A 57,671-nucleotide genomic window follows, 5' to 3' on the forward strand; every position below is an offset into this window, starting at 1 on the left:
AGGAATATTATGATGCAAAACATCTGTTTCATAATTTAAAATCTATTCGGAGTCATGATGTTTACGAAATAAAAAAACCGGTGACTAGGAAAAAGCTTTCATTTAAAAGAAATTTCGTCTTGCGACTTCTGTTTGCTTCGGCTCATTCTCCGATGTTCTCTTTTGCCAGTAATCTTACTGAATACAATAAAATAGATGTAAATATTAGATCACAACTCAACTCTGACCCATTTTTTTCCGGTGCGGATACCGCATTGGTTTACCATGACGCCTATGCCGCCACTTTGGCCGCCGCAACGAGTAAAGTTTCTACGCCCGATGGTAGTTCAGCAGAAAAAATTCATCGCCGACGCGTAGCCAGAAGCGCTGAAGTAAAGGAATCAATTTATCTACCACCTGCAACTTCAGCTTTTGATGAACTCATTTCTTTGCTTATTCATGAATCTTTGATCCAAGAAGAGGAACTTGAATGCCAATTTTCAGTGATTAGAGCTTTAGAAAATTTATTAAAACACAATGATGGCCTGAAGACTGTCGCTAGAAATCTATTGAAATCTTCCGGTTTCTTCGGTGCTAAAGAGAATGAAGAGCTATCGGAAGGCCACCAAAAGAAGATCCTGATAGCGTGGATAAAATCGTACATTTTTAAAGACAAGGTGGAAATTTTTTTAGTTAATGAATTTATTAAAATGTATAAAAACAGACCCGATGGCAAATTTTTAACGTCAAAAAGCTTTGCTGATCATATTTTTAAAAGTGTGATGCAATTATTAAAAAATCCTTCAAATAATCATGGAGAAGACCATCAAGCGCATCCTGCAAAATTTATTACAGATAATCTTTTATTTCCGATCATGCCTACCTTTTACCACTCCAGCACCAGCGAGATAGCAATATCATACCCAGTGGGTTCAATTGAATGGGGGTTTATGCACGTTGGGTTGGGCCTTGCCATGAGTGCCGAACTCGACCTGAAGCCAGTGCCAGAAAATGAAATTTTATCTTTAGGTATAATTTTGGAAACCATGTTAAAAGAGGGATTAATTGATCTTTCACTTATTAAGCTATTTATAATTCCTGCAATGTTTCATCACGTTAAAGATAGTCTTGAAAATAACATTATTATTCAAGCAGAAGATATTTTCGGCCCGAATGGTATAAAGCAGAGTATCCTTGAAGATTTTTTTTCTGACTGCAATAAATACCATTCTATGAATGACCCGATAATGTGTTTATCACAGGGATTGGCCGACTTGCATTCCTGGACTAGCATAGAAGAAGCGTTAAGTCTCATAAGCCAAGATATAAAATTTGAGCTGGAATTGCCTCATTTACATTATCAGTCTATTTACTACAAATATTGTTTTTATAGTTCAACGTTTCCTTATGTCATGAATTATAAAAAAAATAGAGACTGGCAAATGCCCGACCCAAACTCGGTATTTTTAAAGCAAAATGCCGACATCTCTAACGCTTTTGCAAACATAGATAAAAAAGTCATTTACGATGTTTTTTTTGGTATCAGTAAGGAAGAGGCTGATTTTCTCAAAGCATCTAAAGTCACACTAAGCAGGGTGAGCTTAGAGAACCTTCCCCCCCCAAAAAACACTGTGCTTGATGCAACGTTGTATCAAATTAATGATTTAGCTATCAGAGAAAATGTCGATGTATTCTCTGCGGAAAAAAATAACGACGTAAGGATTTATGCGTTAATCAAAGAAAGAGGCGAATATCGTATTAAACGAGTTAATGAACATATCACCACATATTTTGAATATTTGAAATATTTTAGGCCGGAATTTGACACGGATAGTATTAAACTGAAATTTTGCAGTGATGATAATAAAATTTTGAAGGATGCCTATGCCTCGTTAAAAGTTTTAGCGGATAAGTTAAGTCATATACACCGTGATAAAATGCTCAATCATCTGAACGCATACATATATGCCGACACACAGGATGATAATCACAAGTCATTTTTATCGTCTAGAATTCCTTTTTATCATTGTAACCTGCATGAGCAGATTGCTAATGAAGACAAAAATATGACGGAGTGTGGTCTAGACGTTGCGGCACTGTCTTCTATCGCGGGCAAATCCGAGGCCGAGGCGTCGATAAAGCCCGACAATGGATTACCAGCTGCCACCGGTAAGATTGTAAGTGGTTTTGCCGTCAGGCAATCCCTGGTGTTGGCGATGAAAAACGGTGCATCCTCTCCGTCTAGAATTGCGGATCTGCCGGCATCGCCGGTACTCAATTTTATAGCCTTGAATAGATTGGCGCTGGAGTATTTACGTGTATTTGATCCGGATCTTGAGATTACCAGCCAACCCATGGGGGCTATATTAGAAGAGATTAAAGAAGGGGCTGCTATAGCGAGCCAGTCACAGCCCTCATTGAATAATCTTCTGGGGACGTTGATAGCAAAAAAAAACGATCCCTTTGTTCCTTTACGATATGAAATAGCGTATTTACCGCCATATGGATTAAAGGTGCCGGTGGTCAAACTGGGGGGAGATAGATTTCTCGAAAAAGAAATTTATCTGCGGATAAACCCTGAGAATAATGACATTTTCAGCCGCAAGTATACTCTGACCGCAGACAAAAACCTTGTACCTGTTCCCATGCCCCAAGGGAAAGAGCTACATAATTTTAGACCTAAAGTTCTTTTTGGCATGGGTGTAAGACCGTAAAACAACCAAGGGTAGGCCGAACAAAGCGGTTTGTCTGGCGCTAATTTCCTTGAGCAGTTTAAAAACGCCTGCTCCAGGGCAGACTCAGCAGCACGGCACGAAATGCATCATTAGAGAGGTAGTGAATGCCGTCAGCAGCCCATCCTGCCTTAGACGCCTTACGCTGGAGACAGCCGGTATTATTGTCGCAGGCAGTGTGAATACCCTTACATTCTCAACAGAAGATTTAGCGTTGATTTGGATGTTTAGTTGAGTGGTTGACATAACGTTCGGCGTTATCCGTGAGGGCTTATTTGTCTGAGTAGCTTAACGTCGATGCTCAAAGTAATCAGGCTGTCAATAACATTTTTGCCAGCGCCATTGTTGATTGCTAATGTTAACGCGGTATTTTCATCATCGTTTTTACTATCAGGTTCTACGCCCTTTGTTGCCAGCTTGTTAGTAAGTTTAGCATCATTATTGATCACTGCCAGCATTAACGGCGTCAAGGCTTTATTTCCGGCAAGATTAACATTGGCGCCGACGTTAAGCAGGACTTCAGTGATGGCGTTTTCTCGGGCTATAATGGCCAAGACCAATGCCGTATTGCCTTCTCTATCCATATAATCAAGTTCAGCGCTTTTTTCCAGAGATTTAAAACTTGCCTGCATCCATTGCCCAAAAGAACTGCCACCATTAATGCCGACCGGTTATCTTTCTCTTATGTATTGAGATGTCGATAAATGGATAAGCAGGCTGAAATACTGTTTATTGGTATTCCGATAATTATTTATAACGTGCTAACGAATCTATTGAAGAAGGGATATTTAGTCATAGATTTATGCTTAACCTTATTTCAAGAGTTCGTCGGTGAAATTGAGCGGCGGGACATAATCCTTTTAAGGGACTGGTATACCGTATCCACGTCTCCGAGAAAACGTGACGAAAAGAGCGTTGACAAACCGCCCGCCTTCGATGAGGCGACATCACCTGCTGTCTCAGCATATCTACCGTAATTGTTTTCGTTTGTCGTGTAATCAGACATATCCATTTTATTTGACAGTGGATTATCTGTGCTCTCCGTAGTGATAATCTCATTATCTAAAGCGATGAAAGTGGTAACAATATTATTGCTCTTGTTATCAACCCCAGGGCGTGTCCCAGCAGAAGCATTTTCCATTTTATCTTCGGTCTCAAGCATAGTAACAGAAGCATTTTCCGTGTTTTTAGAAGCATGGCTTCCAATAGAAGTAGTATTTAACAAACGATTCCTATCAATCACCGGCGCATCACCCTTTAGTGTTAAGGCAGGCCGATGGTCCCCCTTTATATCTTTAAACGCGGCAGCGGCATTTGAGAGCATATGTATTATCTTTTGATCATTCTTATGCAATGCAATTCTTAGTGCCGTATCGTTGTATGCATTGGCATAATTGACATTAGCGCCTTTGCCAAGTAAATACTCAACCATTGAAACATTACCGCAATTCACTGCATGCATCAGCACTGTCCAGCCCATGTTGTCTATCATATCCAAATTAACTTTTCTTCGAATATAAAATTCCATAATATCTTTTTTTTCTTGAAAAGTTGCTATCATAAAGGGTGTATGGCCGTTCTTATCCTTAATATTGTCATCAGTCGCGCCATAACGAAGAATAACTGATATCATCCAATGCGTGTCATACTTTATTGCCAAGTGCAAAGCCGTTTCTCCGGCATGGTTTCGAGGCTGCTCTTGTGCACCATCCAGCAGAAGCTTGAAAAAGGGTCTAGGATCTTTTCCGAGCACGGTAACCATCAAGGGGGTATAGCCTGCCGTGCCCGCTAAATCCAAAGTGGCGTTTTGCTCTCGTAATTGCTCCATTATCTTCAATTTTTCATTGTATAGCGCCGGGTCCTTCAGCATAAAGAGGCTTTTTACCAGCCACATCAGCGCCGTATTACCCTCTATGTCCTGAAAGTTCACATGGACGCCTCTTTGTATCATGTATTTGATAGACGCGGTGCCTTTATTGGTGGCCACAGCCTGCATCAGCGGGGTCAATCGGTCCTTGTTATACGCAGTGTAGTTGCCCGTTTTTTCTTCCGCGATCTTAAGGATATTACTATCCAATACCACATTGCATCGTGGCAGTCGGCCTTTTCTAGATTCACTTCGCAGGCATCCGAGTCTCGCTTGCCGGCCTAAACGTTTTTCAAAAACATTTTCATCAAAATAGGTTTCACGTTTATTTATTTTTAAACTCGTTAACCATCTTTTTTCACCTTTACTTTTACTCATGTCTGGTTTTGTACCATAAAATTGTCCAGCTTCCCGAATCAACGGTAAAACTTTATTAGATGTCATGTTTAGCCATTCACTATAATTATAATGGTATTGATTATGGACAATTGGCATAAGCTCAAAAGAATTACCTGTCCAAGGTTGAGTGTATGATTGCAATGTTGTGTTCATATATTTATCCTAATAAAAAAATGTCCGTGCTGAACATAGGCCATCCGTTTGGGTTGTTTATCTCGACCAATGACATAATATCGCTAGATAATACCAATGCCACATCAACCCTTACAAGGGGGATATCGGGGAAGCGACGCGCCTGAAAGCTTCATATAATTCCTTCATCTTATTTATAATCCATTGCGGTATAAAATGTGCTGATACACCAGAATTTGATGAATTTGACTCAGTTTCGTTGTCGCCGCTGAGATTAAGTTCCGGGGTGGGATTAACAGCAATAAAGTCAACTTTAATATCCGTAATATTTGTTGAACTGTCAGTAGAGTTCATATTATTGCCATTGGCCACTGCCACCCCAGCCGGGATATTTGAAATCTCATTTTCTTTAAGCGCTGACTTTAACCAGCTGTTCATCTTTACATCAGCAGTTACCACACCTGCTTTCATAAGCACTAAAGTCATCTTTTTATCTTTTTTGGCGAACGCAATAGTCAGTGCGCTTTTATTACGTGAATTCGTGAAATTGACTTTAGCGCCATATTTAAGTAGGTCATTTACTACCTCTTCATTGCGACAATTCACGGCATGCATCAGCGCTGTCCAACCCTTTGCGTCCGCTTCGTCAATACTGATGCCTTTATTGAAGAAGTTGCTCATAATATCCAACTTACCACGAAAAGCCGCTATCATAAATGGCGTATGACCATTGTTGTCTTTCAAATCCATTTTGCGATAAAACATACTTAGTTGCTCAATGATAATGCAAGATGCATTATATTTTATTGCCAGATGCAATGCTGTTTCCCCGTAATTATTTGTTAATTCGACCTTTGCACCTATATTAAATAATTTTTTAAAGGATTTTTCATCATTTCCCATTGCGGCGATCATGAGCGGCGTGAACCCTTCTCTGTCTGCTAAATCTACATCGGCGTTCTGTTTTATTAAACAATCTAGAATTTTTAATTTGTTTTCAATTCTTGCTGCATTTGCAAGGCGAAAAAGACTTTTCACCACCCACATCAGCGCCGTATTGTCTAATTCATCCTGTAGATCAATCTTAGCGCCTTTCTTTAGCAAGGCGCTGATATCCTCGACGTTGCCACCATCCACGGCTACTCGCATTAGGGGGGTAAGACCATCCTCATTCCTATCGTTAATATTATTTCGGGTTACTGTTTTGGGGTCCATATATTCGATGTCTACTGCAATCGTGCTCTCCGGCAATCTTTCCCTCCTTTCAACATGGCGCAAACACCCTAGCCGCGCTTGATATCTAAAGTTATTTTTCCCCTTTTTTTTGGTGTTGAATATAGGATTCTCGTTTTTCATTGTACTGTTTTCTCCGCTTTTTTTATTAGTACTCGTGCTTTCAGGATAATCGATTTCGAATTTTTTCTCTGTCTCATTGATCATCGGTAGAATACTGTTAGAGAGCATACTAATTTGGGTAGCATAATTATTAGTATTATTTCTAATTGGTATAAAACTTATAGAATGCGGAAAAAGATTTAAACCTGGCTGTGCGTATGGCTGTAATGTCATGTTCATTTCAAAATCTTCCTAATTGGTAGAGGTATTGCAGGAGGTGGATATGGCCGTCGCTAAAAAACATAGCTTGAATTCGAATTTAAGTATATAAAAAATCATCATAAATAAAGGCTACGTTTACTTTAAAAATGGCAGCTAATTTTTGAGAGCATATCTAATATTTTTACCTTTTTTTTGTTTAAACAAATCGTCAACTTTTATAGATTTTAAATTATTTCAAATCAGGTAATTGACATAAGGGAACTTTTATAAGCTTATTTTTATAATAAGCATAATTAATGATGTTCTCCAGTAGAAAAAAATAAATTATTCACTTAGTGGCAAACGCTTGGCAAATAAATGTCTGAAACTCAGGTAGGCCCCATTTATTAGAACTGAAATACAGATGGGAATCAGCGTAGAGAGACTGCTTCCTTTGGATGCGACAGTATCGTTCATGTTATGCCGATCTTTAACATCGGGTATTTTAATCCAGGTAACGTTATTGAGATTTATTTTTGTAATATCCTCTTGGCCCGCTATGGACTCGGCAAACTGACAATTTTTTTTACACACCTCTAGAGAGTACATTCCTTTGTCTCCCGGGGTCTTAGCGGTGGTTTTAGATAGCAGCAGAGATAAAATATGTTCTTTTCCTTGGTCCCTAGACATCATAAACACATCTTTATTGCAACAGTTTTTAATGTGGGCGTTGGCACCTTTTCCCAGCAAATAATCAACTGTATGTTCATCATCGCAATTCACAGCATGCATCAGCGCCGTCCAGCCATGCGTATCTTGTTCATTGATATTTGCATGATTTTTAAGGATGGTATCCATAGTCTTATTCAGGCCGCGAAATGACGCAATCATAAAAGGCCCATGGCCCTTGTTATCTTTAATATTCATTAGACGAGAAAGGGCAACGAGAAGGTTTAATATTATTGGGTCACTATCATCTTTTAGCGCCAAATGCAATGCTGTCTCTCCGGCATTATTAAATTTTTTAAAATCCTCCGCCTTTCTATAAGATCGGTTAAACGCTTTCGAATTATTTACCGCGACGGCATACATCATAGGCGTAAACCCTGCCGTACCTGCCAAAGTCATATCAGTCCCGTTGTTATACAAATAATCCATTACCTTTATTTTGAGATTGATTTGATCATCATTTTGTAATTGGTAAAAGCTCTTTATTAACCATATTATTGCCGTATTGCCCTGCTTATCTTGTGTATCGATCTTAGCACCTTTATGGATCATGTCCCTAATGGTAGCGAAATCACTGTCAGTCGTACTTTTTCCCGCCGCCTCCATTAAAGGCGTAATCCCATTATTATCCTTTAAATCGAGGGAACCATTATTTTTTAGTGCATGATCCAATATGCCGCTATCCAACTCAATAATTGTATTTGGGAGGCTGTTCTTATTTGCTGTATTTTTCAAACAGCCAACCTGTTTTTGCTCACTATAAATTTTATCATCAAATTTAATTACTGATGAAGAATCACGTTTATGGATCTGTGATTGTTTGACCCATTGTTTCTCGCTTTTCTCTCTATTCGATTTGTTTTCAAATCTTGCCTCGCTTTGATTAATGGCTCGCAAAACTCTTTTCGACAATGTATTTAATTCCTCTCTGCTATTATTAAAAGGATATTCATTGGATATAAACATCATTGGCCGTTCGAAACTATTCAATTCAGACTGGACAGGGCTTTGCATAGTTAAATTCATATATCCTCTTAAAATACATTTTAGTATTGACAAAAAAGTGTATTGATCTTGGAAAACATATACCGATCGCAGAAAATAGTATATAAAAATTGGGCTAAAAAAAGTTATGTTTAGTTGGCGGAAATATTGGTGAAGTGTTTAAGGAGAATTAAAGATGCGCTTTAATGGATTTTATGACTAAGCAAATAATAAAAAACCGCACCTAAATCAGTTGGTTTCCAACTTTTGGGGTGCGGCTCTGATCAATTAAAGTATAAAAATTTTCTCTTGCCCCGCAGGGCAACCCGCTATACCGCGGTTTGGAAAATCACCTCATCCGCTTTATCGGTATAGGCTGTCAGCTTATCAAAGTTCAGATATCGGTAGGTATCCGCCGCGGTCTTATCCACCATGGATATGGCCTGCAGGTACTCTTCCGGCGTCGGCAGGCGTCCCAGCAGCGAGGTCACCGCCGCCAGTTCCGCCGAGACCAGATAGACATCCGCGCCGTCCCCCAGGCGGTTGGGGAAGTTGCGGGTGGAGGTGGAGACCACCGTCGCACCGGCGGCTACCCGCGCCTGGTTGCCCATGCACAGCGAGCAGCCGGGGATTTCAATGCGGGCGCCGCTCTTGCCGAATACGCTGTAGTAACCCTCCTCGGTGAGCTGCGCCGCATCCATTTTGGTTGGAGGCGCCACCCACAGCCGGGTCGGCAGCACGCCTTTATGCTGATCCAGCAGTTTGCCCGCCGCACGGAAGTGGCCGATATTGGTCATGCAGGAACCGATAAACACTTCGTCGATTTTACTGCCGGCTACTTCGGATAACAGGCGCGCATCATCCGGATCGTTTGGTGCGCAAACAATGGGCTGGGTAATGGCGGCGAGATCGATTTCAATTACCGCGGCATACTCCGCATCGGCATCGGCCACCAGCAGATGGGGATCCGCCAGCCAGCTTTCCATACCCTTGATACGGCGCTCCAAGGTGCGGCGATCGCCGTAACCTTCAGTTATCATCCACTTCAGCAGCACAATATTGGAACTGAGGTATTCGATAATCGGCGCCTGATCGAGTTTTATGGTACAGCCCGCCGCGGAACGTTCCGCCGAGGCGTCCGCCAATTCAAAGGCCTGTTCCACTTTCAGTTCCGGCAAGCCTTCGATTTCCAGGATTCGGCCGGAGAAAATATTCTTTTTGCCTTTTTTCTCCACCGTCAGCAAGCCTTGCTGAATAGCGTAATAAGGGATGGAATGCACCAGATCCCGCAGGGTGATGCCCGGCTGCATTTTGCCTTTAAAACGCACCAGCACCGATTCGGGCATATCCAGCGGCATGACGCCGGTGGCGGCGGCAAACGCCACCAGGCCGGAACCGGCCGGGAACGAAATCCCGATGGGAAAGCGGGTATGGGAATCGCCGCCGGTGCCGACGGTATCCGGCAGCAGCATACGGTTCAGCCAAGAGTGGATAATACCGTCGCCCGGACGCAGCGAGACGCCGCCGCGGTTCATGATAAAGTCCGGCAGGGAGTGATGGGTCTGCACGTCCACCGGCTTCGGATAGGCGGCGGTATGGCAAAAGGACTGCATCACCAGATCGGCGGAGAAGCCCAGGCAGGCCAAATCCTTCAGCTCATCGCGGGTCATCGGGCCGGTGGTATCCTGTGAACCTACCGAGGTCATCTTGGGTTCGCAATATTGTCCGGGACGGATGCCGTCCACACCGCAGGCGCGGCCGACCATTTTTTGCGCCAGGGTAAAACCCTTGGCGCTGGCGATAACTTCACGGGCATGGCGGAAGATTTCGCTGGCGGGCAACCCTAAGGATTCCCGTGCGCGGGAGGTCAACCCCCGTCCGATAATCAACGGGATACGGCCGCCGGCCCGCACTTCATCCACCAGCACTTGGGTATTAAGGGAAAAACCGGCCAGCAGCCGGTCGGTATCGTGTTGACGGATTTCACCCTTGAAAGGGTAGACATCAATGACGTCGCCCATGTTCAGTTCGGAGACGTCCACTTCAATGGGCAGCGCGCCGGAATCTTCCATGGTGTTGAAGAAAATCGGCGCAATCTTGCTGCCCAGCACCACGCCGCCGCCGCGCTTGTTGGGCACGTGGGGAATATCGTCACCCATATACCACAATACCGAATTGGTGGCGGATTTGCGTGACGAACCCGTACCCACCACGTCGCCGACGTAAGCCAGGGGGAAGCCTTTTTGCTTCAGGGTTTCTATTAACTTAAGCGGACCCGCCACCCCCGGTAGATCGGGCACAATCCCATCGCGGGCATTCTTCAGCATGGCCACGGCGTGGAGCGGAATATCCGGACGGGACCAGGCATCGGGCGCCGGCGACAGGTCGTCGGTATTGGTTTCGCCGGTAACCTTGAACACCGTGACGGTGATTTTTTCCGCCAGCGGCGGCCGGGACAGGAACCATTCGGCATCGGACCAAGAGTGCATGACTTCAAGGGCGTGGGGATTGCCGGCCTTGGCCTTGGCCTCAACGTCGTAAAAGCTGTCGAACATCAGCAGCATGGTTTTGAGACCCTTGGCGGCGATTGGCGCCAGCGCCTTATCATCCAAAGCGTCCACCAGAGGCTGGATATTGTAGCCTCCCTGCATGGTGCCCAGCAGCTCGACGGCTTTCTCAGCGCTGATAAGGGGGGAGACGGCCTCGCCCTTGGCAATGGCCGCCAGGAAACCGGCCTTGACATAGGCCGCTTCATCGACACCGGGGGGAACACGGTTAGTGATAAGATCCAGAATGAAATCTTCTTCGCCGGCGGGCGGATTTTTCAATAATTCAAGCAGCGCCACCATTTGTACTGCATCGAGAGGCTTTGGAACAATCCCCTGGGCGGCACGCTCGGCAACGTGCTTACGATATTCTTCTAACACGACGTTCTCCTCGCTTTAATTGTCATTGCTCGTTGTTCAAAACTGATAACACCTGGTTTGCAACGCATCGTCGTGGGCGCCGCCATTGGAAAAGAACTGTTTTACCCGTCATCTTTCAAGTTGCGTCTTGAGAGCTATTGGGTATATGCCCCGGTGTCGGAACGTCAGTTTATCAGGATTGATTTGCATTGTTAATTTGTTTACATCTAAGTAACATTATTTTTTTCGCTGAAACGTTAAGGCGTTAACGATCCGCATGTTTATAGGGAAAACGGCTTTAGCCGGATTTAACTTAACACCCTTTACCGGTGAGCAGCCATAGCGAAGCGGCGAATTTTGGCGGGAGATTGTAAGGAAAAAAAAGTATCACCTGACGATAACGTCAGGTGATAGGGAGAGCGGGGACTATTTCTTTTTCTTGGCTTTGGCGTTGGGCAGATCGGTGATGCTGCCTTCGTAGACTTCCGCCGCCAGGCCGACCGACTCATGCAGGGTCGGATGGGCATGAATGGTCAGGGCGATATCTTCCGCGTCACAGCCCATTTCAATGGCCAGACCGATTTCACCCAGCAGTTCGCCGCCGTTGACGCCCACTACCGCGCCGCCGATAACCCGATGGGTTTCTTTATCAAAGATAAGCTTGGTCATGCCGTCCTGGCAATCGGATGCGATGGCGCGACCGGAGGCCGCCCAAGGGAAAGTAGAGACCTCATAGCTGATGCCTTTTTCCTTGGCTTCTTTTTCGGTCACGCCCACCCAGGCTACTTCCGGCTCGGTGTAGGCGATGGAGGGGATCACCTTGGGATCGAAGTAGTGTTTCTTGCCGGCGATCACTTCCGCCGCCACGTGGCCTTCGTGGGTGCCTTTGTGTGCCAGCATCGGCTGCCCGACGATATCGCCGATGGCATAAATGTGCGGCACATTGGTGCGCAGTTGCTTGTCCACCCGGATAAATCCGCGATCGTCCACTTCCACGCCGGCTTTGCCCGCATCCAGCAGCTTGCCGTTGGGCACACGGCCGATAGCCACCAGCACCGCATCATAACGCTGCGGTCCGGCCGGGGCCTTTTTGCCTTCCATGGAGACGTAGATACCGTCTTCACGGGCTTCCACGGTGGTGACCTTGGTTTCCAGCATCAGGGTGAACTGCTTGCTGATCCGCTTGGTGTAAATCTTGACCACGTCTTTATCGGCCACCGGAATGACCTGGTCGAACATTTCAACCACGTCGATCTTGGAACCCAGGGCATAATAGACGGTGGCCATCTCCAGGCCGATAATACCGCCGCCCATGACCAGCAAACGTTCCGGTACAGTGCGCAGCGCCAGCGCGTCCGTTGAATCCCAGACCCTGGGGTCGTCATGGGGGATAAAGGGCAACTGGATCGGACGTGAGCCCGCGGCAATGATCGCATTATCGAAATTGATGGTGGTGGTACCTTTCTCGCCTTCCACCTGCAGGGTATTGGCGCCGGTGAATTTACCCACCCCTTGCACCACCGTGACTTTGCGGGCCTTGGCCATGCCGGTCAGGCCGCCGGTCAGCTGGTTGACGACCCGTTCTTTCCAGGTACGCACTTTATCGATATCGGTTTTCGGTTCGCCAAAGGTGATGCCGTTATCGCTTAATGCTTTTGCTTCTTCGATAACCTTGGCGACATGCAATAACGCTTTGGAAGGAATACAGCCCACATTAAGGCATACGCCGCCCAAGGTGGCATAACGTTCCACCAGTACGGTTTCCAAACCTAAATCGGCGCAACGGAAGGCGGCGGAATATCCTCCCGGACCGGCCCCAAGTACCACTACCTGGGTTTTGATTTCAGTACTCATCATGACCTCTTATTTGTTTATCCGGCGGGTAAGTCGCTCATTTTCATGGGAATCAGAGACATAACGTACTGTCGCCACCGGGACGCCTCCATCGAAGCCAGTTTACAGAAATGTTAATAATCTGCAAAGCCTGTTCGAACGGGGCGAAACCTGTTTGCCCTGGCGTGGCAGCGCATCCCTCCTCGCCGGAGTCACATCAAACAATTCGGCCGGCCCGCCGGGCCGGCCACGGGTTTACATCACCAAACGACGAATATCGGACATCACGTTATTGAGGAAGCTGATAAAACGAGCACCCGCCGCCCCGTCGATGACACGATGATCATAGGACAGGGAGAGCGGCAACATCAGGCGCGGCGCAAACTCTTTGCCATTCCAGACCGGTTTGAACGCCGACTTGGAGACGCCGAGAATAGCCACTTCCGGTGCGTTGACAATGGGCGTGAAGGACGTGCCGCCGATACCACCGAGGCTGGAAATGGTGAAACATCCCCCCTGCATATCGGATGAGGTCAACTTGCCGTCGCGGGCTTTTTTGGAAATGGCCGCCAGTTCGCGGGACAGCTCAAAAATGCCTTTTTTGTTCACGTCGCGGAACACCGGCACCACCAGGCCGTTGGGGGTATCCACCGCCACGCCGATGTTGATGTATTTCTTCAGCGTCAGGGTCTGGGCATCCTCGGACAGGGAGCTGTTGAAACGCGGCATCTCTTCCAGGGCCTTGGCCACCGCCTTCATGATAAACACCAGGGGGGTGATTTTGACATCCAGCTTTTTCTTCTCGGCTTCCGTATTCTGCTCTTTGCGGAACGCCTCGACTTCGGTGATATCCGCTTCATCGAACTGAGTCACATGGGGGATCATGACCCAGTTGCGATGCAGGTTGGCGCCGGAAATTTTCTGGATCCGGCCCAGTTCCACCTCTTCGGTATCGCCGAACTTGCTGAAGTCCACCTTCGGCCAGGGCAGCAAGCCCGGCAAGGAACCGCCGGTGCCGGCCGCCGGCGCTGCTTCCGCACGCTTGACCGCCTCTTTGACATAGGTCTGGATGTCTTCCCGCAGGATACGGCCTTTACGCCCGGTACCCTTCACCTTGGTCAGATCAACGCCGAACTCCCGCGCCAGACGGCGGATAACCGGGGTGGCATGGACATAAGCGTCATTTTCGGTAAATTCGCTTTTTGCACCGGCGCCGGTGGTGGTGGCGGCGTTTTTATTGGCCGTCGATGCCGGAGCCGGCGCGGCGGCGGCGGCGGTTTCAGTTTTCCCGGCAGCCGGGGCCGACGAGGCCGGCGCGGCGCCCTGCCCGGCAACCTCAAACACCATGATGAGCGAGCCGGTGCTGACTTTATCGCCGGTGGCGACCTTGATCTCTTTCACCGTACCGGCAAAAGGCGCCGGGACTTCCATCGAGGCCTTGTCCCCTTCCACCGTGATCAGGGATTGCTCCGCTGTGACGGTATCGCCTACTTTTACCATGACTTCGGTGACTTCCACTTCATCGCCGCCGATATCCGGTACGTTAACCTCTTTGCTGCCGCCCGATTGCGCCGGTGCGGCTTCAGCGGCGGGTTTGCTTTGCGCCGGGGCCACGGCGTCTTCACCACCCTCGCCCGCCACGTCAAACACCATAATCAGCGAGCCGGTGCTGACCTTATCGCCGGTGGCGACCTTGATCTCTTTCACCGTGCCGGCAAAGGGCGCCGGGACTTCCATCGAGGCTTTGTCCCCTTCCACCGTGATCAGGGATTGCTCCGCCGTGACGGTGTCGCCTACTTTTACCATGACTTCGGTGACTTCTACTTCGTCACCGCCGATATCGGGGATGTTAACCTCTTTGCTGCCGCCCGCCTTGACCGGCGCCGATTTAGGCTCCGCCTGCCCGGCATCGTTTTGCTGTCCGGACGCGGCCGGTTTGGCATCGCTTTGCCCTTCGGCCTTGGCCGGAGCTTTTTCGTCCGTCGCCGCGGCGTCGTCAAAGATCATGATAAGCGAACCGGTGGTGACTTTATCCCCCACGGCCACTTTCAGTTCCTTGATCACGCCCGCCTGGGGCGAAGGAACTTCCATCGAGGCTTTGTCCCCTTCGACGGTAATCAGGGATTGTTCAGCGCTGACGCTGTCGCCGGCCTTGACCAGCACTTCTGTCACTTCCACTTCATCGGTACCGATATCCGGCACGTTAATTTCAATAGCCATTACGTTATCTACCTCTTATGCCAAGCGCGGGTTGACTTTATCGGCATCGATGCCGAACTTGGCGATGGCTTGCGCCACCACGCCGGTATCAATATCGCCGCGTTTGGCCAGTTCACCCAGAGCGGCAACCACCACATAAGACGCATCCACCTCAAAATGGTGGCGCAGATTTTCACGACTGTCGGAACGACCGAATCCGTCGGTGCCCAATACCCGGAATTCGCTGGCCGGGATGAAGTTGCGGATTTGTTCGGCAAACAGTTTCATATAATCGGTGGAAGCCACCGCCGGCGCGTCGTTCAGCACCTGGGCAACATAAGGCACCCGCGGTTTTTCCGCCGGATGCAGCATGTTCCAACGCTCGCAATCCTGTCCGTCGCGCGCCAGTTCGGTAAAGGAGGTGACGCTGTAGACATCGGAACCGACGCCGTAATCCTTGGCCAAAATAGCCGCTGCTTCCCGTACATGGCGCAATATGGCCCCTGAGCCCAGCAGTTGTACCTTGCCTTTGCCGCCTTCAAGGGTTTCCAGCTTATAGATGCCCTTGCGGATACCCTCTTCCGCCCCTTGCGGCATGGCCGGCATGTGGTAGTTCTCGTTCAGCGTGGTCAGGTAATAATAGACATTTTCCTGATGTTCGCCGTACATGCGGGTCAAGCCGTCATGCATGATCACCGCCACTTCATAGGCGTAGGCGGGATCGTAAGAGATGCAGTTAGGGATGGTCAGCGACTGGATGTGGCTGTGCCCGTCTTCATGCTGCAAACCTTCGCCGTTCAGGGTAGTGCGCCCGGAGGTCCCGCCGATAAGGAAACCACGCGCCTGCTGATCCCCCGCCGCCCAGCACAAATCGCCGATGCGTTGGAAACCGAACATCGAATAATAGATGTAGAAGGGGATCATCGGCAGGTCATTGGAGCTGTAGGACGTTGCCGCCGCCAGCCAGGAAGAGGCCGCGCCCAGTTCATTGATGCCTTCCTGCAGAATTTGTCCCTTCTCATCTTCGCGATAGTACGCCACCTGCTCACGGTCCTGCGGCGTGTACTGCTGACCGTTCGGGCTGTAAATACCGATTTGCCGGAACAGGCCTTCCATCCCGAAGGTCCTAGCTTCATCGGCGATGATGGGCACCAGGCGGTCTTTAATGGACGGGTTTTTCAGCATCACGTTCAACACCCGCACAAAGGCGATGGTGGTGGAGATTTCTTTCTTCTGTTCTTCCAGCAGCGCGCCGAAATCTTCCAGGGACGGCAATTCCAGCGGCTTGGTGAAATTCTTCAGGCGGGTGGGCAAATAACCGTTCAGCGCCTCGCGGCGTCCGTGGAGATATTTAAACTCCTCGGAGCCTTCCTTGAAGGTGATGTACGGCAGTTTTTCCACCTGGTCATCTGGAACGATGTCGGACAGGTTGAACCGATCGCGGAAATAGCGCACGCCGTCCATGTTCATCTTCTTGACCTGATGGGCGATGTTCATACCTTCCGCCGTCTCGCCCATGCCGTAACCCTTGATGGTGTGGGCCAGAATCACCACCGGTTTGCCGGTGGTCTTCTGCGCTTTTTGCAGCGCGGCGAAGACTTTCCTCGGGTCGTGGCCGCCGCGGTTCAGCGCCCAGACCTCGTCGTCGCTCATATCTTTCACCAGCGCGGCGGTTTCCGGATATTTACCGAAGAAATGCTCACGCACATAAGCGCCGTTTTTTGATTTAAAGGTTTGGTAGTCGCCGTCGACGGTTTCATTCATCAATTGAATCAGTTTGCCGGTGGTGTCTTTACGCAGCAGTTCGTCCCAGCGGGTGCCCCAGATAACCTTGATCACTTCCCAACCGGCGCCGCCGAATATGCCTTCCAGCTCGTTGATGATTTTGCCGTTGCCGGTAACCGGGCCGTCCAGGCGCTGCAGGTTGCAGTTGATGATAAAGACCAGGTTATCCAGTTTTTCACGGGTGGCGATGGTAATCGCCCCCTTGGATTCCGGCTCATCCATCTCGCCGTCGCCAAGGAAGGCGTAAACGGTCTGCGCCGTGGTGTCTTTCAGTCCGCGATGATTCAAGTATTTCAGGAACTTGGCCTGATAGATGGCGCTCACCGGCCCCAGCCCCATGGACACGGTGGGGAACTGCCAGAACTCGGGCAGCAGTTTCGGATGAGGATAGGAAGGCAAACCTTTACCGTGCACTTCCTGCCGGAAATTATTCATCTGATCTTCGGTCAGGCGGCCTTCAAGAAAGGCGCGGGCGTAGATGCCCGGGGAGATGTGGCCCTGGAAATAGACCAGATCGCCGCCGTCCTTGTCGTTGCGGGCACGGAAAAAATGATTGAAGCACACTTCGTAAATAGTGGCGGAGGATTGGAACGACGCCATATGGCCGCCCAGATCCAGATCTTTCTTGGAGGCGTGCAGTACCGCCATTACCGCGTTCCAACGTATGGCCGAACGAATGCGGCGTTCAAGTTCCAAATTACCGGGGTACTCAGGCTGATCTTCTACCGGGATGGTATTGATATAATTACGGCCTGAAGCACCAGCAGCGATACTGACGCCACCTTTACGAGCCCCGTCCAGTACTTGATCAATCAAGTACTGGGCGCGCTCAATACCCTCTTCACGGATAACCGATTCGATCGCCTGTAGCCAGTCGCGTGTTTCGATCGGATCCACGTCATTGTATAAACGTTCTGACATGGTGGTGTTCCTTATCTATCGCTAATAATTGGTTTAATTGGAGCCTGTCTTCCTGTATTCACCCGGCCTTAGGGCGGTAAACACACGAAGACAGGCCCATTGCCTTATACCCGTCTTACTTCAAGTTGCAGGTGCGTTGGCTTTCCTGAAACTCTAATTATTTAGGGTATAGTTGCCGCATTCAGATCCCGTTGCCGGGCTCTTAGTCCTTGCGTTGCTGGAGACGGCGCAGCGATCGTTCGCGCCGGCTGTGTTCTCGACTGAGATCCAGCAAAATGTCCTCAATAAACGCCAGATGACGATGTGAAGCCTCGCGGGCTTTTTCCGGCTCGCGTGCCACAATTGCCGCAAAGATCCCGGCGCGGTGGCTGCTCACTTGCGCCAGCATTTCGCGGCGTGAGTAGAGCAATTCAAAATTCTGTCGTACGTTTTTTTCCAGCATCGGCCCCATGCAGCGCACCAAATGTAATAAAACCGCATTATGTGCGGCTTCGGTGACAGCAATTTGATATTGCAGGACGGCATCGGCTTCGGCGTCGAGATCGCCGCTTTCCTGAGCCTGCTGGATAATCTGGTGACAATCGCGGATACGTTCCAAATCTTCTTCGGTACCGCGCAATGCGGCATAATAAGCGGCAATACCCTCAAGGGCATGGCGGGTTTCCAATAGGTCGTATTGCGATTCAGGATGGTCGGCAAGCAGTTCAGCCAGGGGATCGCTGAAACTCTGCCAAAGGTTACTTTGGACGAATGTTCCCCCACCCTGGCGTCGCAACAGCAATCCTTTCGCTTCCAAACGCTGGATTGCTTCTCTCAGGGAAGGCCGGGAAACGTCAAATTGTTTTGCCAACTCACGCTCGGGAGGCAGCTTTTCACCGGGACGCAGCGTTCCTTCCAGTATGAGATACTCTAACTGCTGCTCTATAACATCCGATAACTTTGCCTGGCGAATTTTACTGTAAGCCATTTATCTTCATCTCTGCGAATGGCGCGGAGTCAATTGGTAATACCAATTTCATAAACGTGACGCTAAAGTAACAAAGTATTCACCTTCTGTCTATCCTGGCTTTGACCTAAATCATGAAACCCCGCACATTTAAACAATTGCACTATGCATGTGCTGCAATTTGATAACCATCCAGTATAAACCACCGAGATTGATTTGTGACAAATTTAACTATTACGCAACCTAAAACGCCGTTGCTGAAGCGTTTGAGCCAGCAAAAAAATGCATAAAAAGACCAGATATCGCATAATTTTAAAATTTTAACTTTTTTTTAACCGGAATAATTACAAATTTCGCTTTTACTCCTCCGCTGGAAAAATGCGGCAGATCACGACGTTTCACAATTCTATCCAGCGGCTTGATAAATCAGGTGCAAACTTTCCCCCTTAACACTATTCTTGTGCCGACGACAAGCCGGGAGGTCATTTCTTTTTTCGGCTAACGTAAAAAAATAAGTACAAAAACGACAGAGGAATTTACGATGGATGGTAAACAGCGCGGAGAGACGCTGAAACGCGGATTGAAAAATCGCCATATTCAGCTTATTGCCTTAGGCGGCGCGATTGGGACAGGTCTGTTTCTGGGTATTGCGCAGACCATTAAAATGGCGGGTCCGTCGGTAATTTTGGGTTATGCCATCGGGGGCTTTATCGCCTTTCTGATTATGCGGCAATTGGGCGAGATGGTGGTGGAAGAACCGGTCGCCGGATCGTTCAGCCACTTTGCCTATAAATATTGGGGTGATTTTGCCGGCTTCGCTTCGGGATGGAATTACTGGGTACTGTACGTATTAGTTGCCATGGCCGAACTTTCCGCCGTGGGCATCTATATGCATTATTGGTGGCCGGATCTGCCAACCTGGATCTCGGCGGCGGTGTTTTTCCTGCTCATCAACGCCATTAACCTGGCCAACGTCAAGATCTATGGCGAGATGGAATTCTGGTTCGCCATCATCAAAGTGGCGGCCATTATCGCCATGATCCTGTTCGGCGGCTGGCTGCTGTTAAGCGGTCATGGCGGTCCCGAAGCCAGCGTGACCAACCTGTGGGCCCAGGGCGGATTTTTTCCCAACGGCGTCAATGGATTGATCATGGCCATGGCGGTGATCATGTTTTCCTTCGGCGGCCTGGAATTGGTGGGTATTACCGCCGCCGAGGCCGATACGCCGGAAATCAGCATTCCCAAGGCCACCAACCAGGTAATCTATCGTATCCTGCTGTTTTATATCGGCTCTCTGGCCGTTCTGCTCTCTCTTTACCCTTGGAGTAAAGTGGTGGAGGGGGGCAGTCCGTTTGTCCTGATTTTCCATGCCCTTAACAGCGATTGGGTGGCGACGATACTGAATCTGGTGGTGTTGACCGCGGCGCTGTCGGTCTATAACAGCTGCGTGTACAGTAATAGCCGCATGCTGTTCGGCCTGGCGCGCCAGGGCAACGGCCCCAGGGCTCTGCAGAAAGTTGACCGCCGCGGCGTGCCGGTGGCCGCTATCGGCGTTTCGGCGTTGGCCACCGCCATCTGCGTGCTGATTAACTATTTGATGCCGGGCAAGGCTTTTGGACTGCTGATGTCGCTGGTGGTGTCGGCATTGGTCATCAACTGGGGCATGATCAGTCTCGCCCATCTGAGATTTCGCCGTAAAATGGCGCAGCTCGGGCGGGCCACCAAATTCCAGGCGTTGTGGTATCCGTTTGGTAATTACCTCTGCCTGCTGTTTATGGCGGCAATCCTGGTGATTATGCTGATGACTCCCGGTATGGAAATTTCGGTTTACCTGATTCCGGTGTGGGTATGCCTGCTGGGTATCGGTTTTTACTTTAAGCAAAAAAATCAGCGTGGCGCCGACGCCGTGACCCGCTGATCTCCCCCTTCGCCGATCGATTCCGGTCGGCGAAAAAAAACGCCGCAAAACCATCCGCCCGATGCGTAAACTCATCCACTCGTCCACTCGTCCACTCGTCCACTCATCAACCCATCAACCCATCAACTCACTGACTCGACAACCCGCCGACGCCCTAATGCGCCAAGGTACCCCACTCCATTGTTCCAACTCCCCGAGATATCAACGCTCATCGGAGCAATCCGCAAAAGTACACATCGGATACTCCCTGGCGGTGCCAAGACCTATGCCATAACCCTCACAAATTTGCGCTGATAACCGGTTTATCCATTTCTATAACCGGTTGTTACCATCCACTCCTCGTTGAATAAGCCAATACTGGCTGCGGGTAGTTCATGTCCTGTATACAACGGAGAGTAGAACCATGAAAGCAGAGGCATTATCATTAAAAGAAAAAATCGGATTTGGCATGGGGGATGCGGGTTGCAATATGGTGTGGGGATCGATCACCATGTTCCTGGCCTATTTCTATACCGATATTTTCGGCCTGGCGCCGGCGCTGGTGGGAATATTGCTGTTATCCATACGCATTATCGACGCCGTCACCGACCCTATCATGGGCGCTATCGCCGACCGCACCCGATCCCGATGGGGGCGTTTCCGGCCCTACCTGTTGTGGCTGGCGGTGCCTTTCGCCGTCTTCAGCGTCCTGATGTACACCACGCCTGACTGGAGTTATTCCGCCAAGGTGGTTTACGCATTTATCACTTATTTTTTGATGTCGCTGATTTATACCGCCATCAATATCCCCTACTGCGCGCTGGGCGGGGTGATTTCCAACGATCCCCAGGAACGGGTTTCCTGTCAATCCTGGCGTTTTATCCTGGTGGGAGTGGCGACCCTGATAATTTCACTCACCTTGTTGCCGATGGTGGATTGGTTCGGCGGCGGTAACCGGGCGCAAGGATTCCAATGGGCGATGACGGTGTTATCCATTATCGGCTGTCTGATGTTTTTATTCTGTTTCGCCACCGTCCGGGAAAGGATACAACCCGCGACGCCTACCAATGACGCGTTGAAAGCCGACCTGCGGGATATTTGGAAAAACGATCAATGGGTACGCATACTGGTGCTGACGTTTTTTAACGTCTGCCCGGGATTTATCCGTATGGCGGCCACCATGTACTACGTCACCTATGCCATGGAAAAAAGCTCGGGATTCGCGAGTTTGTTTATCAGTCTCGGCGTGGTGGGCATGATGATCGGCAGCGCACTGGCCAAACCTCTCACCGATAAATATTGTAAACTGAAGGTGTTTTTCTGGACCAATATCGTATTGGCGATTTTCTCCAGCGGCTTTTACTTTCTCAACCCGCACCTGGTGAGTTTGATTCTTGTTATGTACTTCATACTCAATATCCTGCATCAAATTCCCTCCCCCTTGCACTGGTCTTTGATGGCGGATGTGGACGATTACGGCGAATGGAAAACCGGTAAACGCATCACCGGCATCAGCTTCTCCGGCAACCTGTTTTTCCTGAAGGTCGGATTGGCGGTTGCGGGGGCCTTCGTCGGGTTTATTCTTTCCGCCTACGGTTATCATGGCGATGCCGTCCGGCAAAGTCCGGGCGCGATACAGGGGATAGTTTTGCTGTTTACCGTCATTCCCGGCGTCGGTTATCTGATAACCGCCGGAGTGGTTCGGCTGCTGAAAGTCGATCGCCAACTGATGCGGCAAATCCAGTCCGATCTGGAAGCAAGGCGCTCACAGCGTCAGGAGTCGGCTGAATGGCACCAAACCAAACCCCTGGAAACCAAGCATCCCTAACCGAGAACGGGGAAAAGTAAACATCATGAGTCAAACGCATTGGCCTAATCCATTAATCGAACAGCGTGCCGATCCTTATATCTACCGGCATTTCGATGGTTATTATTATTTCACCGCCTCGGTGCCGGAATATGATCGGCTGGAAATTCGCCGGTCCGCCACTCTGGGCGGATTGGCGCATGCCTTGCCGGCGGTGGTCTGGCATAAACACGATTTGGGGGAAATGAGCGCGCTGATTTGGGCGCCGGAACTGCACTTCATCGATAATAAATGGTATCTCTATTTCGCCGCCGCCCCTTCACCGGAGATTGTCGACGGACTCTTCCAGCACCGCATGTTCGTCCTGGAATGCGCCGACGACAATCCGCTCACCGGCACCTGGACGGAAAAAGGGCGCATGGGGACGCCCTTGGATACATTCTCCCTGGATGCCACCCATTTTTTCCTGCAGGGGCGGCACTATTATGTCTGGGCGCAAAAAGACCCGGCCATCCGGGGCAACTCCAATCTTTATCTGGCCGAAATGGCCACGCCCTGGTCGTTGAAAACCCCGCCGGCGATGTTGAGCAAACCGGAATTGCCCTGGGAAACCCATGGATTCTGGGTCAACGAAGGCCCGGCGGTCCTGCGCCACGGGCAGCGGCTGTTTATTACCTATTCCGCCAGCGCCACCGATGCAAATTACTGTATCGGCCTGCTTTGGGCCGATATCAACGCCGATATTGCCGATCCGCGGGTATGGCATAAACTGCCGCAGCCGGTGTTTCGCACCCATTGGCAAAACCGGCAGTTCGGCCCGGGCCACAACAGCTTTACCGTAGGGGAACACGGTGAAGATGTGCTGGTTTATCATGCCCGGACCTACACCGAGATCACCGGAGACCCGTTATACGATCCCAACCGCCACACCCGGATCAAGGTTTTCCACTGGGATGAGGAAGGCATGCCCCGTTTTGGCGAACCACCGGCGGACCATGTCTGAGGAGGTCAAACCAACGCGCCGTAAATGGTCAACAACGCCACCACCACCACGATCACGTTGGTGATCTTTTTCGCCAGTGAAACCGCCGCCCGCGGGGTCTGCACCTCATCCATATGCGGGTCCCGCGCCAGGGAAAATTGCGCCAGGCGGGTCAGCACCTGATACTGCCCGGAACGCAGGTCCGCCAGGGAGGCAAACCAGGCCGGCAGCGCTTTTTCGCCGTGACCCAGCAACGCATAGGCCACCCCGGCCAGCCTTACCGGTATCCAGTCCAACCAATGGAGCACATTGTCTATGCCGGACTGCGCCCGCTTCAGCGGGGTGGCACGCCGTGCGAGCCAGGTTTGCCAGGCACGCAAAAAAGCATAACCGGCCAGCAGAACCGGGCCGTAAGGCCCGCCCACCACCAGCCAGAACAATGGCGCCAGATAGAAACGGAAATTGATCCAGAGCAGCGCATTTTGCAATTCACGCAAACGCTCTTCTTTATCGCAATCCACCGGCAAACCGTGGATCAGCGTCAACTCTTCGCTCATAGCGTCGCAGGCATGACCGTCGCCACGGGCGGCGGCGGTGAGATAGGCCCGATAGTGCTTGCGAATACCGCCCGCGCCGATGCAAAGCAGGGAAATCAGAATCCATAACAGCAGCGCGGGCGCGCCGAAGAAAAATTTCGCCGTCAGCCTCAGACACAGCGCCACCACAATCATCCAGCAGAGGGTCAGTAAAATCGTCAGCGCCGGAGAGACATAGCGGATGCGGGCAAACATCCGCTCAAAATAGTGATCCAATTGCCAGTGATCGCCCATTTTAAATAAGCGTTCCCATGCCAGTACCAGTAATAATGTAAACAGTGTCATGAATCCTGGTGCTCCCTGTCTCAGTCCCCGGTGCTCGGTGAAATCAATTTTTTATAATGATGCCATAGAAAAGCCGGTCCGGGATCGGTTTTACGGACGGGGGCAATATCGCTATGACCGGTTATGCGGGCCGGCGTGATGGGATAGTGCCGCATCAGCAGCCGCGTCAGTTCAGCCAGCCGGACATATTGCCCATCGGTATAAGGCTGAGTATCCGTGCCTTCCAGCTCAATGCCGATGGAAAAATCATTGCAGTGTTCCCGCCCGGCGAAACGCGAGACGCCGGCATGCCAGGCGCGCCGGTGGAACGGCACATATTGCACAATTTCGCCGTCACGCCGGATCAGGCAATGGGCCGATACCCGCAAACCTTGTATCTGTGGGAAGAAAGGATCATCGTCCGGGTCAAGCGTGCCGGTAAACAATTGATCGATATAGGGTCCGCCAAACGATCCCGGCGGCAAGCTGATTCCATGCACCACCAGCAGCGAAGGGACCTCGCCGTTCGGCCGTTCATCGCAATGGGGGGACATGACCTGCTTAATCCCTGTTAACCAACCGTTTTCCAACTCCATTCGCCGCCTCCATTCTCCATTTCCACTCGCTACCTTATACCTGTCGGCAGTAGTACTTATCTCAGCAACAGAGTAGCATGTTTCCCTGGTTCCCTTTATTCGCTATTTCGGAGTTTTTTATGCCGACACGTCGTTATAGCGCTGAACGCCGCCGGGCCGAATTGCTCGAGCGTATTCAGCATGATATCCCCTTAACCGTCACTCGGGCACTCAGCGAAGATCTGGGCGGCACCGCCGATCCCGAGGCCGATATTACGGCGCTGTTATTGCCCCGGGACAGCCAGGCCGAGGCGGTTATCATCACGCGGGAAAACGGGATTTTCTGCGGGCAGCAATGGCTGGAGGAAGTGTTTCGCCAGTTGGGGGACGGCATCCAGGTAGAGTGGCAGGTGAAGGACGGCGATGCCATCCGGGTTAACCAGCCGCTATGCCGGTTGCGGGGTCCTTCTCATTTGCTGTTGACCGGTGAACGCACCGCGCTTAATTTTGTGCAGACCCTGTCCGGCGTCGCCTCGGAGGTCAAGCGTTACGCCGATAAGCTGGCGGGTACCCACACCCAACTGCTGGATACCCGCAAAACCTTGCCCGGATTGCGAACCGCGCTGAAATACGCGGTATTGTGCGGCGGCGGCAGTAATCATCGCCTGGGACTGGCGGACGCTTTTTTGATTAAGGAGAATCACATCATCGCCGCCGGCTCCATCGCCAAGGCGGTGGAAAACGCCGTGGCCCTGCGCGCCGACGTGCCGGTGGAAGTGGAGGTGGAAAGCCTGGATGAATTGCGTCAGGCCCTGGAGGCCGGCGCCGATATCGTTATGCTGGACAACTTCACGCCGGCGGATATGCAGCGTGCCGTGGCCGCTACCGGGGGGCGCGCCCTGCTGGAGGTTTCCGGTAATGTAACGCTGGAAACCCTGCATGAATGCGCCGCCACCGGTGTGGATTATATTTCCGTCGGCGCACTGACCAAACATATCCGCGCCCTTGATCTCTCCATGCGTTTTCAGTAATAGCGGCAGACGCTAGCGCCGTTTGGCTTTCAGCCACGTCTGCTTTGACGAGTATGGGTCCGTGGCAACGCGGACCCGGCGTGCCGTGAAGCGTTTGTATCTTGCCTAAGCAATTTGGACACCCAAAGGATAATCAAGGTTAGATGTTGGATAATGAAATTAATATCGAATATTGAATATTGAATAATGTAGTTGATATCAGATATTTAAAACAGGTAAAACTGTAGAAATTCAATGAAAAATAATATAAAAAATAATCGCTGATGATGTTTTAAAATAGCCATAATATATATCTTTCAATAAATATTTTTCATCATTCTTCTGCTATTATTATTTCTATTTTTCCCCAATTACTGTTAATTTATACAGTATCAAGACATTTATCTTTTCACTCACCGCTGTCGGCAATATTTTTTGATTTTATGTGGAGCGCCGCTTGTGTCCACGCTTTTAGCGCGGCTGAAAGGAATAACCATCCTTAATCGTAATCATCGATTACCATCTGCATTCTCTGGATCAATGAGCCGGTATCAATGAATTTATACTAATGAACCTCTATTAATAAACCGAACTAAGGCATCCGAAATAAGGAAATAAATACTATGGCTAAACAGAATGTTAAGGCTATTTGTCGACATACCCAAGGGGATTTTTCGGATCGGCGTTACATTGTGGGATACGTTCCAAACGGTGGCCGAGACAATCCCTCGCCAGCCATCTATCTCGGCGGCCGCTGGCTTGAGGCATGCGGGTTCCTTACCGGCCAATATGTGACGGTGTCGGCGGAGCCGGGGCAACTGATTATCCAGCCCGCGCCATCCTCGTAGCCGGCTTTATCGCCGCCCGTCAAGAGCAAGATGGAAAATAGGCATGCGTCTGGGTGGCGGACAGTGCGATTGGGCATATATGACAACGGGATTATGTCGTTCATGTGCCAACCCACACGCAAAAAAACCTAATCAGCATGTAACCTCTTGCCCTTACTTTGCGGCAAGCCATCCTCAACGGCGAACGGCTGCTGGCCGATGGTCTGGGTTATGGGTAAGGTTGGCCCTGGATCAACAGGGGGAAAGGCCGGTGAGCAATCAGCAGGGATTTACTTTAGTGGAATTGATGGTGGTTATTGCCATTATCGCCACGTTAAGCGCCATCGGTTTGCCGGGATATCAACGCTACCTCGATAATGCCGCCCTGACCGATATGCTCCATGTGCTATCTCCTTACAAATCGGCGGTGGAACTATGCGCCATGGAGCATGGGGATATGAATGAATGCCGGGCCGGAGCGTCCGGCATACCGGACGGATTCACCTCCCGCTATGTCGACGGGGTCGAGGTTACCGAGGGCATTATTCGCTTGACCGGTAAACGGGCATTGCAAGGACTCACCCTGATATTAACGCCGGAGCGGCACTCCGGCGGATTGCGCTGGACCCGCCGTTGTGATGCCGCCGAGCGGGGCCAACATCTGCTCCGTCCCTGCCAGGCGCTGTTTCGTTTCGACGGCGCACAGGAGTAGACCATGATCGTTGCTTATGATAATCCGCCACAGCTCGAGGACTATATCGAGGGCTTGCTGGGCGAGGCGGCGGACCATCGAGCTTCCGATATCCATATCGAACCCTGTCCGTCATCGGACTACCGGGTACGGTTTCGTATCGACGGCCTGTTGCGCCAACACGCCAATTGCGCTCCAGGATTGGCGGCACGTCTGGTGGTGGGGCTAAAGATGAGGGCCGGGATGGATATTGCCGAGCGCCGGTTACCGCAAGACGGGCAATTTACCTTTGGTAAACCCGATAGCGGCTATTCATGCCGCATTGCCACCCTGCCGACCCTGTGTGGCGAAAAGTTGGTGCTACGTCTGCTGCAACGCGAGACTAACCGGCTTACCCTTGAGAATCTGGGTATGTCCGTGTCTCTGCGGCGGCAATTCCTGCGCCGGCTGCATCAGCCGCAGGGATTGGTGCTGCTGACCGGTCCCACAGGCAGCGGCAAGACCCTGACGCTCTATAGCGCCATACAGGCCATGGACCGCCAGCGTCTTAATATCTGCAGCGTGGAGGACCCGGTGGAAATCCCGTTGGCTGACATTGCGCAGTGCCAAGTGAACCGTAAAGCACAGCTGGATTTTCCGAGATTGCTGCGCGCGCTGTTACGCCAGGATCCGGATGTCATCATGGTGGGGGAAATCCGTGATGCCGAAACCGCCGCGATTGCCATCAATGCTGCCCAAACCGGCCATCTGGTATTGTCCACGCTGCACACCCTGACCGCCGCCGATACCCTGCAGCGGTTACGTCAGCTGGGAATGGATCCCGCGCGCATCAGGCCGGTGCTGCGGCTGGTGATGGCGCAACGCCTGGTACGCCGCCTTTGCCGTGCCTGCCGCCGGCAAACAGCGCCGGGCACGACTCACCGCCGGGGTGATTTTACATCGCGCCCGTCATGGCGCGCGATGGGATGCGACCAATGTCATGAAGGCTATGTCGGCAGGCACGGGCTGTTTCATCTGCTGCCCGGAGAGTCTCTATCGGATTCGGCACCGGTGGAAACCGGAAGGCAAAAACGCCTCTGCGGACTATGGCAGGCGGGCCTGACCCTGGTGGATCAAGGCATCACCACGGTGGCAGAGTTAAGACGTGTGCTGGGAGAGCCGGCATGACCGGTTACTGGTTATATCGCTGGCGCGGTATTACCGGCGAAGGTGAAATCCTTGAGGGCCACCTGCTTGCCGCGGGGAAAATGTCGGTGAGACAGGATTTGATCAGTCAGGATCTTCAGCCGCTGCACGTGCGGACCCTCGCTTATTTACCCGCGAGCTATTGGCGAGACAGCCAGATGATGAGTTTCACCTCACAGCTGGCATCGCTGCTCGAAGCGGGACTGCCGCTTCGGGAAAGCCTGCGTCTGCTGGCGGACGATCATCCCCGCATCGGCTGGCGCTGCCTGTTGCGTTTACTGAATGCCAAAATTGAGCAGGGCCATACCCTGTCCATGGCCTGCGCCGATTTTCCCACGGTGTTCTCACCGCTCTACAGCGGGCTTCTGGCACTGGGGGAGCTTACCGGACGACTGGATCGCTGTTGCCGCTTATTGGCGGAGCATGAGTCACGCCTGGGAAAGTTGAAAAAGAAAGTCCGCGGCGCACTGCGCTATCCGGCGTTTATCTGCCTGACAGCGGCTGCGGTGCTCACATTGATGCTGACATTGATACTGCCTGAATTCGCCCGCCTTTACGAGGGTATCAATGCCCCGTTGCCCACGCCCACCCGGGGATTGATGGCGCTGGCGGCGGCGGTGGGCGACCACGGCTTGACGGCGCTGCTCGGCGCCGTTCTGTTGTACGGCGGGTATCGGCGTATCTGTCATTATCATCCCCGCTGGCGCCAACGGGCCCAGGCCATGCTGTTATATCTGCCGTTGATTGGCAGGCTGGTACGCCATCATAACCTGCATCATTTGTTCCAGACGCTGGCCATTACCCACCAGGCGGGTATTACTCTGGATAACGGGCTGGAGATGGCCGTACGCACCCTCACACATCCCTGTTACCGCCGAGCGGTCCAGTTGCTGCAAAAGCATATCAGGCAGGGCTTCGCATTATATCAGGCGTTTGAAGGGCATCGGCTGTTTCCGTCCCATTGCCGTCAGCTTATCAAAACCGGCGAGCATAGCGGAACGCTGGACGAGGTATTCCAGCAGTTGGCGCGGCTGCATGAGCAGCAAACGCACCGCCTCGCCGACGGGCTGGCGCAACTGGCCGAGCCTTTAATGCTGCTGATCATGGGCGGCCTGGTTTGCGCCATGGTGATAGTGCTTTATTTACCGCTGCTGCAATTGGGCGAGGTGTTCGGTCATTTTTAGAGGCATGATCCGACCATGGCGATTACAGCTGGGTAAATACCTGATTTTCCTGTTCGGCCACCCGTATAAAGGTGGTGCGTTTGGTTAATTCCTTTAGCCGGGACGCCCCGACATAGGTACAGGCCGACCGCAAACCACCGAGGATATCGCGGATGGAATTCTCCACCGGTCCGCGCAACGGCAGTTTTACCGTTTTACCTTCCGCGGCGCGATACTCCGCGACACCGCCCACATGGCGCTTCATCGCGTCCTCGGAACTCATGCCGTAGAACAGCATGAAATTCTCGCCGTTCTCTTCCACCACCATACCTTCACACTCGTCATGGCCGGCCAACATACCGCCCAACATCACAAAGTCGGCGCCGCCGCCAAAGGCCTTGGCCACGTCCCCCGGCACCGCGCAGCCGCCGTCACTGACTATCTGACCGCTTAGCCCATGGGCGGCGTCGGCGCATTCTATTACGGCGGATAATTGCGGATAACCGACACCGGTTTTCACCCGGGTTGTGCAGACCGAACCCGGCCCGATACCGACTTTGACAATATCGGCGCCGGAGAGGATCAGCTCTTCCACCATTTCTCCGGTAACCACGTTGCCGGCGCAAATGACTTTATCCGGGCAGGCTTCCCGGGCCTTTTGCACGAAATTGACGAAATGTTCGGAATAGCCGTTGGCCACGTCGATACAGATAAAACGAAGTAGCGGCGACAGGGCCAAAATCTGCTGGAGTTTGACGAAATCGGCATCAGAGGTGCCGGAGGAAACCATGACATGCCGCAAAATGGCATCCGGGACGCGGCTAACAAAGCTGTGCCACTGCTCGATGCTATAATGTTTATGCACGGCGGTCAGTACATCAAAGGTTGCCAGCGCTTCCGCCATGCGAAAAGTACCGACGGTATCCATATTAGCGGCGATGATGGGAATACCCGACCAGGTGCATCCCGGATGCTTAAAGGTAAACTCACGCTGGAGCTCAACGTCGGAACGACTCTTGAGAGTGGACCGCTTTGGGCGGATAAGAACGTCTTTAAAACCTAGCTTGATATCTTCTTCAATACGCATGCGGGATTTCCTGGTGGATGGCGAAGAATCGCAAAAAAAGTCCGGGGACAAAAAGCCAGTTCCAGTGACCGTATCATACGCCGGATTATTGTTACGGCAAGACTGCGAAAACCACCGGATTTACGCTACAATCGTACCAATTTATCCACGGGCCGCTAAATCCATCATCCCTGGATCGGTGGGAGACAGCTAATAGTATGCGTTACATTGTTGCATTAACAGGGGGAATCGGCAGTGGCAAAAGTACCGTGGCCAACGCCTTTGCCAAACTGGGTGCCGCGATAGTCGACGCCGATATTATCGCCCGCAGGGTGGTGGAGCCGGGCACCGACGCTTTGCGGGCAATCCGCGATCGTTTTGGCGACGCTATACTTTTGCCCGACGGCGCACTGGACCGGGCGCAGTTGCGGCAACGCATCTTCAGTTCGCCGCCGGATAAGGCGTGGCTGAACGCCTTGCTGCACCCCCTTATTCAGCAAGAAACCCAACAAGAAATGTCCCGTGTCTCAGGGGCGTATATTATATGGGTAGTCCCGTTATTGATTGAAAACCATCTGCAGAACCGGGCGAACCGGGTATTGGTGGTGGATGTCGATACCGAAACACAGGTGGCGCGTACTATGGAACGCGATGGAATAAGCCGCGGGCAGATAAACAATATTCTTGCCGCGCAAGTATCACGGGAACAGCGTCTGGCCAGTGCCGATGATATTATTAAAAATAACGGGCATCCCGAGGATATTACGGGCAGTGTGGCAAAGCTGCACCAGCGTTATCTCGGGCTTGCGGCATCAGCAACCCGACAGGATCAATCATTATGAGTGAAATTTACTCGACGACGGTACTTTTCGAGCATCCGTTAAATGAAAAAATGCGCACCTGGCTGCGTTTGGAATTTTTATTGCAACAACTGTATAACTGTCCGGAGTTGGTTGACATCTCTAGCGCCTTGCCTTTTTTCCGCACTGTCTCCGACCTGCTGGACGTTCTCGAGCGCGGCGATGTACGCACCGAAATGATGAAAGAATTGGACCGGCAACAGCAAAAAATGCTGCAATGGGACGGTGTACCCGGCGTCGATAGCGAGCGGGTACGAACATTACGCAATAATTTAAAACAATGCGCCGCGGTATTGATGTCCGCACCACGGCTGGGGCAGGCTTTGCGGGAGGACCGTTTAATCGCCTCGGTGCGCCAACGGCTCTCGATCCCCGGCGGCTGTTGCAGTTTTGATTTGCCCGGTCTGCATATTTGGCTGCACCTGCCGCAGACCCATCGCAACGGCCAGATCAACGCCTGGTTAAAAACCCTGGACCCCTTGAATGCCGCTTTAACGTTAACCTTGGATTTGGTCAGGCATACCGAGCCTTTCAAAAGCCAAATCAGCCTGAACGGTTTTTTCCAGGACAATGCCGAGGATGCGGATTTGCTGCGTATGCGCATCCCCCTGCTTTACCAGCTCTACCCGCAGGTTTCCGGCCACAAGACCCGTTATGCTATCCGATTTTTATCCCTGGATAGCGAAAACGGCGTCATTCCCAATCGTCTACCCTTCGATTTGGCCTGTTGTTAAAGGTTATAGTTAAACTTAAGAGGTCTTGATGAGTGATGATATTATTTTGGTGAGCTGCCCCACCTGCGGCGCGGAAGTTAAATGGGAGCCGCAAAGCAAATTCCGCCCGTTTTGCAGCAAACGCTGCCAATTAATAGACCTGGGGGAATGGGCTGAGGAGGGAAAGTTTATCCCCAGCGACGGTCAGATAACTGATAGCGATGACTGGAGCGAGGATAAGTATTAGGATGTCGCGGCGATAAGTTGACGGATAATGGCCGCGTTGGCGGGAGGAAACTCGGACGCATCGAGTTCCCCCTGCGGACACCAGCGCACCGGCTGCCCTTCGTTGCCATAGGGAACTCCCTGCCAGTGCTCCACCAGGTAAAAATAGAACGCCATCTCACGATCGGGGAAATGATGCTGGCTGGTGGCCAATAACTCCGGATACTCCGCCTCGACGCCGGTTTCTTCTAGCAATTCTCGGATCAATGCCTGTTCCGGGGTTTCACCTTCTTCCACTTTCCCGCCGGGGAACTCCCAAAAGCCGCCCATATGGGCGTCTTCCGGTCGTTGGGCGATAAAAATTTCATGCTGAGCATTACGGATAATGCCTACGGCAACAGTCAGTAATTTCATTGTCACAGGTTCTCCGAATATCCGTCATACTTCAAGTTGCTGGTGCGTTGGCAATACTCGGCCCGTCCATGGGCCTCGCCCCTCCGGGGCCCCCTTCCTGCAACTCGAATTATTTAGGGTATATTATTGTTGTAATCTGCCGTGGCACTGCTTGTATTTTTTGCCTGAGCCGCAGGGGCAGGGATCGTTACGTCCCACCTTGCGGCCTTCCCGCAGCGGCTGATTGACCGCATCAGGCTCCGCCATCATCGGTTCGGGCTGATGGCTCAGCTGCTGCTGCCGCGCCAGGCGTTCAGCCTCTTCACGGCGCTGCTGTTCCAAGGCTTCCACCTCTTCCGGCATCCGCACCTGGACCTTGCTCAGGGTACTGATCACTTCGTATTTCAGCGATTCGAGCATCGCGGCAAACATGGCGAAGGACTCGCGTTTATATTCCTGCTTGGGATCCTTTTGGGCATAGCCCCGCAAATGAATGCCCTGCCGCAGATAGTCCATCGCCGCCAGATGTTCTTTCCACAATGAATCCAACGTTTGCAGCATCACGCCCTTTTCAAAGCTGCGCATCATTTCCACGCCTACCACCTCTTCTTTCCGGCGGTATTGTTCCAATGTCTGTTCAAGAATACGCTCGCGCAGCGTCTCTTCATGCAGACCCGGTTCTTTATCCAACCACTCGGCGATGGGCATGTCCAGATCGAAATCATCCTTCAGACGCTTTTCCAGCCCCGGCACATCCCACATCTCTTCCAGGGACTGCGGCGGAATATAAATATCAAGGATGGTTTTCAGCACGTCTTCACGGATGCTGAGAATGGTCTCGCTGATATCCGCCACATCCAGCAATTCGTTGCGCTGGCTGTATATTGCGCGGCGCTGGTCATTGGCCACATCGTCATATTCCAGCAGCTGTTTACGGATGTCGAAGTTGCGGCTTTCCACTTTACGCTGGGCATTGGCGATGGCTTTGGTCACCCAGGGGTGTTCAATGGCTTCACCGGGTTTCATGCCCAGTTTGCGCATCATGCCCGAGACCCGGTCGGAGGCGAAAATACGCATCAGCGCATCTTCCATCGACAGGTAGAAACGAGACGAGCCGGGATCTCCCTGGCGACCTGAACGGCCTCGCAGCTGGTTATCGATACGGCGGGATTCATGGCGCTCGGTACCGATGATATGCAGGCCGCCCGCCGCCAGAACTCGATCATGGCGGATCTGCCAGGCCTCTTTGATGGCGGCAATCTGATCTTCGGTGGGCTCTTCAATATGGGAGATTTCCGCCTGCCAGCTTCCCCCCAGCACGATATCGGTACCACGCCCGGCCATGTTGGTGGCGATGGTCACCTGTCCAGGCTGTCCGGCCTGGGCGACAATATCCGCTTCCATGGCGTGAAATTTGGCGTTCAGAACTTTATGTTCGATACCGGCTTTATCCAGTTCCGCGGAAACAACCTCCGATTTCTCAATGGAGATGGTCCCCACCAGCACCGGCTGTCCGTTAGTGGAACAGGTCTTGATATCCTCAATGATCGCGTCGATCTTCTCTTTCTCGGTCATGTAGACCAGATCCGGCATATCATTACGTATCATCGGCCGGTTGGTGGGCACCACGATGGTATCGAGCTTGTAGATCGAACTGAACTCAAAGGCTTCGGTATCGGCGGTACCGGTCATGCCGGCCAGTTTTTCGTACAAACGGAAGTAGTTCTGGAAGGTGATGGAGGCCAGGGTCTGGTTTTCGTTCTGGATAGCCACATGTTCCTTCGCTTCCACCGCCTGGTGCAAACCGTCCGACCAGCGGCGTCCCGGCATGGTGCGGCCGGTATGTTCATCAACGATGATCACTTCGCCGTCCTTGACGATATAGTCCACGTCCCGGGCAAACAGCACATGGGCCCGCAGGGCGGCGGTCACATGGTGCATCAGCATGATATTGGCCGGCGAATAGAGGGATTCGCCCTCTTCCATAATGCCCGCCTGCACCATCATCTCTTCGATCAGCACCAATCCGCGTTCGGTAAGGTTGACCTGTCGGGATTTTTCGTCCACTGAAAAGTGCCCTTCACCGTGGAAGGTATCGGAATCCTCTTTGTCTTGACGAATCAGGCGGGGAATCAGCGTATCCACCCGATTGTACAGTTCGGAGCTGTCTTCCGCCGGGCCGGAAATAATCAGCGGCGTACGGGCTTCATCGATGAGGATGGAGTCCACTTCATCCACCAGGGCGTAATGCAGCTTGCGCTGGACACGTTCCTCAGGGCTGAACGCCATATTGTCGCGCAGGTAGTCGAAACCGTACTCGTTATTGGTGCCGTAGGTGATGTCGGCGGCGTAGGCGGCTCGTTTGGCCGGGGCCGGCATCTGCGGCAGGTTGATGCCCACCGTCAAACCGAGAAACTCGAACAGCGGGCGGTTGTTTTCCGCATCTCGCTGGGCCAGATAGTCGTTGACGGTAACCACGTGGACACCCTTACCGCTCAAGGCGTTCAGGTATGCCGGCAGGGTCGCGGTCAGGGTTTTACCTTCACCGGTACGCATTTCCGCGATGCAGCGATCGTTGAGCACCATGCCGCCCACCAATTGGACATCGAAATGACGCATGGCAAACACCCGTTTACTGGCCTCGCGCACAACGGCGAAAGACTCCGGCAGCAAACTGTCCACCGTTTCGCCTTTAGCCAGGCGTTCGCGAAACTCGATGGTTTTCGCCGCCAGCTCCTGATCGGTGAGTTTTTCCACATCCGGTTCCATCCGGTTGATGATTTCAACCGTTTTGTTCATCCGGCGCAGGGTACGATCGTTACGACTGCCAAACACTTTTGTAAGCAATTTTGATAACATAATTATTTAAATCTCGTCACGGCCGGAACTGACTGAAATGCAGCGGCCCATAATGGCATAAAAGATAAAAAAAATTCCGTGGTAACACAGGTTAGATTATGCGGGCGGGTCCGGCTCGAATTCCCTGTACCTGGGCCAGGCGAATTCCTGTACGATGATCGAGGCAGGGCTGGTATTCACCCTGCCGGAGAGAGCGAATAACCGAAGGTTGTTTCGATTCACGGGTCAGCAGACCGTTCAGGGCGGTTATCAGCACCTGATGCTGCACTTTCAGCGGCGCGACACTCTCCGCCAGCGGCGATCTGGGTCTCAGCGGTTCCGGTACCCAGGCCACGGACAGATGACGAATAGCCGTGCGAATGGCATGCTGATGCCAATAGTCCACGGTAAAGGAAGGACGGCGCTGGGTTTCTTTCAGGAACGAGAGATTGGCAAAACCGGCGTTAAACGCGTTTTGACGGCTGGGGCTGGATAGGGTATTGGCCAGGTGTGCCTGTTCCTGCCCGCTGCCGAGCACATAAGGTACGCCAAGACCTGCCGCCACCATACCCAGCAGGAGGTGCGGCCAGAAATAACGTCTGCCAAATTGTCGCCAACGATTTAAAATACCCATTACTTAATGCATTCCGCCGGAGTTTTTATGCGTGACAGTCGTCCACAGTCCATTGATATCCTGCTTGGCTCACTTACGACACCGGAGCGAAACTCATTGTTGCATATCCAGCAACGGGCGGTGGCGCTGTTAAAGCTGAACCGCGCGGTAGCCGGATTATTGCCCGCGCCACTGCAGCCTTGGTGTCGCGTAGCCAACTTCCGCCAAGGCGTTTTGATTCTTGAAACCGCCAATGCCAGCTGGATGATGAGGTTACGCTATGAACAATCTAGGTTATTATCCGCGTTACGAGCGCAGATTCTACCATCATTGTCATCAATCGACATCAGGATTAACCCGACTCTGGCCACAAAAGGCCATCAGATTACGCAAAACCACGGCGAACCGTTAACCGGCAAGGGGACAACCGAAGGGAAAAAACGAATACTGAGCCGGCAGAGCGGCGAAGCAATCCGGCATCTGGCGGAACGAAGCCCGGAGAAACTCAAAAAAATGCTCGAACGACTGGCGAAGCTGGCCGGAGAAGGTGCCGACCCCACCAATCGAAACGATTAAAACACATCAGTCCAAAACGATACCGTTACGCCATAACGAAAGACGGTGCGGTAAACGTCACCGGCATCTCGGCTTCGTCTTCGAAGGTCACCAGTTCCCAGGCTTCCTGACGTGCCAATACCGCCTGCAACAGCTTGTTGTTCAGGGCATGACCGGGTTTGTAGGTGGTAAACGCGCCGATGATGTTATGACCGCACATATACAGATCGCCGATACCGTCCAGCATTTTGTGACGGACAAACTCATCTTCAAAACGTAAACCGTCGTCGTTGAGCACCTTATAGTCATCAACCACAATGGCGTTATCGAAACTGCCGCCCAGGCACAGGCCCCTGGACTGCAGATATTCGATATCGCGCATAAACCCGAAGGTACGTGCGCGGCTGATTTGCCGGACGAAGGACTCGGCGGAAAAATTCAGGCAATAACGTTGCGAGCTAGCATCAATCGCAGGATGATTAAAATCAATGGTAAAATCGAGCTTGAAGCCGTTATACGGCGTCAATTCCGCCCATTTATCGCCATCCTCCACGCGAACCGACTGTTTGACGCGCAGGAATTTCTTAGCACAATTCAGCTCTTCGATTCCGGCATCCAGCAACAGATAGACAAAGGGGCTCGCACTGCCGTCCATAATAGGAATTTCAGGCGCATTGACTTCAATGACGATGTTATCGATGCCCAAACCCGCCAATGCGGCATTAAGATGTTCGACGGTGGATATACGAACATCATGCTCATTGACCAGACACGTACAAAGCATGGTATCGCGCACCGATTTCGCATCCGCGGGGAAATCCACCGGGGGGTTGAGATCCGTACGGCGATAGATGACCCCGGTATTAGCCGATGCAGGGCGCAAAGTCAGTGTGACCTTTTTACCGGTGTGTAAGCCCACACCAGTGGCCTGAACAATACGTTTAAGTGTCCGCTGTTTGATCATCAATTTATCTCGCAATGTTATCCAGACCACCGACAAATTATAGCCGAGCGTCGGTGGGGCAGTTTAGCACAAAGAGCGGAGATTCCCAATATACCTGGTTTTAATCCGCCTGCTTGCGGAGAAAAGCGGGAATATCAAGATAATCAGGTTCTTTACCCGCCTGCGCAGCCTGCTCATTCACCGCTTTCGCCGCGATTTTTTGCTCCTGCTGCATCGGCGACATGCCGTGGGCATGCTGCTGATAACGGTTATCCATCACCTGCTGAGTGTTCTGCTTATTGGTGACCAGCGTGATTTCCGGACGTTTGTCCATGCCGATACCGGTAGCCACAACGGTTACGCGCAGTTCGTCGTTCATATCCGGATCAAGGGATGTCCCGATAACCACGGTGGCGTTGTCAGAGGCGAAAGCGCGGATAGTGTTACCCACGGTTTCAAACTCGTCCAAACGCAAATCAAAGCCGGCGGTAATGTTAACCAGTACGCCGCGAGCGCCGGAAAGATCGATATCCTCCAGCAACGGGCTGGAAATGGCCATTTCCGCCGCTTCTTCGGCCCGATCTTCACCGCAGGCCACGCCTGAACCCATCATGGCATAACCCATTTCGGACATGACGGTACGCACGTCGGCAAAGTCGACGTTCATCAGACCCGGCCGGGTGATCAGTTCGGCGATACCCTGTACCGCGCCCTTGAGCACGTCATTGGCCGCACCGAACGCATCCAGCAGCGAGATACCTCGGCCCAGCACTTTCAGCAGCTTGTCGTTAGGGATGGTAATCAGCGAATCCACATGTTTGGACAGCTCGGCGATACCCTGTTCGGCAAAAGCCATGCGCTTCTTGCCTTCAAAATTGAAGGGTTTGGTCACCACGGCAACGGTGAGTATGCCCAATTCCTTGGCCACCTCGGCCACCACGGGGGCCGCGCCGGTACCGGTGCCGCCGCCCATGCCGGCCGCGATAAACACCATATCCGCGCCTTCCAGCGCCGCACGCAGTGCTTCACGGTCTTCCTCAGCGGAATTTCGACCCACCTCGGGATTGGCTCCGGCGCCCAGACCCTTGGTGATACCGCCGCCAATCTGAATGGTCTGGCCCACCGCGGTTTTACGCAATGCCTGGGCATCGGTATTCACCGCGAAAAATTCCACGCCTTCGATGCGTTCGCGCACCATATGTTCCACGGCATTGCCGCCGCCGCCGCCGACGCCGATGACTTTAATCACCGCGTCATTGGTTAATTCCATAGGTTCAAACATAATTTCTCTCCGTTTTGTGCCTGTCGCATCGGAATCCGCCGCCTGCACAGCATGATCCCGCAAGTTAGATATTAAAACTCTTTCCTCAGCCAACTACTGATACGCTTTATCCAGTTGCTTACCGAGGTACGTTTTTCTACTTCAATCTCACCGCTCAAATGAGATTCTTTACCATAATGCAATAACCCAACGGCGGTTGAATAATAAGGCGCCTGCGCGTAATCCGTCAGACCGGTTATATTCAACGGCACCCCGATGCGCACCTGGGTATGGAACACCCGCTGCGCGCAGGCCGCCAGCCCGTCTATTTGAGCCGCGCCGCCGGTCAGCACGATACCGGCGGCCAAATGATGCTTTACTCCCTGCTGGCGAAGCTGTTCCTGCAGCTGCAGGATTTCGTCATTCACCAGATTCAGCAATTCGGTATAACGAGGTTCAATCACCTCCGCCAGGGTCTGCCGTTGCAGACTGCGCGGCGGACGTCCGCCGACGCTGGGAACTTCCACGGTTTCATCCTTGCTCACCGCCGACCCCAGCGCGCATCCGTGCCTGACTTTAATCGCCTCCGCATCCGCGGGCGGCGTACCAAAAGCATAGGCGATATCGCTGGTGACCACGTTGCCCGCATAGGGGATAACCTTGGTATGCCGCAGCGCGCCGGCGGTATACACCGCCATATCCATGGTGCCGCCGCCGATATCCACCACGCAAACCCCCAGTTCCCGCTCATCTTCAGTTAAAACCGCGTAACTGGAGGCCAGGCCGGCGAAGATCAGCTGGTCCACTTTCAGGCCGCAACGTTCAACAGCCTTAACAATATTCTTCGCCATATCATTATGGCAGGTAATCAGATGAACCTTGGCCTGCATCCGCACGCCGGACAATCCCACCGGATTTTTAATACCCTCTTGATAATCAATAGCATAATCTTGTGGGATCACATGCAAAATTCGATGTTCGTCACGAACGCGCACGGATTTTGCGGTATGCACCACATTCTCCACATCTTCCTGCGTCACTTCCTCTTCCGAAATAGGAACCATCCCTATCTCGTTCTGGCAGCTGATATGCTTGCCGGAGAGCGCCAGGTATACCGAAGATATCTGGCAATCCGCCATCAGCTCGGCCTGATCGATGGCGCGCTGAACGCACTTGACCACCGATTCGAGATCGTTGACGCCGCCTTTATCCATACCCCGAGACGGGCAACTGCCCACCCCGATAATATTGACCATGCCATCGGGCAGAACTTCCCCTACCAATGCGGCAACCTTTGCCGTACCGATCTCCAGTCCAACTACCAGTTTTCTGTCCGTCGACTTGATCATTATTATTTAGCCTGTACCTGATTCTGACTCTGTTGCGAATTGCTCTTTGCATCGTCGATAAACGCCGGCGCCCATCCAACGGCAACTCCCGCGTCATAACGCAAATCCACGTAACTAATACGTTTATTATCGGCCCGGGCCTGCTGGAGAAGAACCGGATAAATCCCGATAAAGCGCTGTAAACGCCGCGTCCTGTCATCCCGTCCCAATTCGAGCCGGGTATCATCCGCCAGCGTCAACTGCCACGAATGACGCGCGCTCATACTGACGGTCTTCAACGTAAGCTTATGGGCCGCCATCACGTCATTCATCTCGCGGTAACCCGTCAGCACATCCTGTTCGCCGCCTTCCGGACCGTACAGCAGAGGCATCGGCTGATTGCCGACGCGCTCCGCCGGCGCGCTGAACACCTTGCCGCCGGCGTCCAGCATATGCAGATCGTTCCAGCGCGCCACCGGCACATACTCCACCAGGTGGATTTTCAGTTCGTCGGGCCACTGTTTGCGCACGCTGGCCTGCTTAATCCAGGGCAGCCGTTCGATCTGCTGCTGAATGACGTTGACATCCTGTGTCATAAACGTCCCCGGCGCGCCCAGGGATAAAATCGCCTGGCGAATATCGTCATTGGTGGTGTAATAACGCTGCCCGGTGACCACCAGCCGGGACAAAGGCAAACGATGCACATCCTTCATCCAGGCAACCACCATCCAGCCGCCCCAGACAATGGTGGCCAGCACCATCATCAGGAACATCAACCCTGCGAGCTGACCGCCGTTGCTGCGTTTGCCGGCGTCATCTTCCGTCTCGCGGTTGCGGATGTTGATTGCTGCCTGGGACATATCAGCCCGCCAATGCCAGAATGTTCATAACCAAAGCCGGAAAATCCATTCCGCTTTGCCGCGCCGCCATCGGCACCAGGCTATGCCGGGTCATGCCCGGTGATGTATTGACCTCCAGCAGGTATAACTCCCCGTCGCCGTCGGCCATGATATCCACCCGTCCCCAGCCGCTGCATCCAGCCGCCTGCCAGGCATCGAGCGCCAATGTCATTAACGCCTGCTCCTGTCGGTCGTCCAGCCCGCCCGGACAAAAATAGCGGGTCTCATCCGACAGATACTTCGCCTCGTAATCGTAAAACGTCGCCGACGGCTGAATACGCACCGACGGCAATACCCGATCCCCCAGGATGGAGACACTGAACTCCGGCCCGGTCAGCCATTTCTCCACCAGCACGCTCTGGTCATAACGAAAGGCTTCCGCCAGCGCCGCCGGCAGATCCGCCGCATGCTCCACCTTGGTCATGCCGACGCTGGAGCCTTCGTTGCTGGGTTTCACTATCACCGGCATGCCCAGCGCCCGCAGCGGTTCCGCCGCTGCTGAGGGGTCCTGCCGGTAACCTTCGCGGTCCAGGGCCACATAAGGCGGCACCGAAAGTCCCCTGCCCTGCCAAAGCCATTTGGTGCGCAGCTTATCCATGGTTAATGCGCAGGCCATCACACCGCTGCCGGTATAAGGCAGGCCGAGAAACTCCAGCGCGCCCTGCAGGGTGCCGTCTTCCCCGCCGCGGCCGTGCAGGGCGATGAACACCTTTTGAAAACCCTGCGCCTTCAGGCTCAATACCGACACATCGCGGGTATCCACGGCATGGGCGTCCACCCCGCCGGCCAGCAACCCGTCGAGCACCGCCTGCCCCGATTGCAGCGAGACATCGCGTTCGGCGGATGTGCCGCCCAGCAAAACCGCTACTTTCTCAGACATGAGGTCCCTCAAGCGTAGTGGCAAGGTTCGGCTGTAAATGGGTATCGGCCAGTTTGCGCGCAATTTTACCCACGGTGCCGGCCCCTTGCATCAGCACCAGATCGTTGTCCTGCAGCGCCAGCGCCAGGGTCTCGGGCAGCGCGTCCATATCCGCCACCATGATCGGGTCGATTTTCCCGCGACCGCGAATGGTGCGGCACAGCGAGCGGCTATCGGCGCCGGGAATCGGTGTTTCACCGGCGGGATAGACATCCAGCATAAACAGCACATCCACCCCGGACAATACGGTGGCAAAATCCTCATACAAATCTCTTGTCCGGGTGTACCGATGGGGCTGAAATACCATGACCAACCGTTTATCGGGCCAACCGGCGCGCGCCGCCTTGATGGTGGCGTCCACTTCGGTGGGGTGATGGCCGTAATCATCCACCAGCATCACACTGCCCTGCTTGCCGTTAACATTCTCCAGCGGGTAAGTACCGAGGAAATCAAAACGGCGGCCGGTCCCCTGGAATTGCGCCAGCGCCTGCAGGATGCTGTCATCGTCGATGCCTTCCTCGGTGGCGACGGCAATGGCCGCAGCGGCGTTCAGCGCGTTGTGGCGGCCCGGCGCGTTCAGCTCCACCGCCAGTACCGGCTTGTCCTGCCGATAGATCTTGAAGCTGCCCTGGGCCCCTTGCTGGAGGTAATCGGTGATACGCACGTCCGCCGCCTCGTTAAAACCATAGGTGGTGATATGGCGGCCTACCCGCGGCAGCAGTTCGCGGATTACCGGATCGTCCACACACATCACCGCGCGTCCGTAAAACGGCAAATTATGCAAGAAGCTGATAAAAGTCTGTTTTAAAATCTCGAAGTCGCCTTGATAGGTGTCCATATGGTCGGCTTCGATATTGGTGATAATGGCCACCATCGGCTGCAAATGCAGGAACGACGCGTCGCTTTCATCCGCTTCGGCTATCAGATAACGGCTGCATCCCAGGCGGGCATGCACCCCCGCCGCCTTCACCAGGCCACCGTTGACAAAGGTCGGGTCCAGTCCGGCCTGGGCATAGATACTGGCCACCATCGCGGTGGTGGTGGTTTTGCCGTGGGTACCGGCAATGGCGATGCCATGGCGAAAGCGCATCAGTTCCGCCAGCATTTCCGCGCGGCGGATCACCGGAATACGCGCTTCTTTGGCCGCCACGATCTCCGGGTTATCTGCGGCAATGGCGCTGGAGACCACCACTACGCTGGCTTCGCTGATATTTTCCGGCCGGTGGTTAAAAAATATCTTCACGCCGAGTTCGGTCAATTGCTGGGTCACGGCGTTGGGGGCCAGATCCGAGCCGCTGATTTGATAACCTTCATTCGCCAGCACTTCCGCGATGCCGCCCATACCGGCGCCGCCGATGCCGACAAAATGAATTTGCCGGACCCGACGCATCTCGGGCACTATGGATCGCAGTTTCGCCAGTTGTTGTGTATTCACGTTTTAACCACTTAAGTATGATGTTTCTCATCGGATAGGCCCATAGGTCCACCCGGTCGATTATTCGTTGTTGCGCCGGTCCTGTTGTCAGGCTTTAGCCGCCGCCACCACTACCCGCGCCACCCGCTCCGTCGCGTCCGGAATCGCTGCTTTGCGGGCGTTTTCCGCCATGGTCAGCAGCGTTGTTCGATCCCAGGCGGCAAGCAGTTCGCTCACGCTTGCCACCGAAAACTGCGGTTGTTCAATAATTCTTGCCGCGCCGGCTTGCTCCAGAGGCCGGGCATTCCAGTACTGCTGCCGGTCTTTGTGCAGAAAGGGCACAAAAATCGCCGGCAGTCCGGCGGCGGCCACTTCGCTCACCGTCAGTGCACCGGAGCGGCAGACCACCACGTCGGCCCAGGCATAGGCCGCCGCCATGTCCTCGATGAACTCCGTCACCTTGTGGCCGGTTTGTCCGGCCTCAGCATAAGCGCGGTTCACATCCGCCAGCGCGCCTTTGCCCACCTGGTGCCACAGGGTAATCCGTTCTCCCAGGCGGGCGGCAACCCCCGGCATGGTCTGATTCAGCACCCGCGCGCCCTGGCTGCCGCCTACCACCAGCACCCGGACGGGTCCCTCGCGCCCGGCAAACCGTTCGGCGGGCGGCGCCAACGCCAGCACATCGGTGCGTACCGGATTGCCCACCACTTCGGCCCGGGGAAACGCGCCCGGAAACGCCTGCAAAACCTTTTTGGCAATCTTCGACAGCCAGCGATTGGTCAGCCCGGCGATGCCGTTTTGTTCGTGCAATACCACCGGGACCCCGCATAGCCAGGCCGCTAATCCCCCCGGCCCGGAAACGTAGCCGCCCATGCCCAGCACCACGTCCGGCCGGTAGGCGCGCATAATGGCTTTCGCCTGCCGCACCGCGCGCCAGATCCTCAAGGGAGAAGACAACTGGGCGCGTAATCCTTTACCCCGCAAACCGGAAATACGGATAAAATCGATATCGATACCGTTTTTCGGCACCAAATCGGCTTCCATTCGATCGGCGGTACCCAGCCAGCGCACCTGCCAACCGCGATCCATCAAATAATGGGCCACCGCCAGTCCGGGAAAGACATGGCCGCCGGTACCGCCGGCCATCACCATTAAACGTCTGGTTTTCCCGGTCATCGGGGATCCCTTGCAAACGCCTGCGCTTTAGTCAGGCGCGTTTCAAAATCAATACGCATCAACAACACTATCGCCGTGGACATCACCAATAAACTCGAACCGCCGTAGCTGACTAACGGCAGAGTTAACCCTTTGGTGGGCAACATGCCGGCCGCAGCGCCGACGTTCACCAGGGTTTGAAAGCTGAACCAGATACCGATGGCGCAGGCCAGGAAACCGGAAAAACGCTGATCGATCTCCAGGGCTTTGCGACCGATGGACATAGCACGAAAAGCCACGAAGAATACCATCAACAGCGTTAAAACCACACCGAAATAGCCAAGCTCTTCGCCTAAAATCGAAAAGATGAAGTCGGTATGCGCCTCCGGTAAATACTCCAGCTTTTGCACTGAATTGCCCAGTCCTTGTCCCCAGAACTCGCCGCGGCCAAAAGCCATCAGCGATTGAGTCAGCTGATAACCGCTGCCGAACGGGTCCTCCCAGGGGTTCCAGAATGAGGTCACCCGTCGCATACGATAGGGTTCGGCGAAAACCAGCAGCACCACCGCGAAAATGCCCGAGCCGATAATGGCCAGGAACTGCCACAGCTTGGCGCCGGCCAGAAACAGCATCGCCAGGGTGGTGACGAAAAGCACAACCACCGTCCCCAGGTCGGGTTGCGCCAGCAGCAGAACCGCCAGCACCACCATGACGCCCATGGGTTTGCAAAAACCCCAGAAATTGGAGCGCACTTCTTCCACTTTGCGCACCAAATAGCTGGCGAGGTAAAAAAACAGCGCCAGTTTGGACAATTCAGCGGGCTGAATGCGCAACGGGCCGAGGGCTATCCAGCGCGAGGCGCCGTTAACCGAGCTCCCTACCACCAGCACCACCAGCAGCAGCACCATGGTCATAAGCAGCATCGCCGAGCTGTAGCGTTGCCACACATCCATCGGCACCCGCAGCGTCACCATCGCCAGACCAAACGACAGCGCCAGGTAGAAGGCGTCGCGCTTGGCAAAATAGAACGGGTCGTCCGACAGCCGCTGCCCGATGGGCATGGAAGCCGAGGTCACCATGACAAAACCAAGACAGGCCAGGCCGAGGGTCAGCCACAGCAGGGTGCGATCGTAAAGCATGTTGGTGGGCGCCTCGACTTCGCGCACGCCCATAATCCAATCTTTTAACCCGCCGAAATGGCTCAATCCCGGTATCCGCATCAGCCGAGCTCCTTTGCCAATCGCGTGAATTCATCGCCGCGGTGTTCGAAGCTGCGGAACTGATCGAGACTGGCGCAGGCCGGCGACAGCAACACCATATCCCCCGCCTTGACCCGGCCGGCTATCTGCCGCATCGCCTGCTCCATGGTTTCGGTTCGAAGGGCGACATCCGGGCGCAGGTCCGCCAGCGGGTCGCGGTCGCGGCCAAAACAGTATAAACGGATGTTTTCCCCCTGCAGCAGGGGGAACAGCGGCGTGAAATCCGCCGCTTTACCGTCGCCACCCAATAACAGATGCAGCGTCCCGTCTACCTTCAAACCGTTAAGCGCCGCTTCGGTACTGCCGACGTTGGTGGCCTTTGAGTCGTTTATCCAGCGCACGCCGTGATTTTCATAGGCCAACTGGAAACGATGGGCCAGGCCGGAAAAGCTCCTCAGCGCCTCCAGGCCGGCGTCGCGGGGGATCCCCACCGCATCCGCCAGAGCCAGGGCCGCCAGCGCGTTGGTGTGGTTGTGACGCCCGGTGAGCTTCATTTCGCCGGTATCCAGCACATGTTCGCCTTTTACCTGCAGCCACTGACCGTCGAGACAATACTCTCCCGCCGCCACGCCGAAACCGACGCAGCGGCTATCCCGACCGCGCACCGGCAGCGTCAGCGGATCCTCGGCATTCACCACGCAAGCCTTGGCGTTTTCATATATCCGTAATTTAGCCGCGCGGTATTGCTGCATACCGAGGGGATAACGATTCATATGGTCTTCGGTGACATTCAGGATCGTGGCGGCGGCGGCCCGCAAGCTGGAGGTGGTTTCCAGTTGGAAACTGGACAATTCCAGCACATACAATTCTTTGGGCTGGTTAAGCAGCATCAGCGCCGGCCAGCCGATATTGCCGCCGACGCCCACCTGCCGGCCGGCTTTCTTGGCCATTTCCCCCACCAGCATGGTGACGGTGCTTTTACCGTTGGAGCCGGTGATGGCCACAATGGGCGCGTTAGCCTCGCGGCAAAACAGCTCGATATCACCGACAATCTCAATGCCCGCGTCGGCGGCGGCGCTCAGCGCCGGGTGGGACAGGGAGATACCGGGGCTGGCCACGATCAGATCCGCTTCCAGCAGCCAGTCTTCATTCAACCCGCCCAGATGGCGTTCCACCCGGTCACTGAGTTTATCAAGGCCGGGAGGAGTGAAACGCGTATCCATCATGCGCGGCGTGACGCCCCGGCTGATAAAATAATCGACGCAGGAAAGGCCGGTTAATCCTAACCCGATAATGACGACTTTCTTATCGTGATAATCGTTCATATTTACCTTACCTTCAGCGTCGCCAGTCCAATCAGGACCAGCATCAGCGAAATAATCCAGAAGCGCACGATAACCCGTGGTTCCGGCCAGCCCTTCAATTCATAGTGATGATGGATAGGCGCCATGCGGAATATCCGCTGGCCGCGCAGTTTGAATGATCCCACCTGCAGGATCACCGACATGGTTTCCATCACAAATACCCCGCCCATGATCACCAGCAGAAACTCCTGGCGCAGCAGCACCGCGATGGTGCCGAGCGCGCCCCCCAGGGCCAGGGAACCCACATCTCCCATAAACACCTGCGCCGGGTAGGTGTTGAACCATAGGAAGCCCAGTCCGGCCCCCACAACGGCGGTGCACACGATAACCAGCTCCCCGGCAAAACGGATATAGGGGATATGCAAATAGTTGGCGAAATTCATATTGCCGGTGGCCCAGGCCACCAGGGCCAGCCCGGCGGCGACAAACACCGTCGGCATAATCGCCAGTCCGTCCAAACCGTCGGTGAGGTTCACCGCGTTGCTGGTGCCGACGATAACGAAATACGCCAGCACCACATACAGCAGGCCCAGCTGCGGCATAATATCTTTGAAGAACGGTACCACCAGCTGGGTGGCCGGTGTCCCTTTGCCCACCGCGTACATGGTGAAAGCCACCGCCAGCGCAATCACCGATTGCCAGAAATATTTCCAGCGGGCGATTAAACCCTTGGTGTCTTTACGCACCACCTTGCGGTAGTCGTCGATGAACCCCACCACGCCGTTGCCCAACAACACAAACAACACGCACCAGACATAAGGATTGGATGGGTAAGCCCACATCAGTACCGACACGGTAATGGAGAACAGAATCATCAAACCGCCCATAGTGGGGGTCCCGCGCTTACTGAAATGAGATTCTGGTCCGTCACTGCGCACCACCTGCCCGATTTGCAGTTTCTGCAGCCAGGCGATTAAATGCGGTCCCATCCATAACGAAATAAACAGTGCGGTCAGCAAGCTGACAATGGAGCGAAACGTCAAATACGAAAAGACGTTAAAGCCCGAATAAAATTGGACCAAATGCTCGGCCAGCCAAACTAACATGACACCTTCTCCTGTAACGCACGCACGACCTGCTCCATTGCGGCGCTACGTGAACCTTTTACCAACACGGTAATAACCGCATGCTCGGACAACAACTGCGCCAGACGGGAAGTCAGCGACGCCTTATCCGAAAAATGCTCGCCGCATCCGCTGGACTCGCCGATAAGGGCGCTCAGTTTGCCGACGCTTAATACTTTATCGATACCCGCCAGCCGGACCGCGTCTCCCACCTGCCGGTGGCATTGGGCCGCCTCGTCCCCCAGTTCGGCCATATCTCCCACCGCCATGACCCGGTAGCCGGGCATCTCTCCCAGTACCTGCGCGGCGGCGGTCATGGAGCCGACATTGGCGTTATAGCTGTCATCCAGCAATAACCGGCCGCCCCCTAACGGAATGGGGAACAGCCGCCCCGGCACGGCGCTCAGTTGCCCCAACCCGGCGCTCACCGCCTCAAGGGGCGCGCCTACCGACAATGCCAGGGCGCAGGCCGCCAGGGCGTTGGCCACATTATGACGTCCCGGCAGGGGCAAATTCACCTGACATGCCCCCAGCGGCGTGTGTAGCGTAAAAAGCACGCCGCCGCCCCGAACCCTGACACTCTCGGCATGGAAATCCGCCGTTGGGTCGGTCACTGAAAAGCGCCAAACGGTTTGCTGTTGCAGCAGGCCTTGCCAATGAGGCCAGTCGTGACTGTCCGCGTTGATGATGGCGTGTCCCCCGGCCGGCAGACGGTTAAAAATTTCCCCTTTGGCCCGGGCCACGCCCTCCAACGAGCCGAACCCCTCCAGATGGGCGGCGGCGATATTATTCACCAGCGCACTGTCGGGACAAACCAGTGAGGCGGTATAAGCTATCTCGCCGATGTGATTGGCGCCGAGCTCGATTACCGCGAAATCGTCCTCGGGAGTCAGCCGCAACAGGGTCAGCGGCACGCCGATATCGTTATTAAAATTACCGGCGGTGGCCATGACGCTCCCGCATTGGCGCAGGATAGCGGCGGTCATCTCCTTGACCGAGGTTTTCCCCGAGGAGCCGGTGAGCGCCACCACCTTGGCCGGCACCTGGCGGCGAACCCAGGCCCCCAGCAATCCCAGGGCGCGACGGGTATCGGCCACCACGAGTTGCGGCACCCCTACCGGTAAGCGCTTGCTTACCAGTAAAGCCCGCGCTCCCGCAGCGACTGCCTGGGGGACGAAATCATGACCATCGAAATTTTCTCCCGCAAGGGCCGCGAACAGGCAAGATTCGTCCACGGCGCGGGAATCAGTGGTCACCGACCCGACTATACAATCGGTGCCGAGTAATTCTCCGTCCAGCAGAGGCGCCAGGGTGCGCAGGGAGACGTTAATCATGCCATCACCCCCAGCAAACGCGCCACGGTGGTCCGGTCGGAGTAATCAAGCCGCTGCTGGCCGATCAGCTGATAATCCTCATGTCCTTTACCGGCCACCAGCACCACATCCTGCTCCGAAGCCTGCATGATGGCGCTGGTGACCGCTTCCGCCCGGCCCGGAATCACCAAGGCACGGCCCGCATCCAGCAAACCGGTCAGAATATCGTTGATAATGGCCTGCGGCGCTTCGCCGCGGGGATTGTCGTCGGTGATCACCACCCGATCCGCATACTGTTCGGCAATGCCGCCCATAAGTGGGCGCTTACCTTTGTCCCGATCGCCGCCGCAGCCGAATACACACCATAATTTGCCGTGGCAATGCAGCCGTGCCGCTATCAGCGCTTTCTCCAGCGCGTCCGGCGTATGGGCGTAGTCCACCACCACGGTGGGTTTGCCGCCGCCATGGAACACTTCCATGCGCCCGCAAACCGATTGCAGCTTGCTGCCGGTACGGGTCAGCTCCGCCAGCGGATAGCCCAATGCCAGCAAGGTAGCCAGCGCCAGCATCAGATTACTGACATTAAATTCACCGATAAGGCGGCTTTTGATCTGACCGGCGCCCCAACTTGAATCGAATTCAATACCGACGCCGGTATTGTGGTACGCCACATTGTCCACCCGCAGCCAACGGGCCGGGCGGGGGTCGGGCAACGGTCCCGCTACCGACACCGCCACCGCATCCGGCAACCGGGCCAACCAGCGCCGGCCCACCTCGTCGTCAGCGTTGATGATGCGCTGCGCCACCGGATAATCGGCGAATAAACGCCATTTGGCCGCTTCGTAATGTTCCATATCGCCGTGGTAGTCGAGATGATCGCGACTGAGGTTGGTAAAGGCGACGGCGGCGAAATGCAGGTCGGTCACGCGGTGTTGCACCAGTCCGTGCGAGGAGACTTCCATCGCGGCAAAGGTCGCTCCCTGCCGCTGCAACTGATAAAGGGTCTGCTGAATATCTATCGCCGACCCGGTAGTGTTTTCAACCGGGACTTCCTGACCGAACAGGCCGTTGCCCACGGTGCCCATCACAGCGCTCACTTCACCCAACAGCTGCGTCCACTGCGCCAACAGGTGGGTGGTGGTGGTCTTGCCGTTGGTGCCGGTCACCGCCGCCAACTGAAGTTTGAGGGACGGCTGCTGATAAAAACGACCGGCCAGGGCCGACAACCGCCGGTTGAGCTGGCTCAGGTAGACCACCGGCACGCCGTGCACTACCCGTAATTCGCCGTCCTCGGCCACGCCGTCCGCTTCCGCCACCACGGCGGCGACACCTTGCGCAATAGCCTGGGAGATATAACTGCGTCCGTCCGTTTTATGGCCGGCAACGGCCACGAACAGATCCCCGGAGGCCGCGGTACGGCTGTCCAGCGTCATTTCCCGAAGCCCCTGCTCCGGCGCCAAAGGCATCCACGGAGCCAGTAGTTCGCGCAAATTACGTTCGGTCACCTGATCCCTCTACTTGATTAATTACCATTTCATTTTTATCCCCGGTGGGCAGCGCATCCGGCTCCACATTCATGGTGCGCAACACGCCGCTCATAATGGCGCCGAATACCGGTGCGGAAACCGCGCCGCCGTAATATTTCCCCGCCTGCGGATCGTTTATCACCACCACCAGCGCGAATCGGGGCTGGCTGGCCGGCGCAACGCCCGCGGTATAGGCGATATATTTATTGATGTATTGTCCGTCTGACCCGACCTTTTTAGCGGTACCGGTTTTGATGGCGATACGGTAGCCCTTAATGGCGGCCTTGGTGCCGCCGCCGCCCGGCAATGCCACGCTTTCCATCATGTGCACCACGGTACGGACCAGGGGTTCGGGGAATATCCTCTCCCCCGCCACCGGCGGATCAACCTTGGTAATGGACAGCGGGCGCAATATGCCCAGACTGCCGATCGTCGCATAGACCCGGGCCAACTGTAACGGCGTCACCATTAGCCCGTAGCCGAAAGAGAAGGTGGCCCTCTCTATGTCAGACCACCGTTGTTTATGGGGATATAAGCCACTGCTTTCTCCGACCAACCCCAAATTGGTCGCTTTTCCCAGCCCAAAACGCGAATAGGTCTCTACCAGCGCAGAGGACGGCATCGCTAACGCCAGTTTGGAAACGCCGACGTTACTCGATTTTTGTAAAACCCCGGTCAGGGTCAGCTCAGGATAGCGAGCCACATCTTTGATTTGATGGCCGTTAATGTAATACGGCACGGTGTTGAGCACACTGTTTTCCTTGATAACGCCCCGCTGCAGCGCGGTCATTACCACCATCGGCTTCACCGTGGATCCCGGTTCGAAAATATCGGTGATGGCGCGGTTGCGCATCACGTCTTTCGAGGTGCCGGTAAGATTATTCGGGTTGTAAGAGGGGCTGTTGGCCATGGCCAGCACTTCGCCGGTGTTAACATCCACCAGCACGGCGGTGCCGGACTCGGCTTTATTGAACGCCACCGCGTTGTTCAGTTCGCGATAGACCAGCGCCTGCAAGCGTTCATCGATGCTCAACACCAGATTGTGCGCCGCCAGGCTATCCACCGAGGAGATATCCTCGATGACCCTGCCAAAACGGTCCTTGCGCACCGTGCGTTCACCCGATTGCCCCGTCAGCCAGCGATCAAAGCTTTTTTCAACCCCTTCGATGCCCTGGCTGTCGATATTGGTAAAACCAATCAGATGAGAGGTGACCTGACCGGCGGGATAGTAGCGGCGGGATTCTTCCCGCAGATTAATCCCCGGCAGCTTCAGTTTGCGGATATAGTCGCCGACGGCCGGGTTAACCTGACGGGCCAGATAAACGAAACGTCCTTTTGGATTGGCGTTGATACGGGACGCCATCTGATCCAGCGGCAGCGATAACGCGTCCGACAAGGCCTTCCAGCGGCTGTCGGCGGTAATGCCGCCCCGGTCGTTCAGCTCTTTCGGATCGACCCAGACGGCATTCACCGGCACGCTCACCGCCAGCGGACGTCCCGCGCGGTCGCTGATCATGCCCCGGGAAGTGGGCACTTCCTGCACGCGCAGGGACCGCATATCCCCTTCACGCACCAGCATGTCGGGATTGATCACCTGCAAATACCCCACCCGGAATACCAGCCCCAACAAGGCGATAACGATACAGCCGCACAACAACGCAAAACGCCAGCTTACAAAGCTGGCTTGATCAACATAGCGTTTCAATCTAATCGCCCGTGCGGCTTTCATTAATTTTTGGCCATCCGTTTGCGTTCGTTATTGTTGAACCACGATATTTTCCTGTGCAGGATCCACATGCTGCATCTTTAGTTTTTCCGTCGCTATACGTTCCACCCGGCTATGATCCCCCAGGGCGTTCTCTTCCAGAATCAGGTTGCGCCACTCGATATCCAACGCATCCCGCTCCAATACAAGCTGTTCCCGCTGGGCGGTTAGCCTGCGGGTTTCATGGGTGGTCGTCACCACCAGCATTGCCGACACCAGCACGGCCACCAGCAATATCACCGCTATCTTGGCATGGCGCAGCAGGTCCGAACCGATGACGCCAATCAGCCCGTGACGCTCGTTGCCCATCATGCCGGCAGCTTCTCCGCCAGGCGCAGTACCGAACTGCGCGCGCGAGGATTGCCCGCCACTTCACCCTCGGACGGCTGCATCTTGCCGGCGGCCTTCAGCTGCGGTTTGCCCAGGGCGGCGATCTGCGTTTCCGTTAACGCCATGTAAGCCGGAACCTGGGGAGCGCGGCTATGATCGCGAATAAAGCGTTTAACCAGCCGGTCTTCCAGTGAATGAAAGCTGATTACCGATAAACGACCGCCGGGGGCCAATACGCGGAGGGCGCCGTCCAGCGCCCGCTCAAGCTCTTCCAGTTCACTATTGATATAAATGCGAATGGCCTGGAAGCTTCGGGTGGCCGGATGCTTGTGCTTTTCACGAAACGGGCTGGCGTTCGAGATAAGCTCCGCCAGTTCATGGGTACGGGTCATCGGCGATTGCTGGTTTTTTTCCACGATCGCCTGGGCGATACGTTTGGCGAACCGCTCCTCGCCGAAGGTTTTCAATACCCAGGCGATGTCGTCGGCGTCCGCCTTGAGCAGCCATTCGGCGGCGGACAGACCACGGGTGGTGTCCATCCGCATATCCAGCGGTCCGTCGCGCATAAATGAAAATCCCCGCAGGGGATCGTCCAGCTGCGGGGAAGAGACGCCCAAATCCAGCAGGATGCCGTCTATACGTCCGGTCAGTTCCCGATCGTCCATATAATCGGCCATGGCGGAAAACGGGCCGTGGATTGCGCTGAACCGGGTGTCGAGCATCGCCCGCGCGGCCTCAATGGCCTGCGGGTCGCGATCAATAGCCAGCAGACGTCCTTCCGCTCCCAGGCGGGACAGGATAAGACGTGAATGACCACCGCGCCCGAAGGTGCCGTCGATGTAAATACCCTCGGGGCGTATATTCAGGCCGTTTACCGCTTCATCCAGCAAGACGGTGGTATGTAGGTAAGTTTCTGCCATAGCTATAGAGACAAGTCTTCCAGTCGTACAGAAAGCGGTTCCTGCGCCGACAGTTCAGCGTCTATATCGTCCTTGACTTGTTGATACCAGGTCTGTTCATCCCACAACTCAAACTTATTGAATTGTCCGACCAGCATCACTTGTTTGGTAAGTCCGGCATGAAGCCGTAATGTTTGCGCAATGAGCAACCGACCAGCGCCGTCCATCTGACATTCACTGGCATGCCCCAGCAACAAACGCTGAACACGGCGTTCGGCGGGATTCATGCTGGACAGACGCGACAGCTTTTGTTCAATGGTTTCCCATTCAGGCAGGGGATAAAGCAACAGGCATGGTTGGTGAAGGTCAATGGTACAGACCATCAAGCCCTCCGTTTCCTCGATCAGCTTATCCCGGTAACGGGTTGGCACGGCAAGCCTGCCTTTGCTGTCGAGATTAACCAACGTTGCCCCACGGAACATATGCTGATTTACCCCTCTAAAACCCTTTTCACCACATTATCCCACTTATTCCCACGCAAAAGAGTGTACGAATGGTATTAAAACATTGTCAAGCTACTAAAGAGCAAGAAGGGGATTATTTATGCATGAAATAAGGCACTCTGAAGGGAATTAGTTGAAGATGGGTAAAAAAGTATACAAATAACATCATGATATTCATAAAGAGGACATTCTGATAAAAATACGTAAAATTGTGATATAACCCAAAACCCATCTCTCGGCGGGGGGCGGATTGTCTGGCGGGCTGATTATACGCCATCCTCCGCGTGGCGCTCAATCGGCATCTGGTCAAGAAATGCGCCTGTTTTGTTTAACATCAGGTTTTTTATAAAACCGTTACTGTTCACTAAGGTAAATTGCCAGAGAAATATAACGATCCCGCCGGTATAAATAAAAACCCCTTTTTAACGTTAAAATAGTTCCACTGATGCAGATTTTCTCCGCATTTTTTTATTTGTTGTTGTGCCGTTTATTAGATTAAACCGGAATTATCCTAAAAGATCACCCATTGACCAAATACCCTTACCCTCTTTAGGTCTGTCCCAACGGTTAAATTTTCGCTACAAGCAACCACCCTTTCAACTAGTTGTAAATGAAGGATTTTATCATTTATGCCGAGGTTAATAGCCTGTTTCTGGTCAAAAGAATATTTTTCAGGCATATTGAACCACGTTGTCGTTTAAAATAAAGATTAATCACTAGTTAACTAGACACAGCCAGTGATGTAACCTATATCATATGAGATAAGCATCATAAAAAACTATGCCGACTAATCGTTAAATCCACAACGTTTAGCACCCTTTTTATTCTGGAGCCTCTGCTATGTTTTCCCGTTCGTCTCGTTTACGCATGGCTGCGGCCGATACGTTTGCTTTGGTGGTGTATTGTTTCATAGCAGGGATGGCTATAGAGATCCTGCTGTCGGGTATGAGCGTGGAACAGTCACTTTCATCGCGTCTGGTTTCGTTGCCGGTGAATATCGCCATTGCCTGGCCGTTCGGACAATACCGCGATGCGGTGTTGCGTTTTGCGCGGCGTTACGGCCCCGATACATTCTGGACCCGCAGTATCGCCGACCTGCTGGCATACGTCAGTTTCCAGTCACCGGTCTATGTCGCTATTCTTTGGTCGGTAGGGGCGGATACGCAGCAAATCATTACCGCGGTGGCGTCCAATGCAGTTGGTTCGATGATACTGGGGGTGGCATACGGTTATTTTCTCGAGTATTGCCGCCGGCTGTTCCATGTGGCGGGTTACGTCAACTAACCCACATGGCTCCTCTCTCCCGGAGCCATGCTTTCAGATTGGTTTTCACGGGGTCAGGCGCGGCTGAGGGACCCGCGTCGAAAAAGGTTGCGTCGCAAACGCGTTAGTCCGGGCTTCGGCCTATGCGGTTCGTCCAGGCTAGCCAACACCAATTCCAGCACCCGCTCCGCGACTTCCCGATGGCGCTGCGCCACCGCCAGCACCGGACATTCCAGGAAATCCAGCAGCTCATTATCCCCGAAGGTGGCGATGGCCAAATCCGGCGGCAGACGCCCGTTACGTTTTAACGTCACATCCATGACGCCCTGCAGCAGAGAAAAAGAGGTGGTGAAAATGGCCTGTGGCATCGGATGGCTTTCCAGATATTGGCTGAAGAGCGCCGCCGAGGCCGAACGCTCGTAACTGTTGGCATAGAGGTAATCGGGCTGCCGGGGATCGTCTCCCCATCCCTGCCGGAATCCCTGTTCGCGTAAAAAGCTCACCGACAGCTCAGGCAAGGCGCCGAGATAGAGCACCTGTTTGCCGGGAAATGTGCGCAGTTCACGGGACAGCATTTCCGCATCCTCCTGATCCGCACCCACCACACTGATAAAATGCTCGCGATCGAGGGCACGATCCAGCGCCACGATGGGAAAGGGATCTTCAGCCCAGCGTTGATAAAAAGGGTGTTCCGGTGGCAGAGCGGTTGAGACGATGATGGCATCCACCTGCCGTTGCAGCAGGTGTTCGACACAGCGCATTTCATTATCCGGCTGATCCTCGGAACAGGCGATCAGCAGCTGATAACCACGCTGGCGCGCCTGCCGCTCAAGGTAATTGGCGATGCGGGTATAACTGGTGTTTTCCAGATCCGGGATGACCAGACCGATGGAACGCGTCCTCCCCGCCCTCAGCCCGGCGGCAACCGCATTGGGATGATAGTTGTGCTCACGCACCACCGCCATCACCTTTTCAACGGTTTTATCGCTGACGCGGTACTGTTTCGCTTTGCCGTTGATCACATAACTGGCGGTTGTGCGCGAAACACCAGCCAGGCGCGCGATTTCATCCAGTTTCACAGAGACTCCTTTGCGCTGATAAGGTTAAAAATTACCCTAGATGTCCATAATCCCATCGGGGAATTAAACTATGCTACAACTATCAGCAGAAAACGCTAAGAAGTAAATGTGAGAGATGAGATACCTTAAACAATGTAAGCCTCTGAATGAAGAGGCCCTGTTATCCGGGCAATGCGCCCGGTCAGACAATCAGCGCATCACCTTATCGCCCCGGGAAAGGCCGACGATACCGGAGCGGG

47 protein-coding genes (2 of these 47 running past the window's edge) are annotated in these 57,671 nt (G+C 53.6%); 14 read left to right on the top strand and 33 right to left on the bottom strand.

The features are described 5' to 3' along the window. Positions 1-2,693: the 3' portion of a hypothetical protein gene (locus HB631_RS13085; RefSeq protein ID WP_213991596.1), read on the top strand. The gene continues 73 nt to the left of window position 1, outside the view; the window shows 2,693 of its 2,766 coding nt (coding positions 74-2,766); its start codon lies beyond the left edge, outside the window; its stop codon occupies positions 2,691-2,693. Positions 2,694-2,968: 275 nt separating this feature from the next. Here the strand turns inward: HB631_RS13085 and HB631_RS13090 are convergent, their stop codons facing one another. The 9 genes from HB631_RS13090 to pdhR form a co-directional block, all read right to left on the bottom strand. Beyond that, on the bottom strand, positions 2,969-3,343 hold the full coding sequence (locus HB631_RS13090) for an ankyrin repeat domain-containing protein (RefSeq protein WP_213991597.1): 375 nt from the start codon (positions 3,341-3,343) through the stop codon (positions 2,969-2,971). 185 nt (positions 3,344-3,528) lie between these two features. Beyond that, entirely contained in the window at positions 3,529-5,130 is a 1,602-nt protein-coding gene (locus HB631_RS13095) for an ankyrin repeat domain-containing protein (protein ID WP_213991598.1), read from the bottom strand. Positions 5,131-5,241: 111 nt separating this feature from the next. Further along, positions 5,242-6,684, bottom strand: coding sequence for an ankyrin repeat domain-containing protein (locus HB631_RS13100; protein WP_213991599.1), 1,443 nt, complete (start codon positions 6,682-6,684; stop codon positions 5,242-5,244). A gap of 306 nt (positions 6,685-6,990) precedes the next feature. After that, on the bottom strand, positions 6,991-8,400 hold the full coding sequence (locus tag HB631_RS13105) for an ankyrin repeat domain-containing protein (protein ID WP_213991600.1): 1,410 nt from the start codon (positions 8,398-8,400) through the stop codon (positions 6,991-6,993). A 287-nt stretch (positions 8,401-8,687) separates the two neighbouring features. Further along, positions 8,688-11,285 carry a bifunctional aconitate hydratase 2/2-methylisocitrate dehydratase gene (gene acnB, locus HB631_RS13110; RefSeq protein WP_213991601.1) on the bottom strand — a complete coding sequence of 866 codons (2,598 nt, stop codon included), beginning with the start codon at positions 11,283-11,285 and terminating at the stop codon, positions 8,688-8,690. 405 nt (positions 11,286-11,690) lie between these two features. After that, positions 11,691-13,118, bottom strand: coding sequence for a dihydrolipoyl dehydrogenase (gene lpdA, locus HB631_RS13115; RefSeq protein WP_213991670.1), 1,428 nt, complete (start codon positions 13,116-13,118; stop codon positions 11,691-11,693). Between the two features lie 234 nt (positions 13,119-13,352). Next, positions 13,353-15,317: a pyruvate dehydrogenase complex dihydrolipoyllysine-residue acetyltransferase gene (aceF, locus tag HB631_RS13120; protein WP_213991602.1), complete on the bottom strand. Its 1,965-nt coding sequence runs from the start codon at positions 15,315-15,317 to the stop codon at positions 13,353-13,355. Between the two features lie 15 nt (positions 15,318-15,332). Then, positions 15,333-18,002 (bottom strand): pyruvate dehydrogenase (acetyl-transferring), homodimeric type, encoded by a 2,670-nt coding sequence (gene aceE, locus HB631_RS13125; protein ID WP_213991603.1) that lies wholly within the window; start codon positions 18,000-18,002, stop codon positions 15,333-15,335. Between the two features lie 202 nt (positions 18,003-18,204). Then, positions 18,205-18,969: a pyruvate dehydrogenase complex transcriptional repressor PdhR gene (gene pdhR, locus HB631_RS13130; protein ID WP_213991604.1), complete on the bottom strand. Its 765-nt coding sequence runs from the start codon at positions 18,967-18,969 to the stop codon at positions 18,205-18,207. A 520-nt stretch (positions 18,970-19,489) separates the two neighbouring features. Here pdhR and HB631_RS13135 point away from each other — a divergent pair. The 3 genes from HB631_RS13135 to HB631_RS13145 all read left to right on the top strand — a co-directional run bounded on the left by HB631_RS13135 (position 19,490) and on the right by HB631_RS13145 (position 23,655). After that, positions 19,490-20,866: an amino acid permease gene (locus HB631_RS13135; protein WP_213991605.1), complete on the top strand. Its 1,377-nt coding sequence runs from the start codon at positions 19,490-19,492 to the stop codon at positions 20,864-20,866. Positions 20,867-21,269: 403 nt separating this feature from the next. Further along, entirely contained in the window at positions 21,270-22,673 is a 1,404-nt protein-coding gene (locus HB631_RS13140) for an MFS transporter (protein WP_213991606.1), read from the top strand. 25 nt (positions 22,674-22,698) lie between these two features. Continuing rightward, positions 22,699-23,655 (top strand): family 43 glycosylhydrolase, encoded by a 957-nt coding sequence (locus HB631_RS13145; RefSeq protein ID WP_213991607.1) that lies wholly within the window; start codon positions 22,699-22,701, stop codon positions 23,653-23,655. A 5-nt stretch (positions 23,656-23,660) separates the two neighbouring features. Here HB631_RS13145 and ampE read toward each other — a convergent pair whose 3' ends face one another. Beyond that, positions 23,661-24,515 (bottom strand): beta-lactamase regulator AmpE, encoded by an 855-nt coding sequence (gene ampE, locus HB631_RS13150; protein ID WP_213991608.1) that lies wholly within the window; start codon positions 24,513-24,515, stop codon positions 23,661-23,663. A gap of 20 nt (positions 24,516-24,535) precedes the next feature. Beyond that, positions 24,536-25,090 carry a 1,6-anhydro-N-acetylmuramyl-L-alanine amidase AmpD gene (gene ampD / locus HB631_RS13155; RefSeq protein WP_213991609.1) on the bottom strand — a complete coding sequence of 185 codons (555 nt, stop codon included), beginning with the start codon at positions 25,088-25,090 and terminating at the stop codon, positions 24,536-24,538. 119 nt (positions 25,091-25,209) lie between these two features. On the opposite strand from ampD, the gene nadC reads away from it, so the two are divergent. The 5 genes from nadC to hofC all read left to right on the top strand — a co-directional run bounded on the left by nadC (position 25,210) and on the right by hofC (position 29,966). Next, entirely contained in the window at positions 25,210-26,100 is an 891-nt protein-coding gene (gene nadC / locus HB631_RS13160; RefSeq protein ID WP_213991610.1) for a carboxylating nicotinate-nucleotide diphosphorylase, read from the top strand. Positions 26,101-26,702: 602 nt separating this feature from the next. After that, on the top strand, positions 26,703-26,927 hold the full coding sequence (locus HB631_RS13165) for a SymE family type I addiction module toxin (protein ID WP_213991611.1): 225 nt from the start codon (positions 26,703-26,705) through the stop codon (positions 26,925-26,927). 250 nt (positions 26,928-27,177) lie between these two features. Next, a complete protein-coding gene (ppdD, locus tag HB631_RS13170) occupies positions 27,178-27,618 on the top strand; it encodes a prepilin peptidase-dependent pilin (RefSeq protein ID WP_213991612.1) in 441 nt (146 codons plus the stop codon). Positions 27,619-27,621: 3 nt separating this feature from the next. Then, positions 27,622-28,764: an ATPase, T2SS/T4P/T4SS family gene (locus tag HB631_RS13175; protein WP_213991613.1), complete on the top strand. Its 1,143-nt coding sequence runs from the start codon at positions 27,622-27,624 to the stop codon at positions 28,762-28,764. Then, complete coding sequence (gene hofC / locus HB631_RS13180) at positions 28,761-29,966, top strand: protein transport protein HofC (protein ID WP_213991614.1); 1,206 nt, start codon at positions 28,761-28,763, stop codon at positions 29,964-29,966. Before HB631_RS13175 ends, hofC begins: the two co-directional genes overlap by 4 nt. A gap of 22 nt (positions 29,967-29,988) precedes the next feature. Here hofC and HB631_RS13185 read toward each other — a convergent pair whose 3' ends face one another. Further along, a complete protein-coding gene (locus HB631_RS13185) occupies positions 29,989-31,032 on the bottom strand; it encodes a GMP reductase (RefSeq protein WP_213991615.1) in 1,044 nt (347 codons plus the stop codon). A gap of 197 nt (positions 31,033-31,229) precedes the next feature. On the opposite strand from HB631_RS13185, the gene coaE reads away from it, so the two are divergent. The 3 genes from coaE to yacG are packed head-to-tail and all read left to right on the top strand — an operon-like array spanning position 31,230 to position 32,831. Continuing rightward, complete coding sequence (gene coaE / locus HB631_RS13190; protein ID WP_213991616.1) at positions 31,230-31,853, top strand: dephospho-CoA kinase; 624 nt, start codon at positions 31,230-31,232, stop codon at positions 31,851-31,853. Then, on the top strand, positions 31,850-32,605 hold the full coding sequence (gene zapD / locus HB631_RS13195) for a cell division protein ZapD (protein ID WP_213991617.1): 756 nt from the start codon (positions 31,850-31,852) through the stop codon (positions 32,603-32,605). The genes coaE and zapD overlap by 4 nt, the downstream gene beginning before the upstream one ends. 28 nt (positions 32,606-32,633) lie before the next feature. Next, entirely contained in the window at positions 32,634-32,831 is a 198-nt protein-coding gene (yacG, locus tag HB631_RS13200) for a DNA gyrase inhibitor YacG (RefSeq protein ID WP_213991618.1), read from the top strand. Here the strand turns inward: yacG and mutT are convergent. The 3 genes from mutT to secM all read right to left on the bottom strand — a co-directional run bounded on the left by mutT (position 32,828) and on the right by secM (position 36,674). After that, entirely contained in the window at positions 32,828-33,223 is a 396-nt protein-coding gene (gene mutT, locus HB631_RS13205) for an 8-oxo-dGTP diphosphatase MutT (RefSeq protein ID WP_213991619.1), read from the bottom strand. The two genes, yacG and mutT, sit on opposite strands and share 4 nt — an antisense overlap. 123 nt (positions 33,224-33,346) lie before the next feature. Further along, complete coding sequence (gene secA / locus HB631_RS13210) at positions 33,347-36,061, bottom strand: preprotein translocase subunit SecA (protein ID WP_213991620.1); 2,715 nt, start codon at positions 36,059-36,061, stop codon at positions 33,347-33,349. 91 nt (positions 36,062-36,152) lie between these two features. Then, complete coding sequence (gene secM / locus HB631_RS13215) at positions 36,153-36,674, bottom strand: secA translation cis-regulator SecM (protein WP_213991621.1); 522 nt, start codon at positions 36,672-36,674, stop codon at positions 36,153-36,155. Between the two features lie 27 nt (positions 36,675-36,701). Between secM and HB631_RS13220 the strand changes: the two genes are divergently transcribed. Then, on the top strand, positions 36,702-37,229 hold the full coding sequence (locus HB631_RS13220; protein ID WP_213991622.1) for a DciA family protein: 528 nt from the start codon (positions 36,702-36,704) through the stop codon (positions 37,227-37,229). A gap of 25 nt (positions 37,230-37,254) precedes the next feature. Here the strand turns inward: HB631_RS13220 and lpxC are convergent, their stop codons facing one another. From lpxC to mraZ, 16 genes are all read right to left on the bottom strand, one after another. After that, positions 37,255-38,172 carry a UDP-3-O-acyl-N-acetylglucosamine deacetylase gene (lpxC, locus tag HB631_RS13225; RefSeq protein ID WP_213991623.1) on the bottom strand — a complete coding sequence of 306 codons (918 nt, stop codon included), beginning with the start codon at positions 38,170-38,172 and terminating at the stop codon, positions 37,255-37,257. Between the two features lie 100 nt (positions 38,173-38,272). Continuing rightward, positions 38,273-39,433, bottom strand: coding sequence for a cell division protein FtsZ (gene ftsZ, locus HB631_RS13230; RefSeq protein WP_213991624.1), 1,161 nt, complete (start codon positions 39,431-39,433; stop codon positions 38,273-38,275). 71 nt (positions 39,434-39,504) lie between these two features. Then, on the bottom strand, positions 39,505-40,761 hold the full coding sequence (ftsA, locus tag HB631_RS13235) for a cell division protein FtsA (RefSeq protein WP_213991625.1): 1,257 nt from the start codon (positions 40,759-40,761) through the stop codon (positions 39,505-39,507). A 2-nt stretch (positions 40,762-40,763) separates the two neighbouring features. Then, entirely contained in the window at positions 40,764-41,600 is an 837-nt protein-coding gene (gene ftsQ / locus HB631_RS13240; protein WP_213991626.1) for a cell division protein FtsQ, read from the bottom strand. Between the two features lies 1 nt (position 41,601). Next, positions 41,602-42,519, bottom strand: a complete 918-nt coding sequence (locus tag HB631_RS13245; RefSeq protein WP_213991627.1) for a D-alanine--D-alanine ligase — start codon at positions 42,517-42,519, stop codon at positions 41,602-41,604. Then, positions 42,512-43,993, bottom strand: a complete 1,482-nt coding sequence (gene murC / locus HB631_RS13250) for a UDP-N-acetylmuramate--L-alanine ligase (RefSeq protein ID WP_213991628.1) — start codon at positions 43,991-43,993, stop codon at positions 42,512-42,514. The genes HB631_RS13245 and murC overlap by 8 nt, the downstream gene beginning before the upstream one ends. Positions 43,994-44,080: 87 nt before the next feature. Beyond that, positions 44,081-45,148 carry an undecaprenyldiphospho-muramoylpentapeptide beta-N-acetylglucosaminyltransferase gene (murG, locus tag HB631_RS13255; RefSeq protein WP_213991629.1) on the bottom strand — a complete coding sequence of 356 codons (1,068 nt, stop codon included), beginning with the start codon at positions 45,146-45,148 and terminating at the stop codon, positions 44,081-44,083. After that, entirely contained in the window at positions 45,145-46,347 is a 1,203-nt protein-coding gene (gene ftsW / locus HB631_RS13260) for a cell division protein FtsW (RefSeq protein WP_213991630.1), read from the bottom strand. The genes murG and ftsW overlap by 4 nt, the downstream gene beginning before the upstream one ends. Beyond that, a complete protein-coding gene (gene murD / locus HB631_RS13265; RefSeq protein WP_213991631.1) occupies positions 46,347-47,651 on the bottom strand; it encodes a UDP-N-acetylmuramoyl-L-alanine--D-glutamate ligase in 1,305 nt (434 codons plus the stop codon). The genes ftsW and murD overlap by 1 nt, the downstream gene beginning before the upstream one ends. Positions 47,652-47,653: 2 nt before the next feature. Next, positions 47,654-48,736, bottom strand: coding sequence for a phospho-N-acetylmuramoyl-pentapeptide-transferase (gene mraY / locus HB631_RS13270; protein ID WP_213991632.1), 1,083 nt, complete (start codon positions 48,734-48,736; stop codon positions 47,654-47,656). Beyond that, the gene (murF, locus tag HB631_RS13275) at positions 48,730-50,088 is read right to left on the bottom strand and encodes a UDP-N-acetylmuramoyl-tripeptide--D-alanyl-D-alanine ligase (RefSeq protein ID WP_213991633.1); all 1,359 of its coding nucleotides are present in this window, start codon (positions 50,086-50,088) and stop codon (positions 48,730-48,732) included. Before murF ends, mraY begins: the two co-directional genes overlap by 7 nt. Further along, entirely contained in the window at positions 50,085-51,572 is a 1,488-nt protein-coding gene (gene murE / locus HB631_RS13280; protein WP_213991634.1) for a UDP-N-acetylmuramoyl-L-alanyl-D-glutamate--2,6-diaminopimelate ligase, read from the bottom strand. The genes murF and murE overlap by 4 nt, the downstream gene beginning before the upstream one ends. Continuing rightward, the gene (locus HB631_RS13285; protein ID WP_213991635.1) at positions 51,559-53,322 is read right to left on the bottom strand and encodes a peptidoglycan glycosyltransferase FtsI; all 1,764 of its coding nucleotides are present in this window, start codon (positions 53,320-53,322) and stop codon (positions 51,559-51,561) included. The genes murE and HB631_RS13285 overlap by 14 nt, the downstream gene beginning before the upstream one ends. 27 nt (positions 53,323-53,349) lie before the next feature. Next, on the bottom strand, positions 53,350-53,670 hold the full coding sequence (gene ftsL, locus HB631_RS13290; RefSeq protein ID WP_213991636.1) for a cell division protein FtsL: 321 nt from the start codon (positions 53,668-53,670) through the stop codon (positions 53,350-53,352). Further along, positions 53,667-54,608: a 16S rRNA (cytosine(1402)-N(4))-methyltransferase RsmH gene (rsmH, locus tag HB631_RS13295; protein ID WP_213991637.1), complete on the bottom strand. Its 942-nt coding sequence runs from the start codon at positions 54,606-54,608 to the stop codon at positions 53,667-53,669. Before rsmH ends, ftsL begins: the two co-directional genes overlap by 4 nt. A gap of 2 nt (positions 54,609-54,610) precedes the next feature. Continuing rightward, the gene (gene mraZ, locus HB631_RS13300; RefSeq protein ID WP_213991638.1) at positions 54,611-55,069 is read right to left on the bottom strand and encodes a division/cell wall cluster transcriptional repressor MraZ; all 459 of its coding nucleotides are present in this window, start codon (positions 55,067-55,069) and stop codon (positions 54,611-54,613) included. Between the two features lie 861 nt (positions 55,070-55,930). Between mraZ and HB631_RS13305 the strand changes: the two genes are divergently transcribed. Then, on the top strand, positions 55,931-56,374 hold the full coding sequence (locus HB631_RS13305) for an L-alanine exporter AlaE (RefSeq protein ID WP_213991639.1): 444 nt from the start codon (positions 55,931-55,933) through the stop codon (positions 56,372-56,374). A gap of 53 nt (positions 56,375-56,427) precedes the next feature. On the opposite strand, the gene cra is transcribed toward HB631_RS13305, so the two are convergent. Beyond that, positions 56,428-57,432 (bottom strand): catabolite repressor/activator, encoded by a 1,005-nt coding sequence (gene cra, locus HB631_RS13310; protein ID WP_213991640.1) that lies wholly within the window; start codon positions 57,430-57,432, stop codon positions 56,428-56,430. 189 nt (positions 57,433-57,621) lie between these two features. Next, positions 57,622-57,671, bottom strand: the end of a protein-coding gene (ilvN, locus tag HB631_RS13315; RefSeq protein WP_213991641.1) for an acetolactate synthase small subunit. Its footprint extends 448 nt past the window's final position; only the last 50 of its 498 coding nucleotides appear in the window; its start codon lies off the right edge, out of view — the gene reads right to left on this strand; it ends in the stop codon at positions 57,622-57,624.

This window comes from Sodalis sp. dw_96 (assembly GCF_018449575.1).
Lineage (GTDB): Bacteria > Pseudomonadota > Gammaproteobacteria > Enterobacterales > Enterobacteriaceae > Acerihabitans.

Bases quoted from the DNA above. Each gene is read 5' to 3' on its own strand.
- HB631_RS13090 (WP_213991597.1), bottom strand. From the start codon at position 3,343: ATGCAGGCAAGTTTTAAATCTCTGGAAAAAAGCGCTGAACTTGATTAT.
- HB631_RS13095 (WP_213991598.1), bottom strand. From the start codon at position 5,130: ATGAACACAACATTGCAATCATACACTCAACCTTGGACAGGTAATTCT.
- HB631_RS13100 (WP_213991599.1), bottom strand. From the start codon at position 6,684: ATGAACATGACATTACAGCCATACGCACAGCCAGGTTTAAATCTTTTT.
- HB631_RS13105 (WP_213991600.1), bottom strand. From the start codon at position 8,400: ATGAATTTAACTATGCAAAGCCCTGTCCAGTCTGAATTGAATAGTTTC.
- lpdA (WP_213991670.1), bottom strand. From the start codon at position 13,118: ATGAGTACTGAAATCAAAACCCAGGTAGTGGTACTTGGGGCCGGTCCG.
- aceF (WP_213991602.1), bottom strand. From the start codon at position 15,317: ATGGCTATTGAAATTAACGTGCCGGATATCGGTACCGATGAAGTGGAA.
- aceE (WP_213991603.1), bottom strand. From the start codon at position 18,002: ATGTCAGAACGTTTATACAATGACGTGGATCCGATCGAAACACGCGAC.
- pdhR (WP_213991604.1), bottom strand. From the start codon at position 18,969: ATGGCTTACAGTAAAATTCGCCAGGCAAAGTTATCGGATGTTATAGAG.
- HB631_RS13135 (WP_213991605.1), top strand. From the start codon at position 19,490: ATGGATGGTAAACAGCGCGGAGAGACGCTGAAACGCGGATTGAAAAAT.
- HB631_RS13140 (WP_213991606.1), top strand. From the start codon at position 21,270: ATGAAAGCAGAGGCATTATCATTAAAAGAAAAAATCGGATTTGGCATG.
- HB631_RS13145 (WP_213991607.1), top strand. From the start codon at position 22,699: ATGAGTCAAACGCATTGGCCTAATCCATTAATCGAACAGCGTGCCGAT.
- ampE (WP_213991608.1), bottom strand. From the start codon at position 24,515: ATGACACTGTTTACATTATTACTGGTACTGGCATGGGAACGCTTATTT.
- ampD (WP_213991609.1), bottom strand. From the start codon at position 25,090: ATGGAGTTGGAAAACGGTTGGTTAACAGGGATTAAGCAGGTCATGTCC.
- nadC (WP_213991610.1), top strand. From the start codon at position 25,210: ATGCCGACACGTCGTTATAGCGCTGAACGCCGCCGGGCCGAATTGCTC.
- HB631_RS13165 (WP_213991611.1), top strand. From the start codon at position 26,703: ATGGCTAAACAGAATGTTAAGGCTATTTGTCGACATACCCAAGGGGAT.
- HB631_RS13175 (WP_213991613.1), top strand. From the start codon at position 27,622: ATGATCGTTGCTTATGATAATCCGCCACAGCTCGAGGACTATATCGAG.
- hofC (WP_213991614.1), top strand. From the start codon at position 28,761: ATGACCGGTTACTGGTTATATCGCTGGCGCGGTATTACCGGCGAAGGT.
- HB631_RS13185 (WP_213991615.1), bottom strand. From the start codon at position 31,032: ATGCGTATTGAAGAAGATATCAAGCTAGGTTTTAAAGACGTTCTTATC.
- coaE (WP_213991616.1), top strand. From the start codon at position 31,230: ATGCGTTACATTGTTGCATTAACAGGGGGAATCGGCAGTGGCAAAAGT.
- zapD (WP_213991617.1), top strand. From the start codon at position 31,850: ATGAGTGAAATTTACTCGACGACGGTACTTTTCGAGCATCCGTTAAAT.
- yacG (WP_213991618.1), top strand. From the start codon at position 32,634: ATGAGTGATGATATTATTTTGGTGAGCTGCCCCACCTGCGGCGCGGAA.
- mutT (WP_213991619.1), bottom strand. From the start codon at position 33,223: ATGAAATTACTGACTGTTGCCGTAGGCATTATCCGTAATGCTCAGCAT.
- secA (WP_213991620.1), bottom strand. From the start codon at position 36,061: ATGTTATCAAAATTGCTTACAAAAGTGTTTGGCAGTCGTAACGATCGT.
- secM (WP_213991621.1), bottom strand. From the start codon at position 36,674: ATGGGTATTTTAAATCGTTGGCGACAATTTGGCAGACGTTATTTCTGG.
- HB631_RS13220 (WP_213991622.1), top strand. From the start codon at position 36,702: ATGCGTGACAGTCGTCCACAGTCCATTGATATCCTGCTTGGCTCACTT.
- lpxC (WP_213991623.1), bottom strand. From the start codon at position 38,172: ATGATCAAACAGCGGACACTTAAACGTATTGTTCAGGCCACTGGTGTG.
- ftsZ (WP_213991624.1), bottom strand. From the start codon at position 39,433: ATGTTTGAACCTATGGAATTAACCAATGACGCGGTGATTAAAGTCATC.
- ftsA (WP_213991625.1), bottom strand. From the start codon at position 40,761: ATGATCAAGTCGACGGACAGAAAACTGGTAGTTGGACTGGAGATCGGT.
- ftsQ (WP_213991626.1), bottom strand. From the start codon at position 41,600: ATGTCCCAGGCAGCAATCAACATCCGCAACCGCGAGACGGAAGATGAC.
- HB631_RS13245 (WP_213991627.1), bottom strand. From the start codon at position 42,519: ATGTCTGAGAAAGTAGCGGTTTTGCTGGGCGGCACATCCGCCGAACGC.
- murG (WP_213991629.1), bottom strand. From the start codon at position 45,148: ATGACCGGGAAAACCAGACGTTTAATGGTGATGGCCGGCGGTACCGGC.
- ftsW (WP_213991630.1), bottom strand. From the start codon at position 46,347: ATGCGGATACCGGGATTGAGCCATTTCGGCGGGTTAAAAGATTGGATT.
- murD (WP_213991631.1), bottom strand. From the start codon at position 47,651: ATGAACGATTATCACGATAAGAAAGTCGTCATTATCGGGTTAGGATTA.
- mraY (WP_213991632.1), bottom strand. From the start codon at position 48,736: ATGTTAGTTTGGCTGGCCGAGCATTTGGTCCAATTTTATTCGGGCTTT.
- murF (WP_213991633.1), bottom strand. From the start codon at position 50,088: ATGATTAACGTCTCCCTGCGCACCCTGGCGCCTCTGCTGGACGGAGAA.
- HB631_RS13285 (WP_213991635.1), bottom strand. From the start codon at position 53,322: ATGAAAGCCGCACGGGCGATTAGATTGAAACGCTATGTTGATCAAGCC.
- ftsL (WP_213991636.1), bottom strand. From the start codon at position 53,670: ATGATGGGCAACGAGCGTCACGGGCTGATTGGCGTCATCGGTTCGGAC.
- rsmH (WP_213991637.1), bottom strand. From the start codon at position 54,608: ATGGCAGAAACTTACCTACATACCACCGTCTTGCTGGATGAAGCGGTA.
- mraZ (WP_213991638.1), bottom strand. From the start codon at position 55,069: ATGTTCCGTGGGGCAACGTTGGTTAATCTCGACAGCAAAGGCAGGCTT.
- HB631_RS13305 (WP_213991639.1), top strand. From the start codon at position 55,931: ATGTTTTCCCGTTCGTCTCGTTTACGCATGGCTGCGGCCGATACGTTT.